This window comes from Lysobacter sp. HDW10, from assembly GCF_011300685.1.
Taxonomy (GTDB): domain Bacteria; phylum Pseudomonadota; class Gammaproteobacteria; order Xanthomonadales; family Xanthomonadaceae; genus Solilutibacter.
Map to the genome: position 1 here is coordinate 286,738 of NZ_CP049864.1, position 56,617 is coordinate 343,354.

The 56,617-nt window shown below is 56.9% G+C and carries 58 protein-coding genes and 1 other RNA gene (2 of these 59 running past the window's edge); 25 read left to right on the forward strand and 34 right to left on the reverse strand.

Annotation, left to right across the window (positions count from 1 at the left end):
* From murF to rsmI, 8 genes are all read right to left on the reverse strand, one after another.
* On the reverse strand, nt 1–1,201 hold the 5' portion of the coding sequence (gene murF, locus G7069_RS01380; RefSeq protein ID WP_166297408.1) for a UDP-N-acetylmuramoyl-tripeptide--D-alanyl-D-alanine ligase. The gene continues 176 nt to the left of window position 1, outside the view; the window shows 1,201 of its 1,377 coding nt (coding positions 1–1,201); its start codon is at nt 1,199–1,201; the stop codon falls past the left edge of the window.
* Nucleotides 1,201–2,703: a UDP-N-acetylmuramoyl-L-alanyl-D-glutamate--2,6-diaminopimelate ligase gene (locus G7069_RS01385; protein ID WP_166293523.1), complete on the reverse strand. Its 1,503-nt coding sequence runs from the start codon at nt 2,701–2,703 to the stop codon at nt 1,201–1,203. The genes murF and G7069_RS01385 overlap by 1 nt, the downstream gene beginning before the upstream one ends.
* Nucleotides 2,704–2,711: 8 nt before the next feature.
* Complete coding sequence (locus tag G7069_RS01390) at nt 2,712–4,484, reverse strand: penicillin-binding protein 2 (RefSeq protein ID WP_240912602.1); 1,773 nt, start codon at nt 4,482–4,484, stop codon at nt 2,712–2,714.
* Nucleotides 4,481–4,744 (reverse strand): cell division protein FtsL, encoded by a 264-nt coding sequence (gene ftsL / locus G7069_RS01395; RefSeq protein ID WP_166297414.1) that lies wholly within the window; start codon nt 4,742–4,744, stop codon nt 4,481–4,483. The genes G7069_RS01390 and ftsL overlap by 4 nt, the downstream gene beginning before the upstream one ends.
* A complete protein-coding gene (rsmH, locus tag G7069_RS01400; protein WP_255456746.1) occupies nt 4,744–5,694 on the reverse strand; it encodes a 16S rRNA (cytosine(1402)-N(4))-methyltransferase RsmH in 951 nt (316 codons plus the stop codon). The genes ftsL and rsmH overlap by 1 nt, the downstream gene beginning before the upstream one ends.
* Nucleotide 5,695: 1 nt before the next feature.
* The gene (gene mraZ, locus G7069_RS01405) at nt 5,696–6,136 is read right to left on the reverse strand and encodes a division/cell wall cluster transcriptional repressor MraZ (RefSeq protein WP_166293525.1); all 441 of its coding nucleotides are present in this window, start codon (nt 6,134–6,136) and stop codon (nt 5,696–5,698) included.
* 325 nt (nt 6,137–6,461) lie between these two features.
* Nucleotides 6,462–6,807, reverse strand: an RNA gene (rnpB, locus tag G7069_RS01410) — RNase P RNA component class A.
* A 14-nt stretch (nt 6,808–6,821) separates the two neighbouring features.
* The gene (gene rsmI / locus G7069_RS01415) at nt 6,822–7,658 is read right to left on the reverse strand and encodes a 16S rRNA (cytidine(1402)-2'-O)-methyltransferase (protein ID WP_166293528.1); all 837 of its coding nucleotides are present in this window, start codon (nt 7,656–7,658) and stop codon (nt 6,822–6,824) included.
* Nucleotides 7,659–7,716: 58 nt separating this feature from the next.
* Here rsmI and G7069_RS01420 point away from each other — a divergent pair, with 58 nt between their 5' ends.
* The gene (locus G7069_RS01420; RefSeq protein ID WP_166293530.1) at nt 7,717–8,835 is read left to right on the forward strand and encodes a penicillin-binding protein activator; all 1,119 of its coding nucleotides are present in this window, start codon (nt 7,717–7,719) and stop codon (nt 8,833–8,835) included.
* A 10-nt stretch (nt 8,836–8,845) separates the two neighbouring features.
* A complete protein-coding gene (locus tag G7069_RS01425) occupies nt 8,846–9,220 on the forward strand; it encodes a YraN family protein (protein ID WP_240912603.1) in 375 nt (124 codons plus the stop codon).
* Nucleotides 9,221–9,268: 48 nt separating this feature from the next.
* Here the strand turns inward: G7069_RS01425 and thiL are convergent, their stop codons facing one another.
* From thiL to G7069_RS01470, 9 genes are all read right to left on the reverse strand, one after another.
* A complete protein-coding gene (thiL, locus tag G7069_RS01430; protein WP_166293534.1) occupies nt 9,269–10,219 on the reverse strand; it encodes a thiamine-phosphate kinase in 951 nt (316 codons plus the stop codon).
* Entirely contained in the window at nt 10,216–10,674 is a 459-nt protein-coding gene (nusB, locus tag G7069_RS01435; RefSeq protein WP_166293536.1) for a transcription antitermination factor NusB, read from the reverse strand. Before nusB ends, thiL begins: the two co-directional genes overlap by 4 nt.
* Entirely contained in the window at nt 10,671–11,138 is a 468-nt protein-coding gene (ribH, locus tag G7069_RS01440; RefSeq protein ID WP_166293539.1) for a 6,7-dimethyl-8-ribityllumazine synthase, read from the reverse strand. The genes nusB and ribH overlap by 4 nt, the downstream gene beginning before the upstream one ends.
* A gap of 26 nt (nt 11,139–11,164) precedes the next feature.
* Nucleotides 11,165–12,274: a 3,4-dihydroxy-2-butanone-4-phosphate synthase gene (gene ribB, locus G7069_RS01445; RefSeq protein ID WP_166293541.1), complete on the reverse strand. Its 1,110-nt coding sequence runs from the start codon at nt 12,272–12,274 to the stop codon at nt 11,165–11,167.
* A complete protein-coding gene (locus tag G7069_RS01450) occupies nt 12,271–12,873 on the reverse strand; it encodes a riboflavin synthase (RefSeq protein WP_166293543.1) in 603 nt (200 codons plus the stop codon). Before G7069_RS01450 ends, ribB begins: the two co-directional genes overlap by 4 nt.
* A complete protein-coding gene (ribD, locus tag G7069_RS01455) occupies nt 12,873–13,940 on the reverse strand; it encodes a bifunctional diaminohydroxyphosphoribosylaminopyrimidine deaminase/5-amino-6-(5-phosphoribosylamino)uracil reductase RibD (protein WP_166293545.1) in 1,068 nt (355 codons plus the stop codon). The genes G7069_RS01450 and ribD overlap by 1 nt, the downstream gene beginning before the upstream one ends.
* Nucleotides 13,941–14,034: 94 nt before the next feature.
* Nucleotides 14,035–14,547 carry a transcriptional regulator NrdR gene (nrdR, locus tag G7069_RS01460; RefSeq protein ID WP_166293547.1) on the reverse strand — a complete coding sequence of 171 codons (513 nt, stop codon included), beginning with the start codon at nt 14,545–14,547 and terminating at the stop codon, nt 14,035–14,037.
* Between the two features lie 3 nt (nt 14,548–14,550).
* The gene (gene glyA / locus G7069_RS01465) at nt 14,551–15,804 is read right to left on the reverse strand and encodes a serine hydroxymethyltransferase (RefSeq protein ID WP_166293549.1); all 1,254 of its coding nucleotides are present in this window, start codon (nt 15,802–15,804) and stop codon (nt 14,551–14,553) included.
* A 146-nt stretch (nt 15,805–15,950) separates the two neighbouring features.
* On the reverse strand, nt 15,951–16,436 hold the full coding sequence (locus tag G7069_RS01470) for an RcnB family protein (RefSeq protein WP_166293551.1): 486 nt from the start codon (nt 16,434–16,436) through the stop codon (nt 15,951–15,953).
* 204 nt (nt 16,437–16,640) lie between these two features.
* Between G7069_RS01470 and ettA the strand changes: the two genes are divergently transcribed.
* The 4 genes from ettA (at nt 16,641) to G7069_RS01490 (ending at nt 20,060) form a co-directional block, all read left to right on the forward strand.
* Nucleotides 16,641–18,302 carry an energy-dependent translational throttle protein EttA gene (gene ettA, locus G7069_RS01475; protein WP_166293553.1) on the forward strand — a complete coding sequence of 554 codons (1,662 nt, stop codon included), beginning with the start codon at nt 16,641–16,643 and terminating at the stop codon, nt 18,300–18,302.
* Between the two features lie 11 nt (nt 18,303–18,313).
* Nucleotides 18,314–19,132: an orotidine-5'-phosphate decarboxylase gene (gene pyrF, locus G7069_RS01480; RefSeq protein WP_166293555.1), complete on the forward strand. Its 819-nt coding sequence runs from the start codon at nt 18,314–18,316 to the stop codon at nt 19,130–19,132.
* 372 nt (nt 19,133–19,504) lie between these two features.
* Complete coding sequence (locus G7069_RS01485) at nt 19,505–19,747, forward strand: hypothetical protein (RefSeq protein WP_166293557.1); 243 nt, start codon at nt 19,505–19,507, stop codon at nt 19,745–19,747.
* Nucleotides 19,748–19,817: 70 nt separating this feature from the next.
* Nucleotides 19,818–20,060: a hypothetical protein gene (locus tag G7069_RS01490; RefSeq protein ID WP_166293559.1), complete on the forward strand. Its 243-nt coding sequence runs from the start codon at nt 19,818–19,820 to the stop codon at nt 20,058–20,060.
* A 113-nt stretch (nt 20,061–20,173) separates the two neighbouring features.
* On the opposite strand, the gene G7069_RS01495 is transcribed toward G7069_RS01490, so the two are convergent.
* From G7069_RS01495 to xerD, 5 genes are all read right to left on the reverse strand, one after another.
* Nucleotides 20,174–21,007 (reverse strand): glycosyltransferase family 2 protein, encoded by an 834-nt coding sequence (locus G7069_RS01495; protein WP_166293561.1) that lies wholly within the window; start codon nt 21,005–21,007, stop codon nt 20,174–20,176.
* Complete coding sequence (locus G7069_RS01500) at nt 21,004–21,843, reverse strand: glycosyltransferase (RefSeq protein WP_166293563.1); 840 nt, start codon at nt 21,841–21,843, stop codon at nt 21,004–21,006. The genes G7069_RS01495 and G7069_RS01500 overlap by 4 nt, the downstream gene beginning before the upstream one ends.
* Nucleotides 21,844–21,905: 62 nt before the next feature.
* Nucleotides 21,906–25,811: a phosphoribosylformylglycinamidine synthase gene (gene purL, locus G7069_RS01505; RefSeq protein ID WP_166293565.1), complete on the reverse strand. Its 3,906-nt coding sequence runs from the start codon at nt 25,809–25,811 to the stop codon at nt 21,906–21,908.
* A gap of 52 nt (nt 25,812–25,863) precedes the next feature.
* Nucleotides 25,864–26,664, reverse strand: a complete 801-nt coding sequence (locus G7069_RS01510; protein WP_166293567.1) for a DsbC family protein — start codon at nt 26,662–26,664, stop codon at nt 25,864–25,866.
* A gap of 58 nt (nt 26,665–26,722) precedes the next feature.
* The gene (gene xerD, locus G7069_RS01515) at nt 26,723–27,676 is read right to left on the reverse strand and encodes a site-specific tyrosine recombinase XerD (protein ID WP_166293569.1); all 954 of its coding nucleotides are present in this window, start codon (nt 27,674–27,676) and stop codon (nt 26,723–26,725) included.
* A 42-nt stretch (nt 27,677–27,718) separates the two neighbouring features.
* On the opposite strand from xerD, the gene G7069_RS01520 reads away from it, so the two are divergent.
* Complete coding sequence (locus G7069_RS01520) at nt 27,719–28,180, forward strand: RDD family protein (RefSeq protein WP_166293571.1); 462 nt, start codon at nt 27,719–27,721, stop codon at nt 28,178–28,180.
* Here G7069_RS01520 and lptG read toward each other — a convergent pair whose 3' ends face one another.
* On the reverse strand, nt 28,181–29,287 hold the full coding sequence (gene lptG / locus G7069_RS01525) for an LPS export ABC transporter permease LptG (protein ID WP_166293573.1): 1,107 nt from the start codon (nt 29,285–29,287) through the stop codon (nt 28,181–28,183). It abuts the gene before it with no gap.
* On the reverse strand, nt 29,284–30,363 hold the full coding sequence (gene lptF / locus G7069_RS01530; RefSeq protein ID WP_166293576.1) for an LPS export ABC transporter permease LptF: 1,080 nt from the start codon (nt 30,361–30,363) through the stop codon (nt 29,284–29,286). The genes lptG and lptF overlap by 4 nt, the downstream gene beginning before the upstream one ends.
* 108 nt (nt 30,364–30,471) lie before the next feature.
* Between lptF and G7069_RS01535 the strand changes: the two genes are divergently transcribed.
* The 4 genes from G7069_RS01535 (at nt 30,472) to G7069_RS01550 (ending at nt 35,792) form a co-directional block, all read left to right on the forward strand.
* Nucleotides 30,472–31,959, forward strand: coding sequence for a leucyl aminopeptidase (locus G7069_RS01535; protein ID WP_166293578.1), 1,488 nt, complete (start codon nt 30,472–30,474; stop codon nt 31,957–31,959).
* 3 nt (nt 31,960–31,962) lie between these two features.
* Nucleotides 31,963–32,394 carry a DNA polymerase III subunit chi gene (locus G7069_RS01540; RefSeq protein ID WP_166293580.1) on the forward strand — a complete coding sequence of 144 codons (432 nt, stop codon included), beginning with the start codon at nt 31,963–31,965 and terminating at the stop codon, nt 32,392–32,394.
* Nucleotides 32,395–32,405: 11 nt separating this feature from the next.
* On the forward strand, nt 32,406–35,360 hold the full coding sequence (locus G7069_RS01545; RefSeq protein WP_166293582.1) for a valine--tRNA ligase: 2,955 nt from the start codon (nt 32,406–32,408) through the stop codon (nt 35,358–35,360).
* Between the two features lie 132 nt (nt 35,361–35,492).
* The gene (locus tag G7069_RS01550) at nt 35,493–35,792 is read left to right on the forward strand and encodes an amidohydrolase family protein (protein WP_166293584.1); all 300 of its coding nucleotides are present in this window, start codon (nt 35,493–35,495) and stop codon (nt 35,790–35,792) included.
* On the opposite strand, the gene rimI is transcribed toward G7069_RS01550, so the two are convergent.
* Genes rimI through pssA form a run of 3 tightly spaced genes read right to left on the reverse strand, consistent with a single transcriptional unit; the run spans nt 35,793 to nt 37,353 of the window.
* On the reverse strand, nt 35,793–36,233 hold the full coding sequence (rimI, locus tag G7069_RS01555) for a ribosomal protein S18-alanine N-acetyltransferase (RefSeq protein WP_166293586.1): 441 nt from the start codon (nt 36,231–36,233) through the stop codon (nt 35,793–35,795).
* 38 nt (nt 36,234–36,271) lie between these two features.
* Complete coding sequence (locus tag G7069_RS01560; RefSeq protein ID WP_166293588.1) at nt 36,272–36,595, reverse strand: hypothetical protein; 324 nt, start codon at nt 36,593–36,595, stop codon at nt 36,272–36,274.
* Nucleotides 36,592–37,353, reverse strand: coding sequence for a CDP-diacylglycerol--serine O-phosphatidyltransferase (pssA, locus tag G7069_RS01565; protein ID WP_166293590.1), 762 nt, complete (start codon nt 37,351–37,353; stop codon nt 36,592–36,594). Before pssA ends, G7069_RS01560 begins: the two co-directional genes overlap by 4 nt.
* A gap of 69 nt (nt 37,354–37,422) precedes the next feature.
* Here pssA and G7069_RS01570 point away from each other — a divergent pair, with 69 nt between their 5' ends.
* Complete coding sequence (locus G7069_RS01570) at nt 37,423–39,183, forward strand: proline--tRNA ligase (RefSeq protein WP_166293592.1); 1,761 nt, start codon at nt 37,423–37,425, stop codon at nt 39,181–39,183.
* Here the strand turns inward: G7069_RS01570 and G7069_RS01575 are convergent.
* A complete protein-coding gene (locus tag G7069_RS01575) occupies nt 39,178–40,425 on the reverse strand; it encodes a threonine/serine exporter family protein (RefSeq protein WP_166293594.1) in 1,248 nt (415 codons plus the stop codon). The genes G7069_RS01570 and G7069_RS01575 overlap by 6 nt on opposite strands.
* A 76-nt stretch (nt 40,426–40,501) precedes the next feature.
* Between G7069_RS01575 and G7069_RS01580 the strand changes: the two genes are divergently transcribed.
* The 5 genes from G7069_RS01580 to G7069_RS01600 all read left to right on the forward strand — a co-directional run bounded on the left by G7069_RS01580 (nt 40,502) and on the right by G7069_RS01600 (nt 45,680).
* Nucleotides 40,502–41,644: an ABC transporter permease gene (locus G7069_RS01580; protein ID WP_166293596.1), complete on the forward strand. Its 1,143-nt coding sequence runs from the start codon at nt 40,502–40,504 to the stop codon at nt 41,642–41,644.
* The gene (locus G7069_RS01585; protein ID WP_166293598.1) at nt 41,644–42,441 is read left to right on the forward strand and encodes an ATP-binding cassette domain-containing protein; all 798 of its coding nucleotides are present in this window, start codon (nt 41,644–41,646) and stop codon (nt 42,439–42,441) included. The genes G7069_RS01580 and G7069_RS01585 overlap by 1 nt, the downstream gene beginning before the upstream one ends.
* Nucleotides 42,442–42,443: 2 nt before the next feature.
* Nucleotides 42,444–43,373 (forward strand): MlaD family protein, encoded by a 930-nt coding sequence (locus tag G7069_RS01590; RefSeq protein ID WP_166293600.1) that lies wholly within the window; start codon nt 42,444–42,446, stop codon nt 43,371–43,373.
* Nucleotides 43,370–43,972 (forward strand): ABC-type transport auxiliary lipoprotein family protein, encoded by a 603-nt coding sequence (locus G7069_RS01595; RefSeq protein ID WP_166293603.1) that lies wholly within the window; start codon nt 43,370–43,372, stop codon nt 43,970–43,972. Before G7069_RS01590 ends, G7069_RS01595 begins: the two co-directional genes overlap by 4 nt.
* 91 nt (nt 43,973–44,063) lie before the next feature.
* On the forward strand, nt 44,064–45,680 hold the full coding sequence (locus tag G7069_RS01600) for an electron transfer flavoprotein-ubiquinone oxidoreductase (protein ID WP_166293605.1): 1,617 nt from the start codon (nt 44,064–44,066) through the stop codon (nt 45,678–45,680).
* Nucleotides 45,681–45,689: 9 nt separating this feature from the next.
* Here the strand turns inward: G7069_RS01600 and G7069_RS01605 are convergent, their stop codons facing one another.
* The 6 genes from G7069_RS01605 to rfbB all read right to left on the reverse strand — a co-directional run bounded on the left by G7069_RS01605 (nt 45,690) and on the right by rfbB (nt 50,424).
* A complete protein-coding gene (locus G7069_RS01605; protein ID WP_166293608.1) occupies nt 45,690–46,490 on the reverse strand; it encodes a hypothetical protein in 801 nt (266 codons plus the stop codon).
* Nucleotides 46,487–47,116 carry a CoA transferase subunit B gene (locus G7069_RS01610; RefSeq protein WP_166293610.1) on the reverse strand — a complete coding sequence of 210 codons (630 nt, stop codon included), beginning with the start codon at nt 47,114–47,116 and terminating at the stop codon, nt 46,487–46,489. Before G7069_RS01610 ends, G7069_RS01605 begins: the two co-directional genes overlap by 4 nt.
* Nucleotides 47,116–47,829: a CoA transferase subunit A gene (locus G7069_RS01615; protein WP_166293612.1), complete on the reverse strand. Its 714-nt coding sequence runs from the start codon at nt 47,827–47,829 to the stop codon at nt 47,116–47,118. Before G7069_RS01615 ends, G7069_RS01610 begins: the two co-directional genes overlap by 1 nt.
* An 87-nt stretch (nt 47,830–47,916) precedes the next feature.
* The gene (gene rfbC, locus G7069_RS01620) at nt 47,917–48,480 is read right to left on the reverse strand and encodes a dTDP-4-dehydrorhamnose 3,5-epimerase (protein WP_166293615.1); all 564 of its coding nucleotides are present in this window, start codon (nt 48,478–48,480) and stop codon (nt 47,917–47,919) included.
* Nucleotides 48,477–49,361: a glucose-1-phosphate thymidylyltransferase RfbA gene (gene rfbA, locus G7069_RS01625; RefSeq protein ID WP_166293617.1), complete on the reverse strand. Its 885-nt coding sequence runs from the start codon at nt 49,359–49,361 to the stop codon at nt 48,477–48,479. The genes rfbC and rfbA overlap by 4 nt, the downstream gene beginning before the upstream one ends.
* A gap of 10 nt (nt 49,362–49,371) precedes the next feature.
* Nucleotides 49,372–50,424 (reverse strand): dTDP-glucose 4,6-dehydratase, encoded by a 1,053-nt coding sequence (gene rfbB, locus G7069_RS01630; RefSeq protein WP_166293619.1) that lies wholly within the window; start codon nt 50,422–50,424, stop codon nt 49,372–49,374.
* Between the two features lie 118 nt (nt 50,425–50,542).
* On the opposite strand from rfbB, the gene G7069_RS01635 reads away from it, so the two are divergent.
* The 8 genes from G7069_RS01635 to G7069_RS01670 all read left to right on the forward strand — a co-directional run.
* Complete coding sequence (locus G7069_RS01635) at nt 50,543–51,289, forward strand: electron transfer flavoprotein subunit beta/FixA family protein (RefSeq protein WP_166293621.1); 747 nt, start codon at nt 50,543–50,545, stop codon at nt 51,287–51,289.
* Complete coding sequence (locus tag G7069_RS01640) at nt 51,289–52,236, forward strand: electron transfer flavoprotein subunit alpha/FixB family protein (protein ID WP_166293623.1); 948 nt, start codon at nt 51,289–51,291, stop codon at nt 52,234–52,236. The genes G7069_RS01635 and G7069_RS01640 overlap by 1 nt, the downstream gene beginning before the upstream one ends.
* A gap of 92 nt (nt 52,237–52,328) precedes the next feature.
* Nucleotides 52,329–53,225, forward strand: a complete 897-nt coding sequence (locus tag G7069_RS01645; RefSeq protein WP_240912604.1) for a glycosyltransferase family 2 protein — start codon at nt 52,329–52,331, stop codon at nt 53,223–53,225.
* Nucleotides 53,218–53,952, forward strand: coding sequence for a hypothetical protein (locus G7069_RS01650; protein WP_166293628.1), 735 nt, complete (start codon nt 53,218–53,220; stop codon nt 53,950–53,952). Before G7069_RS01645 ends, G7069_RS01650 begins: the two co-directional genes overlap by 8 nt.
* Nucleotides 53,949–54,188 (forward strand): acyl carrier protein, encoded by a 240-nt coding sequence (locus G7069_RS01655; protein ID WP_166293630.1) that lies wholly within the window; start codon nt 53,949–53,951, stop codon nt 54,186–54,188. Before G7069_RS01650 ends, G7069_RS01655 begins: the two co-directional genes overlap by 4 nt.
* Before the next feature lie 8 nt (nt 54,189–54,196).
* Nucleotides 54,197–54,928: an SDR family NAD(P)-dependent oxidoreductase gene (locus G7069_RS01660; RefSeq protein ID WP_166297418.1), complete on the forward strand. Its 732-nt coding sequence runs from the start codon at nt 54,197–54,199 to the stop codon at nt 54,926–54,928.
* Nucleotides 54,925–56,346, forward strand: coding sequence for an AMP-binding protein (locus tag G7069_RS01665; RefSeq protein WP_166293632.1), 1,422 nt, complete (start codon nt 54,925–54,927; stop codon nt 56,344–56,346). Before G7069_RS01660 ends, G7069_RS01665 begins: the two co-directional genes overlap by 4 nt.
* On the forward strand, nt 56,343–56,617 hold the beginning of the coding sequence (locus G7069_RS01670; protein ID WP_166293634.1) for an acyl-protein synthetase. The gene runs 802 nt beyond the window's last position; 275 of the gene's 1,077 nt are visible here — the first part of the coding sequence; the start codon lies at nt 56,343–56,345; its stop codon lies beyond the right edge, outside the window. Before G7069_RS01665 ends, G7069_RS01670 begins: the two co-directional genes overlap by 4 nt.

Consider the following 56,617-nt stretch of genomic DNA (forward strand, 5'->3'; position numbering starts at 1 on the left):
AAGCACTCAGTTCACCGAGTGCGTACAAGCGTTGAATGCCTGCGGCCTTTGCACGACGACCGCTCTCTTCATGCAAAGCCACGGCGTCGCCACCCAGCTCACGCATGTCACCCAACACCAACCAGCGTTCGCCGCTGGCCGATGCCAATGTGTCGATGGCGGCGGCCAGCGAGCCAGGATTGGCGTTGTAGCTGTCGTCTACCAACACCGATCCGTTGCGCAAGGTTGTCGCGACCAAGCGGCCCTTGACCGGTTCGACGCCTTGCAACCCTTCAACAATCTGTGCAAACGGCACATCAAGCGCCATTGCCATTGCGGCCGCCGCGAGTGCGTTGGAAACGTTGTGACGACCGGGCATCGGCAAGTTCACTTGCGCGTTGCCGATCGGCATCACCAGTTGAAAGACAGCGTGTTCCGGTGTGCCTTGAATTTCGGTGGCGTACACGTCTGCTGTTGCGTCCAGTGCATAACGAATGACGCGACGACCTTGCGCGCGCTCCGCGAAGTAACCCGCAAACGCGTCGTCCGCATTGATGACGGCGGTACCGTTCATTTTGAGTGCGTCGTAGACGGCGGCTTTGGTGTCAGCCACACCGAGCAAGCTGCCCATGCGCTCTAGATGTGCAGGTGCGATGTTATTCACCAAGGCAACATCCGGCGCCGCTATGCGCGTGAGATACGCGATATCACCCGGCTTACCTGCGCCCATTTCGTACACGGCGATGGCGGCGTCTTCCGGTGCGGCAATCACAGATAGGGGCAGACCGATTTCGTTGTTCAAATTGCCGGGGTTCGCATACGCGGCTTGACCAACCTGCAAGATCGACATCAGCAGCGTTTTGACGCTGGTCTTGCCGTTGCTGCCCGTGATGGCGGCCACACGCGTTGTGCGCTCTGCTTGGATGGCGCCTGCCAACACGGCCAGTGCCAGCTCGGTATTTGCCACAAGAATTTGCGGCACTTCAATGCCTTCAATCGCGCGCGACACCATCACCGCTTGTGCGCCCGCCTCTACGGCTTTCGCAACATGGTCATGGCCGTCGAAGTTTTCGCCCTTCAATGCAATGAACAGGGCTCGGCCCGTGTGCTGTGCAAGCGTGCGCGTATCCGTCGATACCGAATCAATGAGGCTGTCGGCATGTGCGTCGTCGTGGAGACGACCACCACTCATGCGCGCAAGCGTTTTTACGTCGCGCGGCATCATGGCGACCCCCCCTTCAACGCATCGCCGTCCGGGAACGGGTACGTCAACACGGCTTGCGCCACTTCGGTGTCATCGAAATGATGACGCACGTTGTTCACTTCTTGATAGTCTTCGTGGCCTTTGCCGGCAATCAGCACGACGTCACCGGCGTTAGCCATCTGAATCGCGCGTTTGATCGCTTGTGCGCGATCGCGAATGACTTCTGCATCTGCTGGTGACTGCATCCCTTCAAGAATCTGTTGGACGATGACGTCACCGTCTTCAGTGCGTGGGTTGTCGTCGGTGACGATGGCGAAGTCCGCCAATCGTTCTGCAATGCCACCCATTTGCGGGCGCTTGCCGGTATCGCGATCACCGCCGCAGCCAAACACACAAATGAGTTTCGTATCGGTGTGGATACGCAAGGTCTTCAAGGCTTGCTCGAGCGCGTCCGGCGTATGCGCGTAATCGACGACGACCAACGGATGGTTGCCGCCACCGAGCTTGTTCATGCGACCGTGGATGGGTTGCAAGGCGCCTAATGTGCCTGCGATATCACGCGCGTCGTGATTTTGTGCCCAAAGGACACCCGCAACGGCGAGCAAGTTGTCGACATTGAAACGACCCAGCAAAGACGAATGCACGGTATGCATTTCGTCGCCGACAAACAATTCAAAGTGGATGCCGTCTGTGTTGAAACGCAGATCACCTGCACGAATATCGGCGCCCTGCGCCCCTTCCGCACTGGTACGAATCGCACGCACATCGTCCGCGAGCGTGTCGACCAACGTGTTACCGAAGGCATCATCAATATTGATGACCGCTGCGGTCAAAGAAGGCCATTGAAACAAGCGGCGCTTTGCATCGCCGTAGGCTTCCATGGTGCCGTGGTAATCGAGATGGTCACGCGTGAGGTTGCTAAAGACCGCGATATCGAAAGCAATGCCATCGACGCGACCTTGGTCGAGTGCATGGGAGCTCACTTCCATGACCACAGCACTCGCACCTTGCGCGTGCATGTCGGCAATCAATGCGTGGGTTTCTAGCACCAGCGGTGTGGTGAACCCTGTGGCAACTTCTTTGCCGTGCAAACCTGCGCCCAAGGTGCCGATCGTGCCAACCGTTTCACCCAAGCGCGACCAAGCTTGCGCAATCAATTGTGTGGTCGACGTCTTGCCATTGGTGCCGGTCACACCCACAACTTCCATCGCGTCGGTCACATTGCCGTACAAACGATTGGCCAACAGATCCAAGTGCATGCTGAGACCCGGCACTTCAATCGCATCTGCAGGCACTTCAATGCCCTCGGCCAACGGGCCTTCAAACAGAATGGCGACAGCACCCTTCTCACGCGCGGCTTGTGCAAAACGCAAACCGTGCTGGTGGCCTTCGCCACGCGGCGGCAAAATTGCCACAAAGACATCGCCCGGTTGAATCAAGCGACTGTCTTGCTTAAGGCCTGTGACATCGACGTCGCGATTGACCGCGACGAGGCCCGTCAGCAAGTCGTTCAATTTCATCACGGCGCTCACGGTGTCACGCTCCGCACAGGTTGAACGGCGGGCGTCTTGGCTTTGCTATTTGCGGCCAACCAGCTTTGCAAATCATCCGGCGGGACGTCGTCGAGACGCAGCGCGCCTTCGATCACGTTGCGGAAGACCGGTGCCGACACCGTGCCGCCGTAATAGCCGCGCTTCGAGGGATCCGGACTGTTGATCACAACGACCATCGAGAAACGCGGATTGTCGACCGGCGCGACGCCTGCAAAGAAAGCGAAATAGCGACGCGAGTAACCGCCGCCGCTGGCAATCCGAGCCGTGCCGGTCTTGCCTGCAACGTGGTAACCCAAGATGGCGGCTTGCGTGGCCGTGCCACCGGGCTCGGTCACCGTTTGCATCATCTTCATGACTTCATTGGCGACTTTCGGCGACAAGACATCCTTGCCTTCATCGCTGCCGCCTTTGAGGAAGGTCGGCGTATGTGCATGACCGTCATTGGCCAAGGTGGCGTAGGCATGCGCCACTTGCAGCGGCGTCACCGACAAGCTGTAGCCATAAGACATGGTTTGCTTTTGTGTACCGTCCCAACGTGAGGGATCGGCCAAAATGCCCGCACCTTCGCCAGGGAAGCCGCTATTGGTGCGTTGGCCGTAGCCCATCTTGCGAATGAAGTCGTAGAACTGTCGGTCACTCAATCGACGCACGACCAATGACATGCCGACGTTCGAACTCTTCGTGATGAGACCTGTCGTCGTTAGCGTGCCGTGGTTGCTCGTGTCTTCCGTGCGGTATTTACCGTTCGCAATCCAACCGGGTGATGTGTTCCACAACGTATTCGGTGTGATCTTGCCTGCTTCGAGCGCCGCTGCAACAGTCAAGGGCTTGATCGTCGAACCGGGTTCGAACAAGTCGGTGACTGCGCGATTACGATGTGCGTCGCGCTTGCTGCCGGTGACCGCATTCGGATTGAACGAAGGCACATTGGCCATCGCCAACACTTCGCCAGTGCGAATATCGAGCACCACCGCCGAACCACTGATAGCGCCGCTTTCTTCGACGGCTTTGTTCAGTTCGCGATAGGTCAAGTATTGAATGCGGCGATCAATGCTCAGTGCCAGGTCTTTGCCCGGCTCTGCAGCTTCCAACAAGTCCACACTTTCTACTGCACGGCCACGACGATCGCGCAACACGCGCTGCTTGCCCGGCTTGCCGCTCAACCATTCGTCAAAGGCCAACTCCATGCCTTCTTGGCCATGGTCATCGATATTGGTGAATCCCAAGACGTGCGCGATGGCCTCGCCTTGCGGATAAAAACGCTTGAATTCGCGCTGCCCGTACACGCCCGGAATATTCAGGGCCAGCACTTTTTGCGCCACCGCCGGGTTGATGCGACGACGCAACCAAAGAAATTCTTTCTTTGATTTTTCAGAGATCATCCGCGCCAACTCGGCGCGCGGATATTGCAAGGCATCTGCAAGGCGATTGATCTCGCGCGGATTGTTGGCGATGTCTTGCGGGTTCACCCACAGCGACATCACCGGCGTTGAGACCGCCAAAGGCTCGCCGTGACGATCGGTGATCATGCCGCGATTGATCGGGATTTCAACGTCACGTTGGTAGCGCTCGTTGCCTTCTTTACGATAGAAGTCCGAGTGGATGATTTGACGATCGACTGCAAACGCCAGCAGCGCAAAAGACGACAAGGCCAGCACGCCGCCCACAATCATCAAACGCTTGCGTACGTCATAACGCGAACGCGCGACACGCGGTGCGTTGTTGCCACGTTGCGAACGAAACTTCACGGTCGCACCGCCACAGTATCTTGCGGTGCGGGATTGATCATGCCCAAGTGTTCGCGCGCGGCACGATCAATCAGGGTCGGCTCAGCCATCGTCGCTTGTTCCAATTGCAATTGGCTGAAGTTCAAATCGAGTTCGTCGCGCGCTTTTTCGAGCTTGCGCAGTTCGGCAAACAACTGACGATGACGGAAACGGTCATAGGCGACCGCCAAACCACTCGCCACGTTGGCCGTTAGGAGTAGGACAAAGACGAACCAGCGGATCACGCCGCCTGCTCCAAGGTGCGTTCGGCCACGCGCAATACCGCGCTGCGTGCGCGCGGATTCTGTGCCACTTCTTCTGCGCTCGCTTTCGCGGCTTTGCCCACTTCACGCAGAGTCAGCGGCGGTGCTGCCAATTCCGGCATACGACGATTACCCGCCGGTGCCTTCGCATGCTGCACGATGAATTGCTTGACGATGCGATCTTCCAGCGAATGAAAGCTGATGACAGCCAGTCGACCTTCCGGACGCAGTCGCGCATGCGCTGCATCCAAGCCGAGCTTGAGGTCGTCGAGTTCGCGATTGATGTAGATGCGAATCGCTTGAAAGCTACGCGTTGCGGGGTGGATCCCATCGCGACCACGCGGCATGACATTGGCGATCAGTTGTGCGAGTTCTGCGGTGCGCAGGATCGGTGCTTGTGCGCGCTTTTCAACGATTGCACGTGCGATGCGGCGGCTTTGACGTTCTTCGCCATATAGGAATAGAACATCGGCAATATCTTTTTCGGACGCTTCCGCAATCCACTCGGCAGCGCTCGGGCTGCGCGTGGTGTCCATGCGCATGTCCAAGGGGCCATCTTTGCTAAAGCTAAAGCCACGCTCTGCGACATCCAACTGCGGCGAAGAAACACCGAGGTCGAACAAGATGCCGTCCAAGCCCGATGCCGTCGCATCCCACTCTGCGAGGTCGGCGAAGCTGCCTTGGTAAATGGACACGCGCGCATCGCCAGCAAAATGCGTACGCGCTTCGCTGATCGCGACCGGATCCTTATCCATCAAGAGCAAACGACCGTTTGCACCCAGTTGTGACAACACACCGCGCGCATGACCGCCGCGTCCAAATGTGCCGTCCAAATAGGTACCGTCTTGCTTCACCCGCAGGGCCTCGATCACTTCTGCAAACATCACTGGCAGGTGTTCGGCGCGCGTGGTCGCGTCTACCGCTGCCACGTTAAATCCTCAGCTCCAGCATTTCAGGGGTGATGTCATCACCCACCGTTTGTTCGATCTGCGCTTGATGCGCTTTTTCCGTCCAAAGTTCGAAGCGGTCATCCATGCCGAGCAAAATCGTTTTCTTCTCGATGCCGAGGGTCAAACGCATGCTTTGCGGAATACTGATGCGGCCATTGCCATCGACTTCCACCATCGACGCCGAACCGATCAACTTGCGCTGAAGTTGGCGATGCTTGGCCGAGGCGTTGGGCAATTTGGCGACTTGCGCGCGGACGTTTTCATAGACCTCTACCGGGTAGATGAAAAGCGAGCCGTTTTCGTAGGGGTTGTAGGTAAAGACCAGACGATTACCCTGAGCGGCCACGGCGTCACGATAGGCGGCCGGAATAGCCAGCCTGCCCTTGTCGTCTACCGTGATAGCGGTCTCACCTTGAAACATCGTCGGAGTCGTCTGAAGTTTTGGATTGTGAAGGAAGTTTTCCACTGGAAACCACAAAACCCCATGGCTCCCCACTGACGCCCACCTTAGCAGTTGACCAAAAGATGTCAACAAGCGGTTTTGCGCCGAATCACCAATGCAGTCAATGACTTGCGAACGACTTTAGAAAGTTGTTCAAGGTTTATCCACAAGCGTTTGTTTTGTCTCAAATATTGAGATTGGGCGATTTCACATGTCCCCTGTTCAGATTCAGGGGGACGATTTTCTGTGCAATCCCATTTATGTTGCGCCGCAGCAATACGCTGGCGATTTTGCGCAAAAAGAAGTGCGGAGCCGGCCGATAAGCCGGGTTCTGTCGTGGGCAATCATTCGTCTAGGCCTTGCGTCACCGCAAGGCTCAAGCAACCTACCCGGAGACACTGCGGGCCGCAGCGTAGCCTCCCTATTTGGTCTTGCTCCCGATGGGGTTTGCCATACCGGCCGGTTGCCCGGCTCGCGGTGCGCTCTTACCGCACCATTTCACCCTTACCGTCCTGCCGAAGCAGGCTTAGGCGGTATCTTTCTGTTGCACTTTCCGTCGGCTTTCACCGCCCAGGCGTTACCTGGCATCGCGCCCTGTGGAGCCCGGACTTTCCTCGACGTTTGCACGCCGCGATTGCCTGGCCGACTCCGCGCCGGCATTGTCTCACGCTTGTGCGTCGCCCCCATAGAGGGCTTTGCGTGAGGCGCCGCTCAATTCAGCGGCGATCTTGGCGGCCACCGAAGGCTTCAAGTGCTCACTCAAGACCTTGTAGATGCGTTGGCCTTCAATCAGTTTCGCGTCTTCAGATTCCGGCGCACCTGAAACCAAGACCACGAATTCCCCTTTCTGTTGGTTGTGATCTGCATTGACGCGCGCGAGTACCGCTTCAATCGAACCGTCCAGCACGGTTTCAAACAATTTGGTGAGCTCGCGTGCGATGACGATGTGTCGTTGCGCACCGAAGGTTTCTAGCGCGTCCTGCAAATGTTCGACGATGCGATGCGAGGATTCGTAGAAAATGACCGTGCGGTTTTCAGACGCCAGCGTTTGCATACGCGCTCTGCGCGCAGAAGATTTGCTCGATAAAAAGCCTTCAAATACAAACTTGTCACTCGGCAATCCCGCAACACTCAGCGCGGCAACCAATGCGGAAGCCCCCGGGACGGGCGAGACTTTGAACCCCGCCTCGCGCGCGGCACGCACCAATCTAAAGCCCGGATCACTCACCAGCGGTGTGCCAGCGTCAGACACCAAGGCAACAGAAGCCCCTTGCTGCATCCGCTCGATGATCTGTTCAGCGGCGGCGTCTTCGTTGTGATCGTGCAATGCGAACAGCGGCTTATCGATGCCGAAATGCGACAACAAAGGGCGCGTATGCCGCGTGTCCTCTGCACAAATCAAATCGACGCGACGCAGCGTCTCTATTGCACGCTCACTGATATCGCCCAGATTCCCAATCGGCGTCGCGACCACATGGAGGACACCCTTTTCAGACTTCATCACCGTGATTCACATGCGGGGAAAGGTAGAATCCTAACCTTGACCGATGGAGGACTGCATGCGCCTTGTGACCTTGAAGATGAGCGCCGTGATCGCCGCCAGCTTGCTGTTGGGTGCGTGCGCAAGCACCCGCAATGTGAACACGGGGCCAAAACAGCCCACCGTCGTACGCAATACCGCGCATTACGACATGAGTAAACGTGCGCCTGCAGATCGCGATGGCTATCAGCCGCCGAACAAGCTTGCCGTGTTGCTGCCGCTTACCGGTAGCGCAGCGACCGCAGCCAAACCCGTGCGCGACGGCTTCTTGAACGCGTACTACAACGAGAAGCGCGCGCGCCCGCCGTTGAAGTTCTATGACACCTCGAAGGGTGTGTCCGTCGCCTATGCCAAAGCAGTGGCAGAGGGCGCCGACTTCGTAGTCGGCCCGCTGCTGCGCGACGAGGTGACGTCTTTGTTTGCGAAGCCCGATGCAGAACTCACGGTGCCGACATTGGCACTGAACCGCGCACAAGCGGCGACACCCGGTGGCAGCGTGAGCTATGCACTGACACCTGAAGACGAAGCCATGGCGATTGCCAACGCCATGCGCAGTGCCGGTTTGAAACACGTATTGATCTTCACGACCGCCGACACCACGCAACGTCGCGCGGCAGATGCCTTTGCAGCGCAGTACAAATTGCAAGGTGCGATGGCAAGTGCGCCTGTGGTTGTCAATCTGAAATCAGAAACATTGAATGCCGATATTGCAGGCGCGATTGCTGCAGAAGCAAAAACCAACGGCAAGATTGACGGTGTGTTCTTCACCACCCGTGGCGACGTTGTGCGTGCCGTTGTGCCGATGTTCGCTAGCACACCCGTCGCGAACGTACCGCGCATGGCGACCTCGCAAATTCAATTGGGTAACTCCGGCGCAACGGATATGCCGGTTTTGGATGGCATTCGGTTTCCGCTCGACTATGACGTCGAAAGCCAAGGGGCCGGCAAAGCCGCATCACGCTTGCGCGACTTCGGCAACGATGCATGGTTGATTACGGCCTACCTCGGTCGCATCGCTTCCGGCGAACATCGCTTGAACGGTATGACCGGCAAGCTCGGTTTGAACAACGCCGGATTGATCGTGCGTGATCCGGAATGGTCGATTTATCGCAATGGCGTCCCGGTCTCCGCGCCCTGACGCAAGAACGATGAACCGTCGTGCCCAAGGCGCGCAGATCGAAAGGTCTGCGCGTTTTTTCTTGTGTGAGAAAGGACTGACACCTTTTGCGGAGAATGCTTACGCGCGTGTCGGTGAAATCGATCTTGTGATGCGTGATGCAGATGCGTTGGTCTTTGTGGAAGTGCGCTATCGCGCAACCGATTCACATGGTGGTGCATTGGCGTCAGTGGATTGGCACAAGCAGCGAAAACTTATTCGCGCCGCTGAGATGTTTCTGATGCGTCATCCGCGCCTTGCACAGTTACCGTGCAGGTTTGACGTGGTGTGTGTGACGGGTGCCTTGACCACACCTGAGTTTGTTTGGGTGCGTGATGCGTTTCGTGTCGATGATGTGTATCGATAGGCGCGATGTTTCGTGACTGTACTTGGCTAACGCACGCGTGACGCACGATCAGAAGTGCGAATGCCCGCGATGACCGTGTGCAATCGGCACACCATGTCGCAACACTTCTACCCCCTGCCCCGCTACACAGGTACCAATCCGCGTCAGCGAGAGCGAGAGCGCACCGGCGAGTTCAAGCAGCGCGCTTTGACACGCCGGGTCCGCGGTAAAACAGAGCGCGTAGTCATCCCCTGAGGACTGCAATTGCAATCGTTCTTTACGACCCGCGAGCGCATCAAAATCCGCAGAGCTTGGGAGGTGATCGACATTCACCCGTGCGGCCAATCCGCTTGCCGTTGCGATATGGCCCAAGTCTTGCAGAATTCCATCGCTGACATCGATACAACTGGTGGCCAAAGAGCGCAACGCCTTACCCAATGCGACTTGTGGCTCGGGCCGATCGAGTGCTTCAAGCAATGGATGCGGCACGGACTCTGACGCCAGCATGCGGCGCAACGCGAGCGCGGCGTCACCCAAGGTGCCGCTGACCCATATGTCGTCACCTACGTGTGCGCCACTGCGCTTCAATGCCAAGCCATCTGGCACAAAGCCGCAGGCCGTGACTGAAATTGAAAGTGGACCGCGCGTGGTGTCGCCACCGACCAACGCCACGTTATGCGCTGCCGCGAGTTCAAAGAAACCCGTCGTAAATCGCGACAGCCAGCGCGCGTCGGATTCCGGCAAACATAGATTCAACAAACACCACGCAGGCGTGGCGCCCATCGCAGCCAGGTCAGAAAGATTGACGGCCAACGACTTCCACCCGATGGATTCAGGGTCGGTACCGGTCGGGAAATGGATACCTTCATTCAAGGTGTCGCTGCACAACACCAAGCTATGCGCGTCGGGCACATGCAGCAATGCAGCGTCGTCACCAATGCCAACGCGTACATCCGGACGGTCGACACTTTGCTGTGCACGAATGAATTCGATCAGATCGAACTCACCCGCAGATTTCATGTGTGCTTGCCCGCTTGTGATTCCACGGAACGCCATTCAATCGCCGCTTGATCGAGCACGCCATTGATGAAGGTATGCCCGTGTTCGGCACCGAAACGCTTGGCAGTTTCAATCGCTTCATTGATGACCACGCGATACGGCACATCAATGCGATGACGCATTTCATAGGCGGCGATACGCAAAACGGCGCGTTCGACACCGTCGACTTGTTCAATATCGCGGTCGAGATAGGTGTTCAGCGCTGCATCGAGCGTGCTTTGATGTTCGATCACGCCGCGCACCATATCTTCGAAATAGATCAGATCGGCTTGCTCGCGTGCTTGCTCATGCGCGAACTGCGCAATGACCGTGCGCGCTTCACCACCCGACATCTGCCATGCATACAGGGCTTGCATTGCGCGGCGACGTGCGCGCGTACGGAGGACGGGGTCGACGCCATGCGGTGTACGGCTCATTGAAAACGCTCCAGCAAATTAGCCATCTCGAGGATAACGAACGCCGTTTCCTCACCTTTGTTACCGTGCGCACCGCCCGCGCGTGCCATCGCATCTTCGAAGCGCTCGACTGCAAGCACGCCGTTCGCAACCGGCACGCCGGTTTCGATTTGAATTTGCATCAAGCCCTGGGAGGTGCCGTCAGCCACATGCTCGTAGTGACGGGTATCACCGCGAATCACGCAACCGAGTGCCGCAATGCCCGAATACGTACCTGAGCGCGCCAACTGTGCGCAGACCAAGGGAATCTCCCAAGCGCCTGGCACACGAATGACATCGATCGCTTCCGGGGTGACGCCGTTGTCGGCCAGTGCGTTGCGCGCACCTTCGATCAGCGCTTCGGTGATCTTGGAATTCCAGCGGCTCGCAACAATGGCGAAGCGGGCATTCGCGCGGGCGCGCAGCTCGCCTTCAAACGTGGGCATTTAGAACTCCTTGGTGACCGATCATTTTACCCGTTCGCCACCGGGACGTTTTCAACGATCTCCAAACCGAAGCCCGCCATACCCACTTGCTTGCGTGCCGTACCCAAGACGCGCAGCTTGCCGTAACCGAGATCGGCCAAAATTTGGCTGCCGGTGCCGTTTTGGCGCCAGCCGGCTGATGCAGGATGGCGCTTCTGGGTGTCCGGCAAGGGTTCTTGGCGCAGGCGGGCGAGCACCGTTTCGCTCGACTCAGCATCACCCAGTACGACCAGCGCACCATGACCGGCCTCAGCAATACGGTGCAGCGCGTCGAGACTCGGCACACCGAAATCGCCGCGCAACCAATGCAAGGCATCGGCCAAGGTGTTGCGTGTATGCACGCGTACCAAACTCGGACGATCGCGTTCTGCGGTGCCTTTTTGCAGTGCGAAGTGCAACTGGTGATCTACGCGATCACGATAGACGTGCATGAGGAACTCACCGGCAGGTGTGTCGATCGGGCGCGATTCGATGCGCTCGACCGTGTGTTCGGTTTCCAAGCGGTAACGAATCAGCGCTTCGATTGAACCCATTTTCAAACCGTGCGTTTGCGCAAACACTTCCAGTTCCGGACGGCGCGCCATGGTGCCGTCGGCATTGAGGATTTCCACCAACACGCCGGCAGGTTCGAAGCCCGCCATCATCGCCAAGTCGCCCGCGGCTTCGGTGTGTCCGGCACGCGCCAAGACACCACCGGGCTGCGCTTGCAGGGGAAAAATGTGCCCGGGTTGCGACAAGTTTTGTGGTTTGGCATCTGGACGCACTGCCGTGCGAATCGTGTGCGCACGGTCATAGGCACTGATGCCGGTCGTCACGCCTTCAGCGGCTTCGATGCTGACGGTGAAGTTGGTGTGGTGTTGTGAGGTGTTATCGCGCACCATCGGCGGCAGACCGAGTTGTTTGCAACGCTCGCGTGTCAGCGACAAGCACACCAAACCTCGTGCGTGCGTGACCATGAAGTTCACGTCGCTCGGCTTGACGAGCTCAGCCACCATGATCAGGTCGCCCTCGTTCTCGCGGTCTTCGTCATCGACGATGACGACCATGCGCCCTTGGCGAAGTTCTTCAAGCAGTTCGGGTACCGTCGCGAAACTCATGTTAATTCCTTATCCAGCAACAGACGCTCGACATAACGTGCGACGAGGTCGACTTCGATATTGACTGCGTCACCGACGCGCGTCGTCTTAAAAGCGGTGTGTTCGACCGTGTGTGGAATCAATGCAACTTCAAAACCCTGTGCATCGGCTTCATTGACAGTCAGGCTGACGCCATCCACACAGATTGAACCCTTCTTTGCGATGTAACGCGTCAACGCCGAAGGCACTTCGAAACGCCAGCGCTGCGCGCGCGCATCATCGTCAATCTGCTTGACCGTGCCCATACCATCGACGTGACCGCTGACCCAATGGCCGCCCAAACGATCGCTGGCACGCAGCGCACGTTCCAAATTCACCAGGCTTCCAACGGCCAGTGTCCCGAGCGTGGTGAGTGACAGCGTTTCGTTCGATGCATCGGCAGAGAAGGATTGCGCATCGAAGGCCACGACGGTCAAACACGTTCCGTTGACGGCGATGCTTTCACCCATCTCAACGACGTCAAAAGGCAGACTGCCCACCTCAATATGCAGGCGCACATCACCGCCCAGCGGTTCGACGCGTGCCACGCGGCCCACCCCTTGAATCAACCCAGTAAACATCAGGCGGCCACCTCGGGCTCTAAGACAATGCGTGTATCGACGCCAAACCGACGCGAATCGACGGGCTTGAAACGCATGCGTTCGGACATTTGTATAAGGCCGAGTCCATCAAACATCGGTCGTGCATCTTCGCCCATGATGACGGGCGCAACGTAGAGCAAAAGCTCATCGACCAAACCGTGTGCAAGGAAGCTACCGGTGAGCGTTGCGCCGGCTTCCAACTGCACTTCGTTGATGCCGCGCTCTGCCAACAGCGTGAGGACGCGGTTCAAATCAAGACGTGATTGAATTTCAGGCACGGCGGCGATTTCAGCGGTGAAACCGCGCGGGACTTTAGTGGTTTCACCATGCACGTAAAGCGTCGGCGCATCGCCTTCGCGCACGCGACCACGTGCAATGGTGGCCAGGCCCGGATCAAGCACAACGCGCAAAGGTGCGACAACGGCTTCACCTTCCGGCAAACGCACGGTCAGTTGCGGATCGTCTTTCAAGATGGTGCCGGCACCGGTGATGAGCGCACCACAGCGCGCGCGCCAACGATGCACGTCTTCACGTGATTCCGGACCGCTGATCCACTGTGATTCGCCGCTCGCCATGGCGGTTCGTCCATCCAAACTCACGGCCAACTTCACCCGAACCCAAGGACGGCCACGTGTCACGCGCGAAATAAACGCACGATTTAATTTCTGAGCCTGTGCTTCCATCAGCCCGCTTTGGACTTCGATGCCCGCGGCGCGCAGTTTCTCGAAGCCGGCGCCATCCACTTGCGGAAACGGATCGCGCATGGCCGCGACTACGCGCTTCACGCCCGCGGCAATCAAGGCGTCGGCACACGGTCCCGTCTTTCCCGTATGTGCACAGGGTTCGAGGGTGACGTAGACCGTCGCATCTTTCGCTGCATCGCCCGCAGCCTTTAAGGCAACGACCTCTGCGTGGGCGTCGCCCGCGCGCGCATGCCAGCCTTGGCCCACCACGAGTCCGCCTTTGGTGATGACACAGCCCACCATGGGGTTGGGCTTGGCCGTGTAGGCGCCACGCTCTGCCAAACGCAGGGCGTTCGTCATCATCTGGTGGTCAAAAGCGCTGAATTCGCTCAATGGGTTCACACAATGCGGCAAGGGAGCCGCCTATTTTCGCCGCAATCACGTATTCGTGCAGCGTTCAGCGATTTTTGCGCCCTGCATCTTTGATTTCGAGCAGTTGCAGTTGCCCTTCTCCGGGCAGTTCGCGCTCCAGGCGGTCGAGTTCTTCGCGGAAGTCTGCGGCATCCTCGAACTTGCGATAGACCGACGCGAACCGCACGAACGCGACGGGATCGAGCTTGCGCATCTGCGCCATCACGAACTCGCCCACACGACGCGACGGCAATTCACGCTCGGCCGTCATACGTAGGTCGTGCACGACACCGCGTACGGCCGCTTCGATTTGTTCTTCCGACACCGGGCGCTTATGCAGCGCGCGGTCAAAACTCAAACGCAGTTTGCGCGCGTCGAAATGCTCGCGACGACCATCGGTCTTGATGATCACGGGCAGTTTGAGTTCGATTGTTTCAAGCGTTGAGAAACGCTCGCCGCAGGCTTCGCATTCGCGACGCCTGCGAATCGTCGCGCCATCGTCGCTGACACGCGAATCGATGACGCGGCTATCTGTGTGCTGGCAGAACGGGCAATGCACGCGTCAGCCGTAAACCGGGAACTGCTTGCACTGCTTCTCGACGTTTTCGCGGACACCCTTGATCACGTTCTCGTCTTTCGGGTTATCAAGCACGTCGCACATCCAATGGGCCAACGCGATGCAATCCGGTTCCAAGTAGCCGCGTGTGGTCACCGCAGGTGTACCAATACGCAGACCCGAGGTCACGAAGGGCTTGCGCGGATCGTTCGGCACCGAATTCTTGTTGACCGTGATATGCGCACGGCCCAAGGCTTCTTCGGCTTCTTTGCCGCTGACGTCTTTGCCGATCATGTCCACCAACATCAAATGGTTTTGCGTGCCGCCGGAGACGATTTTGTAACCGCGCGAAATAATGACCGAAGCCATGGCTTGGGCATTTTTGACCACTTGTGCTTGGTAGGTTTTGAAGGCCGGATCCAAGGCTTCTTTGAAAGCCACGGCCTTGGCAGCGATGACGTGCATCAACGGGCCACCTTGAATGCCTGGGAAAACGATCGACTGCAATTTCTTGCTGATCTCTTCCGGCAGGTTCTTGCCGATGATGATGCCGCCGCGCGGACCGCGCAGTGTTTTGTGCGTGGTCGAGGTCACGACGTGCGCATGCGGCACAGGGCTCGGGTAGACACCTGCGGCGATCAAGCCGGCCACGTGCGCCATATCGACAAAGAAGATCGCGCCAACCTTGTCGGCGATTTCACGCATGCGCTTCCAATCCACCACTTGCGAATAGGCCGAGAAGCCACCCACCAGCATTTTCGGTTTGTGTTCGACGGCGAGGCGTTCGACTTCGTCGTAATCGATCAAGCCTTGATCGTTGACACCGTATTGCACTGAATTAAACAGTTTGCCGCTGATGTTGACGCTCGCACCGTGGGTGAGATGGCCGCCGTGGGCCAGGCTCATGCCCAGAATGGTGTCGCCCGGCGACAACAATGCGAAATACACCGCCTGGTTCGCTTGTGAACCCGAATGCGGCTGCACATTGGCGTAGTCGCAGTCGTAAAGCGCTTTCAGGCGATCGATCGCCAATTGTTCTGCCACGTCGACGAATTCGCAGCCACCGTAGTAGCGCTTGCCCGGATAGCCTTCGGCATATTTATTGGTGAGCTGGCTGCCTTGCGCTTCCATCACCGCGGGGCTGGTGTAGTTTTCGGATGCAATCAGTTCAACGTGGTCCTCTTGGCGCTGGTTTTCACCGGCAATGGCACGAGCGAGGTCTGGGTCGAACTTGGCAATGGTCACATCACGCGAAAACATGGCAGCTCCGTAAGGGGTTGGGGGTGTGCATCAGAGAATCCCCATTGTAGGCGCGATGCCCGGCCCGATGGGCGCAAAAAAAAGCGCGCCCCGAAGGACGCGCTTGTTCTGTGCCGCGACTGACCCAGTCAATACGCAGCTAGACGTTACAGGCCGCGGGTCAGGATGTCGGCAATGACACCCGACACAATCGAGACCAGCATGTAGTGCCCCGTGTCATCGCGTACCCAACGGTAGCCACGACGCGGCTCGTACAAGCGGTAGCGATTGTAGTCGTTCGAGCCGACATAGACGACGCGGTCATAGCCGTACGAACGGTAGTCGCGACCCCGTGCCCACGATGGAGGACCGCGGCGACCATTGTCCCAATGGCCATTGCCGTGATAGCGGCGGTTGCGGTCGTCATCACGAATCACAATCACGCGGCCATAGCGGTCACGGGTGTAGCGGCGATTGTCGTTGCGATCGCCGTAATAGCGATGATCCCGATCGCGGTCACGATCAACGTAGACCACTCGGTCGCCTCGACGATGCTTATTGCCACGGTCTTGATCGTGGTCTCTCGCCATGGCAGGCGCCGCGATATAAGCGGAGGCGGCAAGCGCGATAGCTGCGAGTTTGTAAGTTTTCATCGAAACACTCCTCAGAGGTGCGTTTTGCACGATCCCAATATGCGTTTCTGAAACTGAACAAGACTTGGATTCGTCATGAAACCTCGGCATTCGTTCACTTTTCATAAAACGGCGTAGGGTTGGCGGCTTGGGCCGCTATAATTACGCATCCCTTTTAAAGCCTTCCGCCCCGCTGCGGAGGCTAGTTTTCGGCCCGGAGTCGCAATGTCGCAATACATCTACACCATGAACGGCGTGTCCAAAGTCGTTCCGCCCAAGCGCGAAATCATCAAGAACATTTCGCTGTCGTTCTTCCCGGGCGCGAAGATCGGTCTGCTGGGCTTGAATGGCGCAGGCAAATCCACCGTGCTGAAGATCATGGCCGGCGTCGATACCGACTTTGTCGGTGAAGCGCGCCCGCAAGCCGGTATCAAAGTGGGCTACTTGCCGCAGGAACCGCAGATCGATCCGGAACAAACTGTGCGTGAAGCGGTGGAAGAAGGCGTCGGTGAAGTGCTGCAAGCGCAAGCGAAGTTGGATGAGGTCTACGCGGCTTACGCCGAAGAAGGCGCTGATTTTGACGCGTTAGCGAAAGAACAAGAACGCCTGGAAGCCATCTTGGCCGCAGGCGATGCGCACACCTTGGAAAACCAATTGGAAGTCGCCGCAGACGCGCTGCGCTTGCCGCCGTGGGATGCCAAGGTCGGCAATCTCTCGGGTGGTGAAAAGCGTCGCGTCGCATTGTGCCGCTTGTTGCTGCAAAAGCCCGATATGTTGCTGCTCGACGAACCGACCAACCACTTGGACGCCGAGTCTGTGGAATGGCTTGAGCAATTCCTCGCGCGCTACACCGGCACCGTGGTGGCGGTGACCCACGATCGCTACTTCCTCGACAACGCCGCGGAATGGATTCTTGAACTCGATCGCGGCCGCGGTATTCCGTGGAAGGGCAACTACACCGATTGGTTGGTGCAGAAAGACGAGCGTCTGAAGCAAGAAGACAATCAAGAAAAGGCACGCCAAAAAGCGATTCAAAAAGAACTTGAATGGTCTCGCCAAAACGCGAAAGGCGGCCGTTCCAAAGGCAAGGCCCGTTTGGCGCGCATGGAAGAACTGCAATCGGTCGACTACCAAAAGCGCAACGAAACCAATGAAATCTTCATTCCGCCGGGCGAACGCTTGGGGCAGAAGGTCATGGAGTTCAAGAACGTCACGAAGAAATTCGGCGATCGCTTGTTGATTGACGACCTCTCATTCGTCGTACCGCAAGGCGCGATTGTGGGCATCATCGGCCCGAACGGCGCCGGTAAGTCGACCTTGTTCCGCATGATTACCGGTCAAGAAAAGCCGGATTCGGGCAGCATCGACATGGGCCCGACCGTGAATCTTGCCTACGTGGATCAAAGCCGCGACAAGCTCGAAGGCAACCACAACGTGTTCCAAGAAATTTCGGGCGGTCTCGATATTCTCAATATCAACGGCACAGAAATTCAGTCACGCGCGTATATCGGTCGCTTCAACTTCAAGGGCCAAGACCAACAAAAGATGGTGGGTTCGCTGTCGGGTGGTGAGCGCGGTCGTTTGCATATGGCGAAGACGCTCTTGCAAGGCGGCAACGTGTTGCTGCTCGACGAACCGTCCAACGACTTGGATATCGAAACCTTGCGTGCACTTGAAGATGCCTTGCTGGAATTCCCCGGTAATGCTTTCGTGATTTCGCATGATCGCTGGTTCCTCGACCGCATTGCGACGCACATCTTGGCCTTCGAAGGCGATTCACACGTTGAGTTTTTCCAAGGCAACTATCGCGAATACGAGGACGATAAGAAGCGTCGCATGGGTGATGACGCTGGCCCGAAGCGTTTGCGCTTCAAGGCACTGAAGTAACAGGCGGCGCTATGTCGAACTTCATCGGGAAACTTCGGAATCGCTGGCAAGACGCCAATACGCTGTTATGCGTGGGTCTGGATCCTGACCCTGCGAAGTTCCCTGATGCATTTGTTTCGGACGACGATGCGCTGTTCAATTTTTGTGCCGCCATCGTCGATGCCACTGCGGAATTTGCCTGTGCATTCAAGCCGCAAATCGCCTACTTCGCTGCACACAATGGCGGCGAAGCGGCACTTCAACGCTTGATCGCGCACATCAACGCGAATCACCCCGATATACCGGTGGTGTTGGATGCGAAGCGCGGTGATATCGGTTCGACCGCGGAGCAATATGTCGTGGAAGCGTTTGATCGCTTCGGTGCAGACGCCGTCACTTTGAACCCGTATATGGGTCGCGATTCCGCAGCACCGTTCTTGGCGCGCAATGACCGGGGCTGTGTCTTCCTCTGTCACACCTCGAACCCAGGCGCCTGTGACTTTCAAGAACTGTTGATTGATGGTGCGCCGTTGTACACGCATGTTGCGCGAACGATTGCCAATGAATGGAATGCGGATGGCAATTGCGCGCTGGTGGTGGGTGCCACCTTCCCGGAAGAACTCAATATCATCCGTGGCCTCGTGGGCGACATGCCGTTGTTGATTCCCGGCATCGGCGCACAAGGCGGCGACGTCGCCGCGACCGTGGCCAATGGCAAAACGGCTGACGGCACGGGTTTGATGATCAACTCATCGCGCGGGATTTTGTATGCGTCGATGGGCCCTGATTTCGCGGAAGCCGCGGCGCAGGCTGCGCGCGCGTTGCGTGACGAAATCAATCAATTTCGTTGAAACATTTCTGAGTACCGCGGCATGCTAAGTCGGTGCATTAGTTTTCGGCGCAGAATCCGTAAGGCGCGCGGAAACGAAGCTGCGACCTTTCAAAGAAAAGCAGCGAGAAAAACCAGAAATATCCTACATCGAAGCGAGCGATGCGCAGCTTACGATTGAAATCGCCTTGTAATCATTTGCCATTTCACTGATTAATGTTGTCCCAGGCTGCAGTGGGCGGATTTTGTTCATTGCGCGCATACGGGCCTCGCAACGCCAAGAGTTTGTTGCCGTTGAGCATAAATGTCTTGATTTGTTACATGAAATTCAAGCGCGATTAGATGTCTCCCTGACCCCGGTGATGGGTCTTTTGTCAGAAGATAAGGAAGCGTTATGCGCGAGCTTACAGAGTGTGATTTGTCACAAGTAGACGGCGGCAAAATAAATGTTGAAATGATTGGGGTTGGCCTTGGTGCCATTGCTCTTGGGATTGCTATTATCGGAACCGGCGGGCTCGCCGCAGTTCCGTTAGGCGTTATGGGCGCTGCTACGCTAGGCGAGGTCACCTTAGCAACAGCCGGCATGGCTGCTGCTGCAGGTGGTGGCGCCATGGTTGGTTCCGGTATCGCGAACTAGAATTAAACGTGCCCGCCGGTGAAAAGCGGACTGGCGGGCGCGTTCATTTTTCCTCACTTCGGAGATTGACATGAGATTCGATCTTGTAGTCGGTATTGCCTCTGTCGTTGTTTTCATTTGCGTTCTGGCGGCCATCCGGACTTCTTTTCCCAAGCCACGCAGCCCGGAAAATCTGCCGCACGCATCAGATGAAGTGATCGCACTTGCAAAAAGTGGCAAGAAAGTTGCTGCAATCAAGCTTTACAGAAAGCACACAAAAGCGACGCTTCTCGAAGCTTCGACTGTGATAGACAAAGTCTCATCACCCCTGTAGGCATCGCAGCGGAGTAACTCTCAGGTCGTCAGAGCGCCCGTACAGCCGAGCGCGCAAGTTCCGCAATCGATGCGGGCGCCTTCCAGGGACATCCGGCCCCTACCTCAGGCTGATCAGTTCTTGACTGCGATCCGCACACTGACCCATGCGAACCGGGACCAAATCAAAGCAAACACCGCACAGTTCGTGAGCACATTCTGGCGCGCCAAATCGAACTTGCGATAGTAGCGCCACAGCCCCCGATGCTTGTGCCATTCGACAAACCACGGCCGAGAGCGAGAGGACACACCGCGCACATGATGTACGCGCACTTCGTTGGCGATGACCACTTCGAAGCCCGCTTCGCCGATGCGTCGACACAAATCCAGATCTTCCACGTGCAGACGGTAGTCGGTATCAAAACCGTTGACCGCGTTGAACGTCGTGCGTGGCATGACCATCAGTGCACCTGACACCGCTTCGACGCGTTGTAAGGGTGCCTCACTCCGTGGCACCGATAGATCTCTTAATGCCGAGTGGCGCAGCATGCCTGCCAAATCGAGCGCGCGCCGTCGCGCCGCCGGGTCTTCTTGTCCCTTGTCGTCGACGAGTACGGCACCGACCAACCCACCCGCAGTTTGCGCAGAGGCCTCTACCAGTCGAGCCAAGCTGTCGGGCTCAACAATGAGATCTGGATTCACAAACGCGAGCCAAAGGGCACTCGACGCACTGGCACCTTGATTGCATGCCGTTGCGAATCCTGGATTGTCCGGATTGGCAATGAATCGAATGCGCGGATCGCGCGCAGAGAAAGATTGCACGACATCCATCGTGCCGTCGTCCGAACCGTTGTCGACAACTCGGATTTCCGCCACATTTGTCGATGCTTTCAGTGCCTGGATGCAGAGGGCAATCGTTTCCGCACTTCGGTAGGTGACAACGATCGCGGCGATGCCATTGGCACTCATACAAACAAGTCCGGCTGGGGACCTTGCGCATCGACGTTCAAAAGCTTTTGCAATACCTGACGACGCGTTTCTTTCAACGGATCGTCCATCAAGAATTGCACGACACGTGCATGCCATGCAGGCCAGCGCGCGATCAGGGCGTCTTGGTCTTCGCTGTCGACGTTGGGCTCGTGGATGCGCGCAACGAACGCTGTCTCGCACAGGGCATTGCGCCAACCCAGGCCCGATAAACGCAGCGATAAGTCAGACAATGCGGCAGGCCAAGAATGAAAACTAGCTTCGTCGACTCCGCCTGCGCGCGCATAGGCTTTGCCGCGAATCAACACGGTGTGTGCACACGCTGAGGGCAGCTCGGGGTGCAAAGCTGGCATGACGGCAACCGCACGCGCGAGGCGCTCGGGGTTTTCCGGCAAGGGATTCAGATCATCCACGCGTGGCCACGAAGCGGTTTCACCGATATTGCTCCACGGCGTGGCCGTGGCAATCGATGCATCGCGATCAAAACAATCTTTCAAGGCCTGCAGCCAGCCTTCGAACGGAATGGCATCAGACGGCAGCACGACCACATCCCGTTCGCCACAAATCTTCAGGGCTTCGTGAATGTGTCGACTCTCACCCACCGGATGCGTGCGTCGCGTGTACTCGGCGAGTAGCGGTGTTCGTTCCAACCAATGGGTGATGACCGCTTGTCCGCGCGGCCCTGCCTGCGCGTCGTCAATCAACCAGATCTTCGTACCGGCAGGCGTGGCGGTATCCAAGGCACCCAAGCAGGCATCCAAAGCGTTGTCGTCCGTACCGACATGCAGGAGGACAATGGGTAATACCGACTCGGTCATGCACACACGCTCAAGGATTCAACGTCACTTTAGCAAGCTTCAGTGACGTTGCATGACACGCCTTAAACCAGCGCCTCGCGGGCATTTCGGAACATGCGCATCCAAGGCGAGCGATCTTGCCATTCAGCCGGATACCAAGAGAAATTGGCGGCACGCAAGGTGCGCTCCGGATGGGGCATCAGAATCGTGACGCGACCGTCTTCGCTCGTGACACCCGCCATGCCGTCCGGCGAGCCGTTCGGATTCTCTGGGAATTGCGTGGCCACATCGCCATTGCCATCAACGAATCGCATTGCAACGCCGACTGCGTTCTGCGCTGCATCGTTGGCAAATGCCATTCGACCTTCACCATGCGCGACGATGATCGGCAATTGCGAGCCCGCCATGCCGCTGAAGAATTTGGACGCTGAAGTCTCAATCAAGACTTGCGCCAATCGCGCTTCGTACTGCTCGCTCTTATTGCGCAACAACACGGGCCAATGTGTGGCACCCGGAATGATGTCTTTCAATTGCGACAGCATCTGGCACCCATTACAAACGCCGAGACTCAAAGTGTCGTCGCGTTCAAAGAACTGCGCGAACATGTCGCGCATCGCGGGCCTTTCGAGAATCGATGTCGCCCAACCGCGACCTGCACCGAGGACGTCGCCGTAGCTAAAGCCACCGCAGGCGGCGAGCGCTTTGAAGTCGATCAAATCATGACGACCTGAAATGAGATCACTCATATGCACGTCGACCGCATCGAACCCGGCCTGCATAAATGCCGCTGCCATTTCGACATGACCGTTGACGCCCTGCTCCCGCAGAATCGCCACGCGCGGCTTGGCGCCCACTGAAATCATCGGTGCCGATGCGGCTTCGTCCAATTCAAAACTCAATTTTGGACGCAAACCCTTACGGGCGAAGTCACGCTTGAGGTCGAATTCTTCATCGGCTGAGTGCGGATTGTCACGCAACTTTTGCATCGCGTGCGAGACAGACCACCACGCTTCGAACAAGGTTTCCCAGGTCCATTCGGCCAAGGTCTTGCCACCGGCTTCCACCCGAATATCGTCAGACGTCGTCGGCTTGGCGATGCGTTGTGCGCATTCAATCAAGCCGTGGCGCGCAACCAAGTCGGCAAAGGCCGCACGGTCTTCGGAATGGATTTGAACGATCGCGCCGAGCTCTTCATTGAACAAGACTTCGAAGATGTCTTCGTTGCTGCCTTGCGTCCACGCATCGAGATCGATGTCGAGACCGCAGTGCGACGTGAATGCCATTTCGCACAATGCGGTAAATGCACCCCCATCCGAACGGTCGTGATAGGCCAAGACCAATCCGTCTTCGCGCGCTTCACGCATGAGCTCGAAGAAACCACGCAAGATTGAGGGATCGTCGACGTCCGGCACACGGTCTTCCGTACCCGAACCACCGAAGCCTTCATACACTTGCGCCAGAATGGATCCGCCCAAGCGACGTTGTCCGGCGCCCAGGCCAATCAACCAAAGTTCGGTATCCGGCGCTTTCGCAAGCAACGGGGTCAATTGCGCATGGACGTCTTCGACCGGCGCAAACGCGGTGACAATCAATGACACAGGCGACACCACCGTGTGAGCCCCTGCTTCATCACGCCACTGCGCTTGCATCGACAAGGAATCTTTACCGACCGGAATACTCAATTCGAGTTCCGGGCAGAGTTCCATGCCGATCGCGTGAACGGCGTCGTACAGCAAGGCATCTTCGCCGGGGTGGCCTGCGGCGGCCATCCAGTTCGCAGACAGCTTGACGCGGTTCAATGCAGACACCGGTGCTGCGCATAAATTGGTGATGGCTTCACCCACCGCCATGCGCGCCGCTGCTGCGGAATTGATCAGTGCCAAAGGCGTGCGTTCGCCGATGGCCATCACCTCACCTGCGTTGCCTTCATAACCGGCAAATGTGATGGCGCAGTCGGCGACGGGCATTTGCCACGGGCCGACCATTTGATCGCGTGCGGTCAAGCCACCGACAGAGCGATCACCAATCGTGATCAAGAAAGACTTCGAAGCCACCGTCGGATGCGACAACACGCGCAAGGCCGTTTCGCGTAGATCCAACTTATCGGTATCAAGCACGGGCCATGCATTTTCTGCCGGCCATTGCGTATCGCGATGCATCTTGGGTGCCTTGCCGAACAGCACATCCATCGGCAAATCAATGGCCCAACCCGTCTTGCCTTCGCCATACACCGCGTCGATATTGGCGCCGTAACCGACGACCAAGCGTTCTTCTTGCGTCGCATGACCCACAACACCGAACGGACAGCGTTCGCGGTGACACATCGCGGCAAACTCAGCCACGCGATCCGCCGGAATCCCCATCACATAGCGTTCTTGCGATTCGTTGCACCACAACTGCATCGGCGAGAGTGACGGGTCATCACTCGGCACGTGATCGAGATCGATGACACCACCGACGCCAGAGTCATGTAGCAATTCCGGAATGGCATTCGACAAACCGCCCGCGCCGACATCGTGCACCGAACGAATCGGATTGCGCGCACCCAAGGCCACGCATGCGTCGATCACCTCTTGCGCGCGGCGCTCCATTTCTGCGTTGTCGCGTTGCACTGAAGCAAAGTCCAACGCCTCGTTACTTTCACCCGACGTCACCGAGCTCGCCGCGCCACCGCCAAGACCAATCAACATCGCGGGACCACCGAGCACGATCACGGCATCGCCCGGTGCGAGCCTGCGCTTTTCAACCAGCGCGCGATCAATGCTGCCCAAACCACCGGCCAGCATGATGGGCTTGTCATAGGCGCGAATCAGTCCGGGTTTTTCAACCACTTCGAATGCGCGGAAGTAGCCGGTCAGATTGGGGCGACCAAATTCGTTGTTGAACGCAGCGGCGCCAATCGGACCATCGCGCATGATTTCGAACGCCGACGCCATGCGCGGATTCAAAGCGCGCTCGCCTTCCCAATCGCGTTGCAAGCCGGGGATCCGCAAATTGGAAACGGAGAATCCGGCAAGGCCACCCTTTGGTTTGCCACCGCGACCCGTTGCGCCTTCATCGCGAATTTCACCGCCCGCACCGGTTGCTGCGCCCGCAAAGGGTGAAATCGCTGTAGGGTGATTGTGCGTTTCTACCTTGATGGCAAACGCCGAAGGCAGTGATTCGGTGAAGTGATACACGCCACTGCCCGCGTCGACGCGCAGATAGCGTGTGTCATACCCTTCAACCACAGCCGCGTTGTCGCTGTACGCAGACAAGGTGTATTCCGGTGTTTTCGCGTGCGTGTTTTTGATCATGCGGAACAGCGATTGCGGCTGCTCTCGTCCATCAATCGACCACGTCGCGTTAAAGATTTTGTGTCGGCAATGCTCGGAGTTCGCCTGCGCGAACATCATCAACTCAACATCGTGCGGATCGCGACCCAAGGCCTCGAAGCGCGTTTTCAAGTAGTCGATTTCATCGTCGGCCAAGGCAAGCCCGAGTCGTTCGTTCGCAGCTTCGATCGCAGCGACGGGCACCACTTCCAAAACTTGACGCGCCGGTGATTCGAACAGACGTGCCGCCAACTCAGCATTGGCGTGCACGGATTGGGTCATTGGATCGTGCAGTACGTTTTGCAATGCACGTTGCGTGTCGGCATCTGTCGGCCAATTGTGCAAATCGATTCGGGTGCCGCGCTCGACGCGTTGCACACCCAAGTTCGCACCTTGCAACAACTCCGTGGCTTTGCTCGACCACGGCGAGATCGTACCTACGCGCGAGGTCACAAAGACCGAGCTTGCGCGTGCTGCGAGCGGTTCCGATGCGGCCTTTGTTTGAAGAATGCGAGACAACGCCGCTTGCGAGACTTCAGCGGCGCCCTTACGCAGTACCCAATAGGTGTGCCAGGCGCCGAGGACTCGGACTTCGGGATGGATGGTTTGCAGGCGGGCCTGCAGTCTCTCAAGCCGGAACGGCGACAGGGCCGATTGGCCCTCGAGCACGATCATGTGGGCAAAAACCCTTGCGGAATCGGGCCTGCCATTGTACCCGTTTGCGCCCTTACTTAGAGACGGCGTTCAACCATTGCAGGAGGTCGCTGGGGCTCAAATAACCCGGGGCGGCCGCACCATTCGCGGCAATAATCATCGGCGTGCCCTTCAGACCGGCACGTTGCCCCATCGCATAGTGTTTGGCGACGGGTGACGTACAGCGAGAATTCGGCGGCAACTTACCGTTTTTGGCATCCGTAAGCGCTTTCTTGCGGTCTGCGGAACACCAAATGTTGGCCATCACCGTCGCGTCTTCGGACGCCATGCCCATGCGCGGGAAGGCCAGATATTCGACCGCGATCCCGGCTTTGTTGTAAGCCGCGATGTCGCTATGCAGTTTGCGGCAATAGCCGCACTCGTAATCGGTGAACACGCTCACGGTGTATTTCGGATTCGCCGGCGCAAACACAATGCGTTCAGCCTGCGGCGCAGTCGCGAGCAGCGCCTTACGGAAGGTGTTCATGCTTGCTTCGCTGAGGTCCGCTTTCTTCGTCATGTCGAAGACAGACCCTTGCAGCAAGTACTTGCCATCATCCGAGACGTAAGCCGTCGTGCCCGCAACAATCACTTCACGGAAGCCAGGCATGGGTGCAGGGCCCACACGGTCGACCACCAACTGAGGATTGATCTTCTTAATCGCTTCAACCGCGCGTGCATCCGCGCTGCCTGCCGCCGGTTCGGCAGATTTCAGGGCCGCAGTCACAGGCGCCTGTTGCGCTTGCGGGGCTGCTGCCTCGCTCGATGCAGCGGGTTTGGCGCAGGCACTGAGGGACAGAGAGGCCAAGGCGAATAGGGTCAAAACACTGCGCATCTAAGCAAATCCGTTCGGGGACACCGAATTGTCTCACGCCGGCGCTGAGCCGCGGCCGTCAGCCGCGTGGGTGGTGACGTGCGTGCAGGTTTTTAAGCTTTTCTCGCGCTACCAGCGTGTAGATCTGAGTGGTCGACAGCGCGCTGTGGCCGAGCAGCATCTGCAATGCACGCAAGTCGGCGCCGTGGTTGAGCAAATGCGTGGCAAAGCTGTGCCGCAACACATGCGGGCTGATGCGTTCAGGATCGAGTCCGGCGCGCAGGGCATATTTCTTCACCGCCCCCCAAAAGGCTTGGCGCGTGGGTGTTTCTGCGCGTTTGTCGACAAACAATGCGCGCACCTGCCGCTTGCCGAGCAGCGTGGGTCGTGCGTCTGCCAAGTAACGCTCAAGCCAATGCTGCGCTTCTGCGCCGATCGGAACCAAGCGCTCTTTGCCGCCCTTACCCGTCACGCGCACCACGCCTTGGCGCAAATTCACGCCCATGGCGTCAATATTCACCAACTCACTGACACGTAAACCACTGGCATACATCAACTCCAGCATGGCTTTGTCACGCAGCCCTTCGGGCGTTGCCACATCCGGGGCATTCAGCAGTGCTTCGATGTGTCCTTCACTCAAAGCTTTCGGCAAGCTGCGCGACAGTTTGGGTGACTCAAGTAAGGCGGCCGGATCATCCGCACGTCGACCGCTGCGAACTTGCCATGCGAAGAATGCGCGCAAGGTCGAAATCAATCTTGAGGTGCTGCGCGCAGAATATTTCTCGCTCGAACGCCATGCCAAGAGTTCAGACAGCTCTGCGCGTTGCGCAGTGATCAATGCCAGTTGCTTTGAGGCCAACCATCGCGCCGCGCCTTCCATATCGCGCCGATAACTCGCCAAGGTCGTGCGTGCCAAGCCGTTCTCGGCCCACACAGCGTCCAGAAAACGCATGATGCAATCCATATCTTCCGCACGCGCCTCCGGCAACTGTAAAGTCTGTGCTCGGAGTGCAGCGGCGCGATTGGGCTTCATCCCTTTAGCTTAAACAATACGCAGTCCGCTATTCTTGCGCTCATGCACACGCCTGAAACCAAACGCCCTGCCACACACCCGCCGCTGCTAGGTTGGCGCGCACTTGCACTGGTGTACGACTTTTTCCCGGCATTGGCGCTGTGGTTTGTTGTGGCGGTGATTTTTACGAGCCTGCATGGCGATAGCGTGCGTGGTGGCGGCCTCGGCTTACTGGAGTTTGCCTGCTTGTATGGACTGACCGGCATTTACGCCACGGCAAGTTGGCGACGCGGCGGACAGACCATCGGCATGAAGCCCTGGCATTTGTATGTCGACGATCAAGCAGGCGGCCCCGCCTCACTGAAGCAGTTGTGGCTGCGATTCATCGTGGGCAGTCTTTCGCTGCTGTGTTTGGGCGCGGGCTTCTGGTGGGCGCTGTTCGATCGCGATCAACTCACGTGGCACGACCGTTTGAGCAAGACGCGATTAACACGCGACAAGAATCGCGACGGCGCGCTGGATTGATCAGCTCGCCGGTTTTCGCTTGAACAAGATCCAAGAGATCAGCAACATCAGGATCAACGGCAATAAATAGGCTAAGCGGAAGTCCACATGGAACACGCTGGCCAATTTCACCGACTGCGTTTGCAACATCCAGAAACCCAAGGCAAAGATGATGCCGAGGAACAGGCGCTTGCCGAAGCCGCCACTGCGCAAGGTGCCAAACGCAAACGGGATCGCGGCCAAACACAACGCAAGCACGTTCAACGGATAAAACCAACGCGACCAGTAGGTGTCCTCGAACTCAGCGGTCTCAAGGCTATTGCGCTTGCGGTACTCAATATTCTTCGACAGGTCTCGCGCGGTGAGTGCGTCAGCGCGCACGATGCTGCTGGCCAAGGCCGCTTCATCCAAAGTGGATTTCCAAGAATGCGTCGCTGCCGTGGTGCGCACGACTTTGTCTTGGCTGAAGTCGATGCGAACCGTGTCTTGCATCGTCCAGGTATCGCCTTCGTGCTGCGCGCGCGCGGCATAGGTGATTGACTTCAATCGACCGTTCACCTCAAATTCGTACAGCCGCATATTGGTCAATTCCAACCACTTGCGTCCGCCTTCCGCGCGCGATTCACCCGCGGTGGCGCTCACGACCGTAGTGCCTTCAATGGCCCACAAACCATGTTGCTTCGCCAGCACCTGGTTGTCGTACTTCTTGGAAGATTTGTAGTTGTCGGATGCCAGCTTGCCCCAGGGCGCGAGCGTTTCACCGTTCACCACCATCAGCGCCGTAAATACCAACAAGGTACCTGCAACTGCCACACTGATCCGACGACGCGACAGCCCCACTGCGCGCATGACTGTCAATTCGGAACTGGCCGCCAACTGGCCCAAGCCCATCAACGAACCAATCACAGCCGCTGTCGGAAAAAGTAAGTACGCACGCGAAGGCAAGGTATAGAGCACGGTGACAAATGCATCGGCCGCGGTGTACTTGCCCTGCCCGACTTGCTGCATTTCTTTGACCAAGCCACCGACCATGAAGTCCATGCCGAGCAGCACCAACCAAGTCAGCATCACAGCACCCAAAATGGAGCGCGCGATGTAGATGTCATGAATTTTCGGGAACGGCGTCATGCGCGCACCTTACCCAACTGTCCGTCACGCATATACATCCATACAGCCAAAGCAAGGAGCGGCAGCGTTAACCACCACAAGCCCACGACCATCGGCAGCTTTCCGCGACTCAACCATTGCGTACCCAAAATCATCAAATCGGTGGCGATGAAATAGCCAAGGAATCCCACGACAACGCGGCCGTAGCGTTGCTGTCTCGGGGGGCTTCGTGACAAGGGCACGGCGAGCAAAGCCAAGGCCAATGCTAAAAATGCCGGCGCCAAGCGCCAATGCAATTGTGCGTTCGATTCCTTGCCTGGAATCTTGAGCAAGGCCATCGTGGGTTTGCGACGCAAGTCGGCGTCTGCCTTGCCATCATCGCGATCCGGCATGCGCACGTCGTTGGTTTCGTACTGCAGCAATCGATAGTTCAATTGCGTGTTGTTCAACGGCCCTTCGACTTCGAAGCCATCTTTCAGGCTCAAGAAGCGCGAATTGGGGCCTTCTACGCGCAATGTGCCTTTGGGCGCGGTGGTGACGTGGATGCGATCTTTCTTTTCGCGATAAATGAAAATATGGTCGAACTCGCTGCCGCCGCTCGACATACCGGCCACATAGACCACCCCGTCATTGCCGGGCATCGACACAAACTTGCCGGGCTCAAGCCCCGTAATCAGCAGATTGCGGTTGGCCTCTTGAATCATGCCGCGCGAATAGCGCTCCGCCCAAGGGCCAAGCCACAGCGCGCACAGCGCCACGATCACCACGCAGGGCGCCACCACAATCATCAAAGGGCGCAGCAAGCGTTTGGGGCCAACGCCTATCGAGGCGAGCACGGGCATCTCGGCATCCCGGTAGAGACGGCTCATGCCGAGCAAAATGCCGATCATGAGCGCGAGCGGGAGGATCAGTGGCAGCCAGGTCAGCATGACCAAGCCCAACTGCGCCAGCATCATCCCGGCCGGCATGGTGCCCTTGGTGACGTCCTTCAGGACATCCATGAACGCACCGCCCACCATCACCATGGTCAAGATGATGAGCGCAGCAAAGATCGACTGCAGAAGTTCACTGGCGATGTAGCGGTCGAGCTTCAGCATGAGGGTACGGTGCCCGTATGAATTAAACTGGCAGACCCGTTTGGCCATCTGTGGCCCTGCGTCCCTGCGTTCGCGCAATTGTACGAAATCGAACATGGAATCTTGCTGATGGCGCTTGAATTTGCCTTGAACACCCTCCCCGCCACTGAAACGGACGTCGATTGTCTGATTCTCGGTGTCTTTTCCGATAAAACCTTCACCGCAAGTGGTCAAGCGGTCGACAAGGCCTCGCAAGGCAAGCTTTCAGCCTTGACTGAGCGCGGTGATATCAAGGGCAGCACAGGCAGCACCGCGATGCTGTTCGACGTCGAAGGCGTCAAAGCAACGCGCGTTTTGGTCGTGGGCCTCGGCGATGCCGACAACTACGGCACACCGCAATATTTGAAAGCCGTGGGCGATGCCGCACGTCACTTGCGCAATGGCGCGGTCAAGACGGCCTTGTTCACCTTGAGTGAAGCCGCACCGAAAGGACGCGACACCGCGTGGACCGTTCAGCAAGCTGTGATTGCTGCAGACCATGCGTGCTATCGCTATCTCGCCACGCTCGGCGCGAAGAATAAGAAGCGCGACGAAACCGGTCTTGAGAAGCTCTCGATCCAAGGTGATGATCGCCTCGCATTGGCACGTGGTATCGCCATTGCAGGTGGTGTGGCCTTCACGCGTGAGTTGGGCAATTTGCCGCCAAACATTTGCAATCCGTCGTACTTGGCAGAACAAGCGCGCAGCTACGCCGACAAAATTGAAGGCGTCAGTTGCGAAGTGCTTGACGACACGGACATGGAGGCGCTCGGCATGGGCTCCTTGCTGGCCGTGGCACGCGGCTCACGCAATCGCCCCAAGCTGATTGTGTTGAAGTGGAACGGTGGTGGCGAAGCCAAACCTTACGTCATGGTTGGCAAGGGCATTACCTTCGATACCGGCGGTATCAATTTGAAGACGCAAGGTGGCATCGAAGAAATGAAGTACGACATGTGTGGCGCCGCCACCGTGCTCGGCACCTTTGTTTCGGCAGTCGGCATGCAATTGCCGGTGAATGTGATCACCGTCGTTGCGGCTGTTGAAAACATGCCTGATGGAAATGCCTATCGCCCGTCGGACGTGCTGACGTCCATGTCAGGTAAGACAATCGAAGTCGGCAATACCGATGCCGAAGGTCGACTGATTCTGTGTGATGCGCTCACCTATGCAACGCGTTTCGAACCCAAGGCATTGATCGACGTCGCCACATTGACCGGCGCCATGGTTGTTGCGCTCGGTAAATTTGCCACCGGCCTCATGACCAAGAAAGACGATGATCTCGTGCGTGAAATCATCGATGCCGGTGAAACCACATTCGATCGCGGCTGGCAATTGCCTTTGTGGGATGAATACCAAGGCTCGCTCGATTCTGCGTTTGCTGACATCTACAACATCGGTGGCCGTTGGGCGGGTGCAATCACCGCAGGCTGCTTCCTGTCGCGCTTTACCGAAGGTCAACGTTGGGCGCACTTGGATATCGCAGGCGTGTCGAATGGCGACGGCAAGCTCGGTATGGCCACGGGCCGTCCGGTCGGCATGCTGAGCCAATGGCTATTGAACGAATCCGGTAAAGCTTGATCTATGTCGCGCGCGGACTTCTATCTGATTGGCAAGCCGCGCTTCATGGCGCAGCCCTTATTGCTTGTCTGCGAACTGGCGCGTAAGGCGTTCGACGCCAACATGCATGTCCTAATTTTGGCCAACGACATGTCACAAGCCGAAGCATTGGATGACCTTTTGTGGTCATTCGATCCCGATGCATTTCTTCCGCATGAAATCTTCAATGCGGAAGAAAACGAAGACGATGAAATTGTGCCGATCTTGATTGCGACGCCGGACATGGATCCACCGGCACGCGCCTTGGTGATCAACTTGCGTGAAGTCTGCGCAGCCGGCCCCTTTGATCGCGTGCTTGAAGTCGTTCCAGCGGATCCGAATTTGCGCGCACCTTTGCGTGAGCGCTGGACCGAATACAAAGCGCGCGGCTACACCCTCAACTCATACGAAATGTAATTCGAGTGTTCATGAAAACCCTGGCCCAAAGTTACGACCCCGCATCGATCGAAACGCCCATTTATCAGCAATGGGAGGCCAGTGGTGCGTTCGCTCCGCAAGGTGACGGTCCTGCCTATACGATTCTGCTGCCGCCGCCGAATGTCACCGGCACGCTGCACATGGGTCACGCTTTCCAACACACTCTGCAAGATGCGTTGATTCGCTATCACCGCATGCGTGGCTATCGCACCTTGTGGCAACTCGGTACGGACCACGCAGGGATCGCGACCGAAATGGTCGTGAGCCGCAACCTTGCAATTGAGGGCAAGGGTGAGACGCGCGACAGTTTGGGCCGCGAGAAATTTATCGAGAAAGTGTGGGCGTGGAAAGCGCAGTCGGGCGATACCATTGAACGTCAAATGCGTCGCTTGGGCGCCAGCGGCGATTGGTCGCGCAGCGTGTTCACCATGGACCCCATGGCGGTGGACGCAGTGGCTGAAGCCTTTGTGCGTTTGCATGAAAAAGGTTTGATCTATCGCGGCAAGCGGTTGGTGAACTGGGATCCGGTTCTGAAAACCGCGATCTCCGATTTGGAAGTTGAGAACCGCGAAGTGCCGGGCCATATGTGGCACTTCAAGTATCCGCTCGCCGGTGGTGAGACTTACGAATACGTCGAGCGCGATGCCGAAGGTCAGGTGACACTGCGCGAAACGCGCGACTACATTTCGATTGCCACCACGCGTCCGGAAACAATGCTGGGCGACGGTGCCGTCGCAGTGCATCCAGACGATGCGCGTTATGCACCCATCGTTGGCAAGCTGTGCGAAATCCCTGTCGGTCCGAAGGCGCATCGGCGTCTCATCCCCATCATTGCCGATCCGTATCCGGATCCGGAATTCGGTTCGGGTGCGGTCAAGATCACCGGTGCGCATGACTTCAACGATTACCAAGTCGCTAAGCGCCACAACATTCCGATGTATGCGCTGCTAGACGATGCGGCAGCTTTGCGTACCGACGGCCTGCCCTATGCCGAGAGCTCGGCCATTGCCATTCGCGCGGCACACGGCGAAGCCATTGACGATGTGTCGCAAGTCAACTTGGTGCCGGACGAACTGCGTGGCTTGGATCGTTACGACGCACGCAAACGCGTCATCGAAGCCGTCACTGCAGAAGGCTTGGCTGTCACCGATGCAGACGGACAACCGCTTGTCGATTCAAAACAGATCATGCAACCGTTTGGTGATCGCAGCGGCCAAGTGATTGAGCCCTATCTGACAGACCAATGGTTTGTGAAGATGGACGACTTGGGTCGTCGCGGCATGGCCTTGGTTGAATCCGGCGAGATCAAATTCGTACCTGCCAACTGGATCAATACCTATCGCCATTGGATGGAAAACATCCAAGACTGGACGATCTCGCGTCAACTTTGGTGGGGCCATCGCATTCCTGCTTGGTTCGACGATGCGGGCAATGTGTTTGTCGCGCGCAGTGAAGCTGAAGCGTATGCACAAGCGGGCTTGGTGCGCGGCGAAGGTCCGCAACTGCGTCAAGATCCGGATGTGCTGGAAACTTGGTTCTCCTCCGCGATGTTCCCGTTCAGCACGATGGGTTGGCCGAATCCGGAACTGCAAGCGACGCGCGGCTATGACACCTTCTTGCCGACCTCCGCCTTGGTGACGGGCTTCGACATCATCTTCTTCTGGGTGGCGCGGATGATCATGATGACCGACGCACTCACAGGTCAGGTGCCCTTCCGCGATGTCTATATCACCGGTTTGGTCCGTGATAAAGAAGGACAGAAGATGTCGAAGTCGAAAGGCAACATCATCGACCCGCTCGACATCATCGATGGCATCACTGCCGACGCCTTGGTGCGCAAGCGCACGACAGGCCTCATGAAACCCACTGACGCGCCGAAGATTGAAAAGGCTACGCGCAAGGAGTTCCCGGAAGGCATCGCTACGTATGGCGCCGACGCGCTGCGTTTCACCATGACTGCATTGGCGGGCCAAGGCCGCGACATCAAGTTCGATATGGCGCGTGCGGAAGGCTACAAGAACTTCTGCAACAAGCTGTGGAACGCGACCAAGTTCGTGCTGATGAATACGGAAAATGTCGTCTTCAGCGGCACACCTGAGCCGGTGACAGACGCAGAAAAGTGGATCTTGTCTGAGCTTGCGAAGACGAGCTCTGAAGCTGCGGAACATCTCGCCAACTATCGTTTCGACTTGCTTGCACAAACATTGCATGAGTTTGCATGGAACGACTTGTGTGATTGGTTCCTGGAGTTGGCGAAGCCAGCGCTTTCAGGAGACGATGCGGCCGCCGCACAAAGCACGCGACACACCCTGTTGTTTGTGGTCGAGTCCGTGTTGCGACTGCTGCATCCAATCATCCCGTTTGTGACAGAAGCGCTGTGGCAAGCGGTGGCACCTCGCCTCAGCGTGACAGGCGACACCATCATGACGCAGCCTTATCCGCAAGCCGCGGAGATCGATGCAGCACGTTATGCGCAAGCAGGTCATGACATCGAATGGCTCAAGCAAATGGTCGTTGCGATTCGTCGCATTCGCAGCGAACTGGGCGTGCCGCCTTCGAAGCACGTGACCTTGCTCGCGCGCGACGGCAGTGCAGAAACCGTGGCTCGCCTGCAGCGCTTTGACTCCCAACTTCGTTTCTTGACGCGCCTCGAATCGATTGAAGTGATCCAAAGCGAACCGCCTGCCGCTGCTGCTGCGCGCGTGGGTGACCTCAATGTGTTCGTGCCGCTGGAAGGTCTCGTCGACTTGGACGCAGAGCGCTCACGCCTTGAAAAAGAGCTGAAAAAAGTCGCCGCCGAACGCGCCAAATCTGAGAGCAAGTTGGCCAGCGAGACATTCGTCGCCAATGCGCCCGCTGCTGTGGTTGAACAAGAACGCGCGCGACTGGTCGAGTGGAATGCTCAGTTTGAAGCCTTGAGCGCACAGCGCGCACGCCTAGGCTAAAACCGCGATTACAATTGGGCGTATTCTCTCTGAGACATCCAGAGAGATTCGCCCCTGCGCCGTCTGTCCGTCTGTCCGTCTGTTTGGCCTTGGCCGCTCGCGGATGCACTGAACGCCGGTATCCCGCTCGCATTGGGCAGTGACGGACCACTGAATCCGTGGTTGAACATGATGTTTGCCGTTGCACCTGCCGCGCGACCCGATCAAGCACTGAGCCGTGAAGCTGTGCTGCGCGCCTATACCGCGGGCAGTGCGTACGCGGAATTCCACGAACACGACAAAGGCAAGATTGCCTCGGGCTATCTGGCCGACATCGCAGTGTTATCGCAAGACGTCTTGGATGGGACATTGCCCTTGGGCGCATTGCCGGCAACCACCAGTGTGATGACACTGATCAATGGTGAGATCGCTTGGCAAGACCCAACCTTCTAGTTAGAGCGTGGTCACCGAGAGTTCGATCGCCATCACGATGGCGTCTTCGCGCGTGCCGTTGGCCGCAGGGTAGTAACGCGGTCGACGTCCGATTTCGTTGAACGATTCCGAGTTGTATAAAGCAACGGCCGCAGTATTCGAAGGCCGCACCTCCAACAACATTTGATCTACGTTGCGAAGCTTGGCCATGCGCATCATGGCGCGTAGCATCTTGCGTCCCAAGCCCTTGGATTGCACGTCTGGGTCAACACACAGATTCAATAGATGCACTTCACCCGGGCCGAAGCTCAACACGGCATAGGCAACGATGTCGTGGCCGTGTTCCATCACCCAAGCCGAATAACCGGCGTGCAAACAGTCCCGCATGGTGCCGCGCGACCACGGATGCGGATAGCTGCGGTTCTCCACCTTCATCACCGCGTCTAAATCCGCCTCGCGCATGGGCCGAAGACCTGCGTCGAAAGGCAGCCGTTCCGTACTCACGCGCCGCGCAGGCCTTTCAATACATGCCAAAACGCACGTTTGGCATGGGGGTTGGTCGCGAGATCCGGTGGCAAGTAAACACGTTGGACTAAATCATCAAACGTGAGATTCGCGGCACGCGACACATACTTTTGCAATTGCACACTCAACACAGCATTGCCGGTCGAAGCTGGGCGCGTAGCAGGTACAGGTGCTGCCTCTACTGACGTTCGAGCAACAGGCATCTCAGGCACCACCGGCGCTGATTCGCGCCCAATGTCCCACAGCTGGAAGCCCATGGCCTCCAAATACTGCCGTTGGCTTGCACTCCAAGCGTTCATTTCTTGCTGATGCCGACCTTCTTCAACACCCAAATCGCTGGGCCCGACAAGGCATACAGACCAAATACGAACAACAAGGTGTTCGGCTGGTTGATGACCAAGGCAATGATGGCAAGGATCAACAAGATCGGCATGTAGACCGGCACGCGATCAGACTGCGGCCCTTTGCCAGAGCCTTTGAAGCTTGAGTACCGAATATTACTGACCATCAACAGGCCAACGACCGCCGTCAATCCCAGCGCGACGTAGCGGATATCCGCACCCGGCCAACCGGCATCGAAACACACCCAAACAAAACTGCTGATCACCGCAGCCGCCGCCGGGCTCGCCAAACCAATAAACCAGCGTTTGTCGACCACGGCCACTTGGCTATTGAAACGCGCTAAACGCAAAGCGGCGCAAGCTGCGTACAAGAATGCAATGGACCAGCCCAGTTTGCCGAAGCTCTTGCCGTCCAGCTGCATATGCACCAGTGACCAGTGATATATAAGCAAGGCGGGCGCCATGCCAAAGCTGACAAGGTCGGCCAGAGAGTCGTACTGAACGCCGAATTCGCTTTGCGTATTGGTCAGGCGCGCAACCCGTCCGTCCAAGCCATCGAGGATGGCGGCGATGAAGATCGCGACGCAGGCGTGCTCGAATTTGTGCTGGGACGCAGCGATGATGGCGTAAAAACCCGCAAACATGCCCCCCGTGGTGAACAGGTTCGGTAGCAGATAAACGGCGCGACGGCGCTTGATGGGTTCGATTTCAGACATGCCGCCAGTGTATCGCCCGATGTGAGAGACATGGCAGAATAAACCGTTTCCCGTTCAAGAAATCGCTAGATGCGCCTGTCCAAGTTCCATATTCGCACCGAAAAAGAGACCCCTGCGGAAGCCGAACTGGCCAGCCACAAGCTGATGCTGCGTGCCGGCATGATCCGCAAGCTGGCCGCTGGTCTCTACACCTGGAGCCCACTGGGTCTGCGCGTACTGCGTAAGGTCGAGCGTATTGTCCGCGAAGAAATGAACGCCGCAGGCGCTGTTGAGATGTCGATGCCGACCATCCAGCCGCGTGAGCTATGGGACGAAACCGGGCGCTGGGAAAAATTCGGCGGTCAGTTGCTGAAGATCAAAGACCGCAAGGAAGCTGAGTACTGCTACAGCCCTACGGCCGAAGAAGCTGTGACAGATTTTGCGCGCGTTGAGCTGAGCAGCTACAAGCAATTGCCGGTCAATTTCTATCAAATTCAAACGAAATTCCGTGACGAGATTCGTCCGCGCTTTGGCGTCATGCGTGCGCGCGAATTCATGATGAAAGACGCGTATTCGTTTCACGTCGATTCGGATTCATTGCACGCTGAATATCGCAACATGTACGACACCTATGTGCGCATCTTTACGCGCCTTGGTTTGAAGTTTCGTGCAGTCTCTGCCGACACCGGCGCGATTGGTGGTACGGCATCGCATGAATTCCAAGTCTTGGCTGACTCGGGCGAAGACGCGATTGCCTTCTCTGATGGCTCTGACTACGCCGCGAATACAGAACTCGCAGAAGCGATTGCGCCGCATGCGCGTGGCGAAGCGAGCGAAGCGCTGCGCGAGATCAATACACCCACACAAAAGACTTGCGAAGACGTCGCCGCATTGATGGGGATTCCTTTGCAGCGCACGGCGAAGTCGGTGGCACTCATGACCACTGGAGACGCACCCGCATTTGTACTCGCGCTGGTACGCGGCGACCACATGGTCAATGAAATCAAATTGAGCAAGCAACCCGGTTTGCTCGACTACCGTTTGGCGACAGAAGCGGAAATCTTGGAATACCTCGGTGCCGCGCCTGGCTTCTTGGGCCCCTTGAACACCGCCAAGCCGATTCGCGTCATTGCGGACCGTGCAGTCGCCTGCTTGAACGATTTCGTGGTCGGCGCCAATGTCGACGGCAAACATATTGCGGGCGTGAATTGGGTGCGTGATTTGCCGGAACCCGAAGTGGCAGACATTCGCAACGTGGTCGAAGGCGACGCATCGCCGGATGGTGTTGGCACCTTGCGCATTGCACGCGGCATTGAAGTGGGTCACGTGTTTGCATTGGGCAATAAGTATTCCGAAGCCATGGGCTGCACGGTGCTTGACGCGCAAGGCAAAGCGATCCATCCCGACATGGGCTGCTATGGCGTCGGTATTTCACGCATCGTGGCCGCTGCGATTGAACAAGGACACGACGAGGCCGGCATCATTTGGCCGGAACCGATGGCGCCTTGGACGGCCGTTGTGTGCGTCATCAATCCGAAAAACGATGCCGTCATCAATGACGCAGCGCAGGCGCTTTATGCGGATCTCAGCAAGGCAGGCGTCGACGTCGCACTCGATGATCGTGGCTTGCGCCCCGGCGCCATGTTCGCGGACATGGAACTCATCGGCGTCACGCATCGCATTGTCGTTTCCGGACGCGGCTTAGAATCCGGCACGTTTGAATACCGTCATCGCGCGTCTGCCGAGTCTGAAAACCTCGACCGTGAAGCGTTGTTTGACCGCATTCAATCGCGCAGCGATTTCGCCCGCGGCGATCGCAACAAGCGCGATTTTATTGCCGACCTCTCATAAGCTTCGCCGCGAACTGAGCATCAGATTGCCGAGCAAGATGCCGGCAATCAACGCCAGCAACACATTCAAAACGTCGACCAAGATACTGGTGCCGGCCTCGGTCGATTGCTGTTGCAAAAGATTGATAACGCTGCGAAAACTCAAGCTTCCGGGCACGAGCATGATGATGCCCGGCAAGCGCACCAAGGCACCGGGTCGCTTGAACGCGCGCGCATAGTAGTTGCCAAGCAAAGTCATGCAAAATGCCGCTGCGAATACACCGGCCACATTGCCTAAGGACATCGCCACCAAGCGCGACACCAAGTACCCCGTGATCGCCGCCATCATCACCAGCGCATAGTCACGCGCACCTGCCCTAAACAAGATGGCAAACGAATACGCCGCAGTGATCATGCCGAGGCCTTCCACCCACAGCGGCTGCGGTCGGTCCATGCGCACTTGTGGATGCATGCCCAACACCTTGGCCAAGGTCGTGATGATCATCATGCCGATCGCGAGCTTCAGCACAACGGTCAGTGCACCCGCAAGTCTTGAAGTACCGGAAACCAGATGCTGACTGGTCAGTTCATTGACTGCGTTGGTGATGCCCATACCAGGCAACAAGACTATGACCGCTGCGATGATCACGGTATTGAAATTCAGCGGTTCTATCCAAGTACTCACCACCACCGTAATCAAAGTGGCAATGGCCGCCGCGATAACTTCCTCTGCATCCTTTAAGCCATCGAGCTTCAGGTTGACGATATTCAACACCAAGCCGATTGAAAGCCCCGCAACAGCAGCGGTGGCGACGTCTAGCCACGGCAACCGCAACAGGCAGGCCACGCCAAAGGCTGCCAAGCCAAACCCCAAGACTTGCGCCCAACGCGCCATACGCGACATGGGCCGGTCCAAGGCTTGAAGTTGCGCATGGCCGTGCGCAACATCCAATTTGCCGGATAACACTTCTTCAGCGATGCGATCCGTCTCTGCCAACTTGTGCAGTGCGTTTTCACCCAGCGGCAGGCGAATCAAACGGGTTGTTTCAGGATCTTTGGCCTTGCCGCCAATCGGGCGGAAAGAGAGAATCATGCCGGTGGGGTTGGACCACGGGTCGCATTCGATCTCCAACTGGCGCGCGACTGCAATCAGCGCACTTTCCAGACGTTGCGCAGTGGTGCCATAGCTGTGCAAGCGCTCAGCCAGTTCGCAAATGAAATCTATCCGAGTATCGATGGGCGCGGAGGCCGGATTGTTCAGCATGGGGAAAGGATCGCATGACAGTGTTTCAATTGCATCGTCCACTGCGCCATGACACATACAAGGTAGGCTTGTGCCAATGACTTCGCAGCCCTCGCAGGAACGCAACTCGGAACACCCACAGCCGCCCCGCCTCGAACCGATCGATGGCGGCCAAGGTCGTGTGCGTTTAATCGGGCTTTGGGACCTCGCACATTCGGCCGAGATCGTGCGTGCATTGAATGGTGTGCGCGGCAAGCTGAGCCACGTCGACGCAAGCGGCATCGATTCGCTCGACACGCTGGGCGTGATGCAGCTGATGCGCTTTCTGGGTAAACAAGGCATTGCAGCCGACGCGGTGCAGTGGCGTGAGCAGCATCTGCCCTTGGTGGAGTCGGTGGCCGATGTCTGCGGAGACCCACCGCCACCGAAGCGCAATTTCGGTTTTATAGAGGCGCTCGACCGACTTGGCCGCGGCGTGCTCGACAACGCACATGAAGTGCTCGCCCTCATCAGCTTCCTTGGCGAGGTGCTGATTAAATCTTGGCGAACCGTTCTCAATCCAAAGCGCTTTCGAACGACCTCTGCGGTTTATCACATGGAGCAAGTCGGCCTGGACGCCGTGCCCTTGGTGATGGTGTTGAACTTCTTAGTGGGTGCCGTGATCGCGTTCTTGGGCGCGAATGTCCTGCGCGATTTCGGCGCCACGATTTTTGTGGTCGAGCTGGTCAGTATTTCGTTCTTGAGAGAGTTCGGCGTACTCCTCACCGCAATCGTGCTGGCAGGCCGGACCGCGAGTGCGTTCACTGCACAGATCGGCGCCATGAAAAGCCGCGAAGAAGTCGATGCCATGCAGACGATCGGTTTGGATCCCGTCGATGTGCTGGTGATACCGCGTGTCGCTGCTTTGCTGGTGATGTTGCCGCTGCTCACCTTCCTCGCCATGGTGGCGGGCTTGTTGGGTGGCTTGATGGTGGGCGTTGTCAGTCTGGACATCCCGGCCGCGGGCTACATGGCGCGCATGGAACAAACGATGGAGGTACGTCATTTCTTTGTCGGCATGAGTAAAGCGCCGCTGTTTGCGATCGTGATTGCACTGATCGGTTGTTTGGAAGGCCTTCAAGTCAAAGGCACCGCGCAATCTGTCGGTGAGCGCACGACTTCAGCGGTCGTGCAGTGTATTGCATTGGTGATCGTGCTCGATGCGCTGGCCGCCATGTGGTTCATGTACATGGATATCTGATGCAGACGCCCGACGACACCCTCATCAAAGTCACCGGCTTGGTCAATCGTTTTGGCGAACAAGTCGTGCACGACCATCTTGATCTCGACGTTCGGCGTGGCGAGATTCAAGGGATTGTCGGCGGATCAGGCACGGGCAAATCTGTCCTGATGCGTTCGATCCTGGGCCTACAAACGCCTCAGGAAGGCGAAATTCGTGTGCTGGGCTTTGATCCGCGTAGCGGACGCGACGCGGATCGTCGTGGTATCGAAACGCACACCGGCGTGTTGTTCCAAGACGGTGCCCTGTTCTCCTCGCTCACCGTCGGCGAAAACGTTGAAGTGCCCTTGAAAGAACACCATCCGGAAATCCCGCAACGACTGCGCGAGGAGCTTGCACTTCTAAAGGTCAAGCTTTCGGGGCTCGCGGCTGAGTCGGTCGCCAAGTTGCCTTCTCAACTGTCGGGCGGCATGCGCAAGCGCGCAGGATTGGCGCGCGCTTTGGCACTTGATCCGCCCCTGCTTTTTTTGGATGAGCCTACGGCGGGTTTGGATCCTATCGGAGCATCGGCGTTCGACGAATTGATCCAAACCTTGCAAGAATCGCTTGGCTTGACCGTCTTTCTGATCACACATGACCTCGACACGCTCTATCGCATTTGTGATCGCGTCGCCGTTCTCGCGGAAAAACGCGTGTTGATTAACGCCCCGATCGAAGAGGTTGAACGCTGCGATCATCCCTGGGTGCAAGAATACTTTCATGGCCCTCGGGCACGCGCGGCACAACGCATGGCGCGCAACGTACACAAGAAGGATTGAAGATGGAAACCAAGGCCAATTACGTATTGATCGGGGCTTTCACGCTAGGCATATCGATCTTCCTGCTCTTGTTTGCCCTATGGGCGGCAAAGTTTGCATCCGATCGCACGTGGCAACGCTATGACGTGATTTTTACTGAGCCCGTGACCGGTCTATCAGAGGGCAGCTCGGTGCAATACAACGGCATTTCCGTGGGCACGGTGGAGAAGCTCAAACTCGATGCGAAAGATCCGCGCCGTGTGATCGCGCGCTTGAAGCTCTACGCGGATGCGCCGGTAAAAAGCGATACCAAGGCCAAGATGTCGCAAGCCGGCCTCACCGGCAGCCCGTTCATTCAGTTGACCGGCGGCATGCCGAGCAGCCCGATGCTCGCGTCAGTCGACCAGCGCGAGGTGCCGGTGATTCAAACCGAGCCTTCCGCCCTTCAAAACATTGCGGACACCGCCAACAAATTGGTGGCGCGCATGGACAAGCTTTTGAGCGAAGAAAATATCAAGCGCATCGAAGACACGCTGGAAAATCTGCGTGCCGCCACCGGTGCGATCGGCGATCAGAAAGAAGACATTCGCGCACTGTTGATCAATGCACGGCAAGCCAGTGAGCAGCTGAAAGGAACGTTGACGACCGTCGATGGCGCCGTCGTGCGTCTTGACCGTGAGGTCATCGGGAAATTGCCGGCAACGCTCGATAAGTTGGATCACGCCATTGCCGAGTTCGACAAGGCCGGCACGAATGCCAATGCTTTGATCGAAGAAAACCGAGGCCCGATCAAACAGTTCACAGGCGATGGTCTGCAGCAAATCAGTCCAGCGATTTCGGAGCTGCGCGTACTCATTCGTGACTTGCGCCGAATCTCGTTCGGGCTCGATCGCAATCCCGCCGGCTACATCTTGGGTCGTCAGCAACAAGCTAAGGAGTTCACCCCGAAATGATTACGCTCAGAACCCTCGGCATGATGGCGGCAGCGTTGATGGTCTCCGCGTGCGGCATTCTGCCTGCCAAGCAAGACATCACCTTGTATGACCTGCCGACGAATGTGACACCCGACGCGTCGTGGTCCCACACCGATGCCCAGATCACCGTGCGACGTCCAAGTGGTTTAGGCCTGATCGACAGCTCGCGCATTCTGGTTCGTCCAACCCCAAATGAGCTGCAGGTGTATGCGGGCGCCGCATGGGTGGATTCCGCGCCTGAAGTGATTCAGTCCGCCGTGGTTCAACTCTTGGAGGACAGTGACGCCACGCGCACGACGCTTCGTAGAGGCGGCGGCGTGAAGGGCGAATTCGAATTGTTGATGGACATCCGTCATTTCGAGGCGGATTACTCGGGTGCGAGCACACCGACGGTTGTCGTGGAGATCTCTGCCAAATTGGTGAACAACGCAGCACGTGGCGTCGTCGAGAACCGCGTGTTCAGAGCGACCGCACCTGCGGCGGGGACGGATGTGGCGCAAGTCGTTGCCGCGTTTGATAGGGCCCTGTCGAAGGCCTCTTTTGACATCGCAGGCTGGACCTTGCAGAACGCACGCTAAGTCTTGCGCCACTGCACCCGATTGGATGCAGGGTGAGCCGTGATTGCCGAGCCATTACAATGTTGGGCATGAACATTGAGGTGGATGCGCCATGGAATCGATAGAACGCGACGTAATGGAATTTGATGTCGTTGTCGTGGGCGCAGGCCCCGCCGGCCTCTCTTTCGCCATTCACCTCAAACAGCTGAAACCTGAGATTTCGGTGTGCGTCTTGGAAAAAGGCGCCACTGTAGGCGCGCACATCCTCTCCGGTGCTGTGATCGAGCCGGGCCCGTTGGACGCCCTCCTCCCGGGTTGGCGCGACAATCCGCCGCCAGTCTGCGTGCCTGCTAAAGAAGATGAGTTCTGGCTGCTCAGCAAGGAAGGTCAGCGCAAGCTACCCTTGCCGCCGGGCATGCACAACGCCGGCAATTTCATTGTCAGTTTAGGTGCGATGTGCGCTTGGCTTGCACCGCAGGCAGAGGCGCTTGGCGTGGAAGTGTTTGCCGGCTTCGCAGCGTCTGAAGCCTTGGTGGATGACAGCGGTCGCGTCATCGGTGTGCGCATTGGTGATATGGGCATTGCCAAAGACGGCACACACAAGCCCAGTTTCACCGCCGGCATTGATATCCACGCCAAAGTCACCGTGCTTGCCGAAGGCGCGCGAGGCAGCATCAGCAAACAGTTGGTCAAGCAATTCAAGCTGGACGCCGACTGTGATGCGCAAAGTTATTCAATCGGCATCAAAGAGCTTTGGCAAGTTGATGCGTCACGTGTCTCGCCAGGCAAGATCGTTCACACCTTGGGTTGGCCTGCCGACAATGCAACGTATGCCGGCAGCTTCATTTATCACTTGGAAGGCGGACGCGTTGCACTCGGTTACGTGAGTGGCCTTGATTACAAAGATCCGGAATACAAGCCTTGGGAAGCCTTCCAGCAGTGGAAAGCGCACCCCTTGGTGGCGTCGTTACTTGAAGGCGGCAGTATCGTTTCAGCAGGTGCGCGCGCGATTGTCACGGGCGGGTATCAATCCTTGCCGAAGACAGAATTGCCGGGCGCACTTTTCATCGGCGACTGCGCCGGTTTGTTGAACGTGCCGAAAGTGAAAGGCACGCACCAAGCGATTCGTAGCGGCATGCTCGCTGCGAAACATTTGGCGGAATCCAATGGCGAGAATGCATTGGGTTTTGATGCCAAGCTGCGTGATTCAGAAATTTATGCCGAGCTGCGCAAAGTCCGCAACATCAAGCCCGGCTTTAAGAAAGGGTTTTGGTTTGGCATGTTCAATGCCGCGTGGGAAACCGCAACAGCAGGTTTGTCGCCTTGGACACTCAAACAAAAAGCCGACTGGGATTCGCTGGATCGCTTAGGCACGGCTGAACCCGAGCGCGACTACGTGACGCGCACGCTTGCGCCACGTGATCGATTGCAAGGTGTGTACTTCGCCGCCACCTCGCACGATGAAGACCAACCGATCCATTTGAAGGTGGCCGACACCGATATCTGTGCAACGCGTTGTGTCGAAGAGTACGACAACCCGTGTACGCGCTTCTGCCCTGCAGCGGTGTACGAAATGGTCGCCGATGAATCAATGCCGCATGGCAAACGTCTACAAATCAATGCTGCGAATTGCGTGCATTGCAAAACATGTGACATCAAAGATCCCTACGAGATCATCACTTGGACGACGCCGGAAGGCGGTTCCGGACCCAACTACCAGAATCTTTGATCGTGTGACCTAAGCGTCTTCCACGTGAAGGCGCTGATGTCCATACCAAGTATCCCAAGCCGGCAGTTCGACCGGCGGCATGATTTGCGCAGCTTCCAGGCATAGGAAGTTGCGCCATTCGTCGCCGCTGAGATCCTTCAAATCGCGCGCCAAGTCTGGCCCCGGATTCCAAACGACCGTATCTGAAAAGCCCTGCTGTTCGATGATCGTTCTTGTTGCGCCATCGACGAGCGTGAGTTGATTCGGTGCATTGGCATACACGCGGTCGACGTTGACCGGCCCGGACAATACTTCGTGAGAAGGTCCTTGGCGAGCGAGCCCCTGCAAGGCGTCATACCACACGCCGCGTTCGAGCCCCAAAAGTTGCGCGTTGGCGACATCATCAACGCGCAAGTACGTGTGTAGACCGCAGGTGAACTGCATCAGCTCGGAACTCGAATTGATCACAGAGAAGTAGATGCCAATTGCATTGCTCTCAAGCTGGACACGCAATCGCACATCTGCAGCGGGTATGACCTCGTCCTGTTCCAAGGCGAGGCAAAACAACACAAAATCGTCGCCCCGCTCGTCCAACACCCAATCAAGATGACGAACCACGCCATGCTTGGGTCCGTCGCCGAACAGTCCGAACTGCGGGAATAGAACGGGAATGCCGCCATGCGGCGCATTGCGTTCATTGGCGACCGCGCTGGCAGGCATAAACAATCGCGCCTTGCCATTGCAAATCCAACTCAGCACGCGCGCACCGAACGGCGAAACGGCCGCAGTGCTGCGGCCGTCTCTAGACATCAATTCGATGACTTCGTTCACGCGACGAAAGGAACGCCCGTCTTTTCTTGCGCTTCGTCTCGGCTCACGCCTTCTGCAAGCTCTGCGACCGACAAACCTTTCGGTGTCACGTCAAACACGCCAAGCTCAGTGATGATGCGATTCACCACGCCAACACCGGTCAAAGGCAAGGTGCATTCCGGCAGAATTTTTGAAGAACCTGATTTGGTGGTGTGCTCCATCAAGACGACGACCCGCTTGACGCCGGCCACCAAATCCATCGCACCGCCCATGCCCTTCACCATTTTTCCGGGCACCATCCAGTTCGCCAAGTCACCTTTATCGGTGACTTCCATAGCGCCCAAGATGGCGAGGTCAATGTGGCCGCCGCGAATCATTGCAAACGAATCATGGCTGCCGAAGAAACTCGCGCCTGGCATCGCTGTGACGGTTTGTTTGCCTGCATTGATCAGGTCTGCGTCTAGTTCGGCTTCTGTCGGAAACGGGCCAATACCGAGCAAGCCATTTTCACTTTGCAGCCAAACATTCATGCCATCGGGAATGTAGTTCGCGACCATGGTCGGCAAGCCGATGCCGAGGTTGACGTAGGCGCCGTCGGTCAGTTCTTTCGAGGCGCGTTGCGCCATCTCTTCACGGGTCCAGGCCATTACTTGCTCTCCTCGGCACGCAAGGTGCGTTGCTCGATACGCTTTTCCGGATGTGCATTTACGACAATGCGATCGACGAAGATTCCGGGTAAATGCACTTGATCCGGATCGAGCGCGCCGACTTCAACCAACTCTTCCACTTCAACAATGCAGAGGTTGCCAGCCATCGCGCAAGCGGGATTGAAGTTACGCGCTGTCTTACGGAACACGAGATTGCCGGCCTTGTCGGCTTTCCATGCTTTCACCAAAGAAACGTCTGCCTTCAGTGCGGTTTCCAACACGTACCAGCGCCCGTCAATTTCGCGCGTTTCCTTGCCTTCTGCCACGATGGTGCCGTAGCCAGTTGCAGTAAAGAACGCGGGGATTCCGGCGCCACCGGCACGCAGACGTTCTGCCAAGGTGCCTTGCGGATTGAATTCCAGTTCGAGCTCGCCACCCAAATATTGACGCTCGAACTCTTTGTTCTCACCCACATAGGACGAGATCATTTTCTTGATTTGGCGCGTTGCCAAGAGTTGGCCCAGACCAAAGCCGTCGACACCGGCATTATTCGAAATGGCGGTCAGCCCTGTGACACCTGAGTCACGCAGCGCGGCAATCAGCGCTTCCGGAATACCGCAGAGACCGAAACCACCGACGGCGAGCGTCTGTCCGTCGGCGACTGCGCCCTTGAGTGCCGCATCGGCACTCTCATAGACCTTCGAAGCTTGCATTTCCTTCCTTCAGGGCTGGATGAATCCTTCGATTCTACCAGCCAGAGGTCAAGCAACCCTCGTACCTTGGTCCACTGATCGCAGAGATCAAGGCTGATAAATGGGCAAGCGTTCCTGCGGGATATCTCGCAACAAAGGTGCAATCGTGTCCTTGCCCGACAGCGACGGCGCGCGCCCATCCAACGGCCAAGCGATGTTCAAGTCCGGGTCATTCCATGCGATGTTGGCATCCGCCTGCGCGTCGTATGTCTCGGTGCAGAGATAGCTGAAGATGGCGGATTTACTCAATACAACAAACCCGTGCGCAAACCCTTCTGGAATCCAAAAGTGCCTTTTGTTGTCGGCACTCAAATGCATTCCGGTCCACTGACCAAACGTGGGCGAACCTCGACGAATATCGACGGCAACATCCCACACCTCGCCTTCGATGACCGAAACAAATTTGCCTTGCGGCTTTGGCCATTGGTAGTGAAGCCCTCTCAGAACGCCTTGTGCGGAAGACGAGACATTGCCCTGCTTCCAGACCAAGTCCAAGCCAAGCGGGCGAAGCTTATCGGCATTAAATGATTCGTAGAAGTAGCCTCGATCATCACCGAATACCTTCGGCTCAAAGATCAAACACCCCGGCAATTCAGATTCGATCACGTTCATGGCACATAGCCCCGCTTCGGCAATTGCATCAAGTATTGACCGTAACCGTTTTTGGCCAAGGGCTTCGCCAAATCCATGAGCTGGGATTCCGTAATCCAGCCGTTATTGAATGCAATCTCTTCCGGACAGCACACGCGCAAACCTTGTCGCGCTTCAATTGTCTCAATGTAGTTGGCGGCTTCCAGCAGCGACCGATGGGTGCCGGTATCCAACCACGCGTAGCCCCGCCCCAATTGCTCAAGGTGCAGCGCGTTCTCTTCGAGGTACACCTTATTCAAATCGGTAATTTCCAATTCGCCACGCGGTGAAGGCTTGAGTGCTTTGGCGAATTCCGGTGCGCGTCCGTCGTAGAAATACAAACCCGTCACGGCATAGTTGGAACGTGGCGCGGTCGGCTTTTCCTCTAGTCCGATCACTTTGCCCGCTGCATCGAATTCGGCGACACCGTAGCGCTCGGGATCTTGCACCCAATAACCGAACACGGTGGCACCTTCGGGACGCGCATCTGAGCGCTTCAACATCGCCGTCAAACCCGGACCGTGGAAAATGTTGTCGCCCAAGACCAAACAACTCGGTGCGCCCGCTAAGAACGATTCGCCTAAGACGAAGGCCTGCGCCAATCCATCGGGACTGGGTTGCGCAACATATTCAAAGCGCATGCCCCACTGGCTTCCGTCGCCCATCAAAGTCTTAAACAAGGCTTGTTCGTGCGGCGTATTGATGATCAGCACTTCACGAATACCTGCCAGCATCAACACGCTGAGCGGGTAATAGATCATCGGCTTGTCGTATACCGGCAATAGCTGTTTGCTGATGCCTTGGGTGATCGGATAGAGGCGCGTGCCTGAGCCGCCCGCGAGAATGATGCCCTTGCGATCCATGTGCGTCTCCTTAGGCCTGGCCGATGCGTTCAAGACGATAGCTACCATCGAGCACGCGACTCACCCATGCTTGGTTGTCGAGATACCAATCGACCGTGGCTGCGATGCCTTGTTCGAATGTGTGCGCCGGCTCCCAGCCCAGTTCACGCTTCAGTTTTGATGCGTCAATCGCGTACCGACGATCATGACCGGGACGATCTTTCACATACGTGATTTGCGAAACGTAATTTGTACCGTCTGCTTTGGGTCGGCGTTGATCGAGTAGCGCGCAGATCACATGCACAACTTCAATGTTCTGCTTTTCGGCATTACCACCCACGTTGTAGGTTTCTCCCACTTTGCCGCCTTCCAACACACGACGAATGGCACTGCAGTGATCGCCGACGTACAACCAATCGCGAACGTTCTTTCCATCCCCGTAAATGGGCAGTGGCGCACCGGCCAAAGCCTTGGCGATGATCAAAGGAATCAATTTCTCGGGGAACTGATACTCACCGTAATTGTTGGAGCAATTGGTGGTGAGGACGGGCAAGCCATACGTATGGTGAAAGGCACGCACCAAGTGATCGGACGCTGCCTTCGATGCCGAGTACGGTGAGTTCGGGGCATACGGCGTGGTTTCGGTAAAGAGGCCGGTATCGCCCAACGAGCCATACACCTCGTCCGTCGAAACGTGGAGGAAACGGAACGCGTCTGCTGCGGCACCTTCCAAAGTCTTCCAGTAGTCGCGCGTCGCTTCGAGGAGCCCGAGGGTGCCGACCACATTGGTTTGGATGAATTCCGCAGGGCCGTCAATCGAGCGATCGACATGGCTCTCAGCCGCGAAGTTCACCACTGCATTCGGCGTGTGCTCGGCGAGCAGACGAGACACCAAAGCGCGATCTCCAATATCGCCTTCAACGAAGACGTGGTTCGCGTTGCCTTCCAACGAGGCCAGCGTGTCTTTGTTCCCCGCGTAGGTGAGCGCATCAAGATTGATGACTTTGACGCCCTGCCGGACAGCCTCCAAGACAAAATTGCCGCCGATGAAGCCGGCACCGCCGGTAACGAGCCAAGTTGACATGCAGTTTCCTTACGAAATGGGGGATTTCTGATCGGCCAATGATACTTGAGACCGCGTTCACACTGCCCGAATTCAGCCCCGTTCGCTACAATAGCGGGCTGATTTGAAAGGATTGACCATGAAGATTCTTGTGGGCTACAAGCGGGTTGTGGACGCGAACGTACGGGTGCAGGTAAAGCCCGATGGGTCTGGGGTTGTCACTGAAGGCGTGAAGCTTTCGGCGAACCCGTTTGACGATATCGCCCTTGAGGAGGCCTTGCGCCTTCGCGACTCTGGCAAAGCCACTGAAGTGATCGTCGCCACGCTTGCACCGGCCGACGCACAACCGCATCTTCGCAACGGGCTCGCCATGGGCGCAAACCGCGCCATCCACGTGGTGACAGACGGCCCCGTTCAAGCATTAACGGCCGCACGCGCGTTGCTCAAGCTGATTGAAAAGGAACAGCCCGACCTCGTCTTGCTGGGTAAGCAGGCCATCGATGATGACGCAAGCCAAACCGGTCAAATGCTCGCGACCTTATGGGGTCGCCCGCAAGCAACGTTCGCCAGCAAATTGGTCGTCGACGCTGGCAAGGCCACGGTCACCCGCGAAGTGGATGCGGGGCTGGAAACCCTTGAAATCGATCTGCCGGGCGTGGTCACGACTGACCTTCGCTTGAACGAACCGCGCTTTATCAAATTGCCCGACATCATGAAGGCCAAGAGCAAACCGCTCGAAACGATTCCGTTGGCAGACCTGGGCGTCGACGCGCATGAAGGTCTGAAGACCACGCATTTTGCCGCACCTGCGCAACGTGGCCGTGGCGTCATGGTGAAAGACGCGGCTGAACTGGTCGCAAAGCTCAAAGAGAAGGGGTTGCTCTAATGTCCAAGGTGTTAATCGTTGCAGAACATCTCGATGGCAAATTGAATGCTGCTACTGCGAAATGCGTGTCTGCGGCAAAGGCACTGAACCCAGATGGCATTGATGTCGTCGTTTTGTCCGGGGATGCCTCTGGGGTTGCCGAACAAGCTGCAAAACTTGAAGGCGTGACCAAGGTGCTCGCGGTGAGCAACTCAGCAAATGCGCATGCATTGGCACAAGTACAAGCCCCGCAAATTGCGAAGCTCGCCGCTGGCTACACACATGTCTTTGGCCCGAGCACAACCTTCGGCAAAGATTTGATGCCTTGTGTGGCCGCGCTGTTAGGTGTTGGACAAGTGTCTGACCTGATGTCAGTTGAAGGCGCCAACACGTTCAAACGCCCCATCTACGCGGGCAACGCGATTGTGACGGTTGAAACGCCGACCAACGCCACGGTCGTCGCAACAGTACGCACTGCCTCTTGGCCGCAAGCCGCCAATGGCGGTAATGCCGCCGTTGAAGAAACGACTGTTGAAGCCGAATTGCCGACGCATACTCGCTTCTTACACCTAGCCGCCGCATCGAGTGATCGCCCTGACCTACAAAGTGCCCGTCGCGTTGTCTCCGGTGGACGTGGTGTCGGCAGCGCCGAGAACTTTAAGATTATTTACGACCTGGCCGACAAGCTGGGCGCAGGTGTTGGCGCATCACGCGCAGCTGTTGATGCAGGCTATGTACCGAATGACATGCAGGTAGGTCAAACGGGCAAGATCATTGCACCTGAGCTCTACATTGCGATTGGGATTTCGGGTGCGATTCAACATTTGACCGGTATTAAAGATGCGGGAACCATTGTCGCAATCAATAAAGATGCGGACGCGGCAATTTTTGAAATTGCAGATATCGGATTGGTCGGTGACCTGTTCGCTATCTTGCCGGAGCTGGAACAAGCTTTAGGCAGCGCATGATTTCCAGGTCGCGATCAGAGCGCAGGGCGGTACCCGTAGAGGTTTCCGTGGTTTCACCCATTTATGGGTGCGCGGGCTGTCTGGAAGAACTGGTGCATTCGATAAAGGCGGCCCTTGGGTCGTTAGGCGTTTCGTACGAAGTCATTCTTGTGGATGACGCGAGTCCAGACGGATCGTGGTCGCGTATCGAGGAAATTACGCGAGTTGAATCGAATGTTAAAGGCATTCGACTCTCTCGCAATTTCGGACAGCATGCAGCAATTTCCGCAGGGCTTGAAGCAACTCAGGGGCGCTGGGTCGTCGTCATGGACTGTGACTTGCAAGACCCGCCCGCTTCTATCCCCGATCTCTATCGAGCCGCGATCGCGTCTGACTCAGAAGTCATATTTGCGCGCCGAATGAACCGTAAGGACTCGACGGCCAAGCGACTCTCGTCATGGGGCTTCTTCCGCCTGCTCACTTGGTTAACGGGCATGCCGCAAGATGCGCGCGAAGCGAATTTCGGCATTTTCAAACGCAATGCAATCGATGCGGTTGTGTCGATGCCTGAGCGCGAACGCTCGTTTCCGTTATTGATCAAGTGGTCGGGTTTTCGCCGAACCTCGATTGATATTGAACACGCTCAACGCGCTGATGGTAAGAGCAGCTACACCCTAAAGAAATTACTGAAGCTGGCCACAGGTATCGCGTTAGGCTATTCAGAGAAGCCGCTGAAGATTGTTGCGCTCTGCGGCATCTTGTGCTCAGTGGTCGCCTTGGCTTTTGTCACTTTTGCCGTTATTCGATGGTTTGAGGGCGATGTCCAGGTTGCGGGCTTCACAACGATCATTGCTTCAATCTGGTTAATCGGTGGCCTAACTTTGTTTAGCCTTGGCGTCGTGGGTCTCTATATCGGCCAAGTATTTAGAAACGTACAGGGACGGCCCTCTTTCATCGTCGCTGAAAGCATTGCGCACAGCGACACAGACGTAGATCGTACTGATGCTTGAAAGCACGCGCTTCCAGTCGCGCCTCACACCCTGGGACGAGCGCGTGCTGGGCGTCAAGAGCGGCGAGTTTCTATTTCTGGACACACTGGATCCCCAAAGCGCAATTTCTGAGCTGGAAGCTTGGGCCATTGCTCATAACGTCAAGTATTTGTGTGGCAGAGTGGATTCCAACGAACGCGTTGTCCGAGAAGCACTTAGGGCACGTGGATACGAGTTTATTGAGACGTCTACGACCCTCTCGCGCGCTGGTTTCGGTGAACTACCCAAAATGCCACGCGGAATGACCGTCGATCTCAGAATGCCTGAACAACACGATATCCAATGGCTTGAAGCACTCGCACAAAACGCTTTCCATCATGGCCGACTCATTGAAGACTTGTCTGTTGCAGAGTCCGCTTCACGACAGAGAACTGCCAATTGGGTTCATGACTTGATTGAAAGAAAGCAACTCAGCGTCGCCGAGGCGCGCGGGAAAACGGTTGGTTTCCACGCAGAATCTATTCGTTCGTGCGGAAAAGTGGCGGATTTAATTTTGACGGGTGCGGATCAACGCTACGCAATGTTTGCGCTACCCATCTGGATCGCAGCGCTCCAACGACTGTCCGAAGCGGGCATTGAACGCTGCGAAACACTGATTTCATCGAGCAACGTGGGCGTTACAAACTTGTATGCTCAACTCGGTTTTAAATTTGAGAAATCCTTAGCGGGATACAGGAGATATTTATGAGTTCGAACGATAGAATTGTGGCCGTGTTCGCCAAAGTGCTTGGATTACCTGAAAGCGAGATCGTCGACGATTTGCGCTACTCAAGTATTCCGCAATGGGACTCCATTGCCCACATGTCCGTGATTGCAGATCTGGAAGATGCTTACGACATCATGATCGACATGGATGACGTCGTGGACATGAATACCGTCGGGAAAGCGCGCGAAATCATCGCGAAGTACACCCAGTCTGCGTGAGCGAGATCATGCGCGTTGTCATCGTAACTGGCGCAAGTCGCGGCATTGGAAAATCCATCGCGCTGCAGCTGGCATCGCGTGGATATCAACTTGTTCTCGTTGGACGCGAACGGGAAGCCTTGGCTTTAGTGGCGGCTGAAATCACGGAGGCATGCGATTTAACGCCCGATGTTCACGAATTGGATTTGCAGAATGTCGAGAATATTTCGACATTGTTTTCTGATGTCCACCGACGCTATAAGCGATTGGACGGTTTAGTGAACAACGCAGGCATCATGCATGAAGGCATGCTGGGCATGATCCGTTCAACAGATATGGATCGCGTGTACGAAATCAATGTGCGCGCACCGCTAATGGCAATGCAGTTTGCCGCTAAATTGATGTCTAGGCATGGCGGCGGAAGCATTGTAAATATTTCGTCGATCATGGGCACGAAGGGTGCGTCTGGCCTCACAGTGTATGCAGCCAGTAAGGCAGCGCTCGTCGGCGCAACACTTTCCGCTGCCAAGGAACTTGCAGTCAAGAACATTCGAGTCAATGCCATCGCGCCTGGATTCGTAGAAACGGACATGACGCGAACACTTTCACCGGAGATGCACCAGCGTCGGCTGGAACAAATTGGCATGAGGCGGCCTGCCGCTCCGGAAGAAGTCGCAGAACTTGTCTCTTTCTTACTCTCTGATGCGTCCTCGTATGTCACTGGACAAGTCATTGGTATCGATGGGCAAATGACACTATGAGCTTGCCGTTTTGGTCGCTGTCGAACACAGATTCAAGTGCACCGGCACTTATAGAAGATGACGTATCCATTGATTATGAGGAGCTCTCAGCACGTGTGCAAGAATGGGTTGCACGGTTAGACGCGATTAAATCCGGCAAGTCATTTGGGTTCTTGGTGTTTCCTAGTTCGACGGCAGCTATTGCGTGCTACTTGGCCTGCCTGAATTCGAAGCGCCATGCCCCTTTGCTCATACAGCCCACTTTGTCAGATGCGCTGCTGATCGACCTTATTCAGCACTTTTCGCCTGATTGGATCGTTTTACCCGAAGATAAGCGCGCTGTCATTCAAGGCTTTGGCGAGGAAATCGATGCGCGTGACGGTTTGACACTTTGGAGGCTGCAAGGAAGTGAACTAGAAGTCCATTCTGACTTGGCGCTCTTGCTCAATACATCGGGCTCTACTGGTTCATCAAAACTCGTTCGAATTTCTTATTCGGCGATCGACGCAAATGCGCGGTCGATTGCTGAGTATCTGTCCTTGCAAAGCACGGATCGCGCAATAACGACTTTACCTCTGGCCTATTCATTCGGTCTCTCCATTTTGAATTCGCATCTTTTTGTAGGAGGTGCGCTAGTCCTGACCGATAAAACTTGGCTAGACAGAACATTCTGGGTCTTGGCAAAAGAGCACCTCGTAACGTCTCTATCCGGCGTTCCCGCCTCTTTCGAGATCTTATATAGATTGGGCTTGAAGCGAATCGCGTGGCCAGCGCTTAGGATGTTGACGCAGGCAGGCGGCCGCCTACGCGAGAAGCTTGTTGTTCACTTTGCCGAAGCGGCGCGCGAAGCCAGCATGGAATTCTTTGTGATGTATGGGCAGACAGAGGCATCCCCGCGGATTAGTTATCTGCCGCCCAATCGACTCGCTGAGAAGCCAAATTCGATTGGTATTGCGGTCCCCGGTGGCACTTTGCAAGTGGATCCCACTACGGGAGAACTGATCTATTCCGGCCCAAACGTAATGATGGGCTATGCAGAGAATCGCCAAGATCTTGCCAAAGGCGACGAAATGAGGGGCACCCTCAATACGGGTGATCTGGCGGCCATAGACGAGGATGGCTTTTTTACAATTACCGGCAGACTCAAGCGTTTCGTGAAGCTGTCCGGAAATCGATTCAATCTGGACGATATCGAGCGTCTATTATGCAATTCACTAAAGATGCAGGTTGCTTGCACGGGCGCGGACGACGCACTTCGCGTTGTCATCGTCAGTGAAGAAGAGAACGTGCCCAGTGTCGTAAAGGTATTGCAAGACGAACTTCGCATCTTTAACGGATTTGTCGAGACACGTCAGGTGAACTCATTGCCTTTGATGGCGTCTGGAAAAGTGAACTACAGTGCCCTAGATGCCTTGTTTCGAAATGAGGACTCCAAGTGAGCGCAACTAAGCAAGGTGTGTTCGACGAACCGCGCACAACTAAACAGAATAGGCTAAATGTGACGCTGCTTGAGCTGACGCGCCACCATGCCGATAACTGCTCGGAATATGGCCGGATACTCAACTCGCTTTGGCCGCATTGGGCAAAGAGCACGTGTGTTGAAGATTTACCTTGGATTCCGGTTCGACTCTTCAAGCAACTTTCTTTGATGAGCGTTCAGCCGACCGAGATTGTTAAAACACTAAGATCAAGTGGAACGACGGGTCAAGC

Excerpts from the sequence above, each read along its gene's own strand:
- G7069_RS01495 (WP_166293561.1), bottom strand. The coding sequence starts at position 21,007 with ATGAGTGCCAATGGCATCGCCGCGATCGTTGTCACCTACCGAAGTGCG.
- G7069_RS01585 (WP_166293598.1), top strand. The coding sequence starts at position 41,644 with ATGCAGACGCCCGACGACACCCTCATCAAAGTCACCGGCTTGGTCAAT.
- G7069_RS01655 (WP_166293630.1), top strand. The coding sequence starts at position 53,949 with ATGAGTTCGAACGATAGAATTGTGGCCGTGTTCGCCAAAGTGCTTGGA.
- ribH (WP_166293539.1), bottom strand. The coding sequence starts at position 11,138 with ATGCCCACGTTTGAAGGCGAGCTGCGCGCCCGCGCGAATGCCCGCTTC.
- ettA (WP_166293553.1), top strand. The coding sequence starts at position 16,641 with ATGTCGCAATACATCTACACCATGAACGGCGTGTCCAAAGTCGTTCCG.
- pssA (WP_166293590.1), bottom strand. The coding sequence starts at position 37,353 with ATGTCTGAAATCGAACCCATCAAGCGCCGTCGCGCCGTTTATCTGCTA.
- G7069_RS01590 (WP_166293600.1), top strand. The coding sequence starts at position 42,444 with ATGGAAACCAAGGCCAATTACGTATTGATCGGGGCTTTCACGCTAGGC.
- G7069_RS01450 (WP_166293543.1), bottom strand. The coding sequence starts at position 12,873 with ATGTTTACTGGGTTGATTCAAGGGGTGGGCCGCGTGGCACGCGTCGAA.
- glyA (WP_166293549.1), bottom strand. The coding sequence starts at position 15,804 with ATGTTTTCGCGTGATGTGACCATTGCCAAGTTCGACCCAGACCTCGCT.
- lptG (WP_166293573.1), bottom strand. The coding sequence starts at position 29,287 with ATGACGCCGTTCCCGAAAATTCATGACATCTACATCGCGCGCTCCATT.
- G7069_RS01615 (WP_166293612.1), bottom strand. The coding sequence starts at position 47,829 with ATGCAAGCTTCGAAGGTCTATGAGAGTGCCGATGCGGCACTCAAGGGC.
- thiL (WP_166293534.1), bottom strand. The coding sequence starts at position 10,219 with ATGAAATCTGCGGGTGAGTTCGATCTGATCGAATTCATTCGTGCACAG.
- rfbA (WP_166293617.1), bottom strand. The coding sequence starts at position 49,361 with ATGGATCGCAAGGGCATCATTCTCGCGGGCGGCTCAGGCACGCGCCTC.
- xerD (WP_166293569.1), bottom strand. The coding sequence starts at position 27,676 with ATGAAGCCCAATCGCGCCGCTGCACTCCGAGCACAGACTTTACAGTTG.
- G7069_RS01485 (WP_166293557.1), top strand. The coding sequence starts at position 19,505 with ATGCGCGAGCTTACAGAGTGTGATTTGTCACAAGTAGACGGCGGCAAA.
- G7069_RS01640 (WP_166293623.1), top strand. The coding sequence starts at position 51,289 with ATGTCCAAGGTGTTAATCGTTGCAGAACATCTCGATGGCAAATTGAAT.
- G7069_RS01665 (WP_166293632.1), top strand. The coding sequence starts at position 54,925 with ATGAGCTTGCCGTTTTGGTCGCTGTCGAACACAGATTCAAGTGCACCG.
- G7069_RS01600 (WP_166293605.1), top strand. The coding sequence starts at position 44,064 with ATGGAATCGATAGAACGCGACGTAATGGAATTTGATGTCGTTGTCGTG.
- G7069_RS01420 (WP_166293530.1), top strand. The coding sequence starts at position 7,717 with ATGCGCCTTGTGACCTTGAAGATGAGCGCCGTGATCGCCGCCAGCTTG.
- G7069_RS01570 (WP_166293592.1), top strand. The coding sequence starts at position 37,423 with ATGCGCCTGTCCAAGTTCCATATTCGCACCGAAAAAGAGACCCCTGCG.
- purL (WP_166293565.1), bottom strand. The coding sequence starts at position 25,811 with ATGATCGTGCTCGAGGGCCAATCGGCCCTGTCGCCGTTCCGGCTTGAG.
- ribD (WP_166293545.1), bottom strand. The coding sequence starts at position 13,940 with ATGATGACGAACGCCCTGCGTTTGGCAGAGCGTGGCGCCTACACGGCC.
- G7069_RS01520 (WP_166293571.1), top strand. The coding sequence starts at position 27,719 with ATGCACACGCCTGAAACCAAACGCCCTGCCACACACCCGCCGCTGCTA.
- G7069_RS01545 (WP_166293582.1), top strand. The coding sequence starts at position 32,406 with ATGAAAACCCTGGCCCAAAGTTACGACCCCGCATCGATCGAAACGCCC.
- G7069_RS01540 (WP_166293580.1), top strand. The coding sequence starts at position 31,963 with ATGTCGCGCGCGGACTTCTATCTGATTGGCAAGCCGCGCTTCATGGCG.
- G7069_RS01595 (WP_166293603.1), top strand. The coding sequence starts at position 43,370 with ATGATTACGCTCAGAACCCTCGGCATGATGGCGGCAGCGTTGATGGTC.
- G7069_RS01610 (WP_166293610.1), bottom strand. The coding sequence starts at position 47,116 with ATGGCCTGGACCCGTGAAGAGATGGCGCAACGCGCCTCGAAAGAACTG.
- G7069_RS01660 (WP_166297418.1), top strand. The coding sequence starts at position 54,197 with ATGCGCGTTGTCATCGTAACTGGCGCAAGTCGCGGCATTGGAAAATCC.
- pyrF (WP_166293555.1), top strand. The coding sequence starts at position 18,314 with ATGTCGAACTTCATCGGGAAACTTCGGAATCGCTGGCAAGACGCCAAT.
- mraZ (WP_166293525.1), bottom strand. The coding sequence starts at position 6,136 with ATGTTTCAAGGTGAGACCGCTATCACGGTAGACGACAAGGGCAGGCTG.
- G7069_RS01510 (WP_166293567.1), bottom strand. The coding sequence starts at position 26,664 with ATGCGCAGTGTTTTGACCCTATTCGCCTTGGCCTCTCTGTCCCTCAGT.
- nusB (WP_166293536.1), bottom strand. The coding sequence starts at position 10,674 with ATGAGCCGTACACCGCATGGCGTCGACCCCGTCCTCCGTACGCGCGCA.
- rimI (WP_166293586.1), bottom strand. The coding sequence starts at position 36,233 with ATGCGCGAGGCGGATTTAGACGCGGTGATGAAGGTGGAGAACCGCAGC.
- G7069_RS01425 (WP_240912603.1), top strand. The coding sequence starts at position 8,846 with ATGAACCGTCGTGCCCAAGGCGCGCAGATCGAAAGGTCTGCGCGTTTT.
- G7069_RS01500 (WP_166293563.1), bottom strand. The coding sequence starts at position 21,843 with ATGACCGAGTCGGTATTACCCATTGTCCTCCTGCATGTCGGTACGGAC.
- G7069_RS01560 (WP_166293588.1), bottom strand. The coding sequence starts at position 36,595 with ATGAACGCTTGGAGTGCAAGCCAACGGCAGTATTTGGAGGCCATGGGC.
- G7069_RS01650 (WP_166293628.1), top strand. The coding sequence starts at position 53,218 with ATGCTTGAAAGCACGCGCTTCCAGTCGCGCCTCACACCCTGGGACGAG.
- G7069_RS01580 (WP_166293596.1), top strand. The coding sequence starts at position 40,502 with ATGACTTCGCAGCCCTCGCAGGAACGCAACTCGGAACACCCACAGCCG.
- ribB (WP_166293541.1), bottom strand. The coding sequence starts at position 12,274 with ATGAGTTTCGCGACGGTACCCGAACTGCTTGAAGAACTTCGCCAAGGG.
- G7069_RS01470 (WP_166293551.1), bottom strand. The coding sequence starts at position 16,436 with ATGAAAACTTACAAACTCGCAGCTATCGCGCTTGCCGCCTCCGCTTAT.
- G7069_RS01385 (WP_166293523.1), bottom strand. The coding sequence starts at position 2,703 with ATGAAATTGAACGACTTGCTGACGGGCCTCGTCGCGGTCAATCGCGAC.
- G7069_RS01575 (WP_166293594.1), bottom strand. The coding sequence starts at position 40,425 with ATGCTGAACAATCCGGCCTCCGCGCCCATCGATACTCGGATAGATTTC.
- G7069_RS01490 (WP_166293559.1), top strand. The coding sequence starts at position 19,818 with ATGAGATTCGATCTTGTAGTCGGTATTGCCTCTGTCGTTGTTTTCATT.
- rfbB (WP_166293619.1), bottom strand. The coding sequence starts at position 50,424 with ATGTCAACTTGGCTCGTTACCGGCGGTGCCGGCTTCATCGGCGGCAAT.
- rsmI (WP_166293528.1), bottom strand. The coding sequence starts at position 7,658 with ATGAAGTCTGAAAAGGGTGTCCTCCATGTGGTCGCGACGCCGATTGGG.
- lptF (WP_166293576.1), bottom strand. The coding sequence starts at position 30,363 with ATGCTGAAGCTCGACCGCTACATCGCCAGTGAACTTCTGCAGTCGATC.
- G7069_RS01535 (WP_166293578.1), top strand. The coding sequence starts at position 30,472 with ATGGCGCTTGAATTTGCCTTGAACACCCTCCCCGCCACTGAAACGGAC.
- G7069_RS01635 (WP_166293621.1), top strand. The coding sequence starts at position 50,543 with ATGAAGATTCTTGTGGGCTACAAGCGGGTTGTGGACGCGAACGTACGG.
- rfbC (WP_166293615.1), bottom strand. The coding sequence starts at position 48,480 with ATGAACGTGATCGAATCTGAATTGCCGGGGTGTTTGATCTTTGAGCCG.